This is a genomic window from Parafrankia sp. Ea1.12 (genome assembly GCF_900465275.1).
In the GTDB taxonomy this organism is placed as follows: domain Bacteria; phylum Actinomycetota; class Actinomycetes; order Frankiales; family Frankiaceae; genus Parafrankia; species Parafrankia soli.
Window position 1 is genome coordinate 54693 of the sequence record NZ_UBIZ01000295.1, and the last position, 54823, is coordinate 109515.

Genomic DNA, 54823 nt, shown 5'->3' on the forward strand with positions numbered 1-54823 from the left:
TACTGCGGCAACGAGGGAAGCAGCCGGTGCCACCGGACCTCCAGCTACGGGTGGACAACCCGCTGCAGGCCGAACTGGACCAGACGACCCAGTTACCCTTTACCGACCACGCGTTGGCGCCGTTCCTGCCAGGGGTCGACGTGACGCTCGACGGCCACCGCCTGTGCGCCCATATCGATACTGGCGGCACGTTCGTCGTCATGGGAACCCAGCGCGCCGAGGCGCTCGGCATCCGGCTCGCCGCGAACGGACGCGATTACCACGGCACCACCAGCACCGACGTCTACGTCGGTGTGGCCAGGGAGCTGACGCTCGGCGGAGCCACCCTGGCCAACGTGCCGGTCGAGGCGATGCCCACGCTGCACGACGGCCAGGACGTCGTACTCATAGGCACCAACATCCTGCAACAATTCCTCGCCACGATCGACTACCCGGGCCAGCGCCTACTTCTGTCGCCACGCCGCGACCCGCAGCAGGCGACCGACCACCTCGCCCAACTCCGCGACCTGAAGGAGGTCGCGCGGTTCCCCTTCTACCTGTGGGGAGATCATTACATGTTCGCGCGGGGCGGCTTCGGCACCCGACAGGACCTCAACTTCTTCATCGACTCGGGACTGGCCTACGTCATCCAGGAGGAGGACTCGCAGCCCCGCCAGGCATGCCTGTACACGACGGCCCGGCACTACCGCTCCTGGGGAATACCCCGGGCCCGCGCCGCTGGCCCGCACTTCGAAGCCGACCAACCGATTTGGCTGGGGCCGCTCCGCCAGGACAAGCAGTTCGTGGCCACGTCGCCCGCGCGTCGCCCGCCCTGGCATTCGTTCGGCGGCGTACGCATCGACGGTCTGCTGTCCCACGCCTTCCTGAGTGCCTACGCCTGGACCCTCGACTTCGACCGGCACGAGTACACGTTCCGGCAGCCGGCACGCCTTCAGGTGCCGTGATTCGACGACACTCGCGCCCGGCATTGGGCGGCTCGGTTCGTGTGTAGCGCCTCCTCGGTCTCGATGGTCACTGAAGGGCGGGTTGATCCACACCTTAGGGGCGGCACGGGCGGTGTGGGGCGGCGACGGATCCGTTCGGGGTGGACGGCGTCAGGGACCGGGGCGTGCCGGGAACCGCGCCATTGCGCGACACGCGCCACCGCGCCGCTCGTGGGCTCGCCCCACCCGCGTGCCCGATCATCGGACAGCGACGGCAGGCACGAGTGGGCATGACCCCACGGAAGATCCGATCCTGATCACGAGATCAGCCGCCGGGCCGACCGGGATTCGTGACGGCCCGGCGGATCCGCGGTCCAAGCTGGTCCGGCAGGCAGAAAGATTGACCAGCCGCCGCGCGATTCGCGCCGCGCGTGGACCCAGACGTCAGCCACGCACAACAGCACCCACGTGAGCCATGATCGCCGGCCCAAGTAGACAAAGGCACCGACGGTGTAATGGTGCAGGAGCAGATAGAACACGAAGACCGCAGGCAAGCCAAGCCGCCGCCGACCGTCAGGCCGCAGCGATCAGATCGCCGTGTAGTCGGTGTAGTCCCGGCAGGCCTCGTAGTCGTCGGCGTCCAGGTAGTGGCACCACGGAAGCTGCGAGTCAGGAAAGCGGAGTCGGCTCGTGCCCTTCCAGCTCGCGACCTCCACATGGATACCAAGATCGCGGACGGCCTCCAGCGCGGGCACGAGGTCCGTGTCGCGGCTGAACAGGACGCCGATGTCGTAGGCGTCCTCGCAGGCGAGACGCACGAAGTCCACGGCGAGTGCGACGTCGATGCCCTTCTCCTGCGCGGGCTCGGCCGGCCATGCCTTCGGGTAGCGGGGCTGCCGGCGGGCAACGACCACACGAGGATCACGGGCCCAGCGGTCGGCCTGCCGGTCGCTGGCCCTCGCCGCCTCCGGCTGGTGATCGGGGCTTGGACGGCTGGCCGCGGTAGACACGGACAGCCGCAAGCTCACCGCCAAGTCGTCGTCCATCGACGATCCGCCGCGCCACACGCACGGGATCGACGTGTCCATGCTGGCCAGGCGTGCCGGCGGGGAGGAACCTGCCGCGTGCCGAGAGGTGGACGTTCTGGTAGTCGATGAAAACAGCGACTCGCGGGGGCATGACCTAGCCGATCTAGAAAAAAGCCCCGCCAGTCCCGGAGGACGGCGGGGAGAAAGTGACTACCACGTCACTGGCGCAGGCTCCGGACCGTCAAACGCAGACACGGTCGCTCACTGTGGTCCTTCACTCCGGTAGCCCCGAGCCGGGAGTGGCACTGCACGGTCAGGCATGCGCAGAATGTCGCATCCCGCTCCATCCTTCCGAAACCCGCTGGTCCAGAACCACGCCAATAAGGAGTGCAAGCGGATCGTTGGTCAGCAGCTCGTCCGCCTCGGCGACCTGGCTCAGATGCAGTCCCACGAGGACACCGTAGCCAACCTCGGGGCAGAGGCCGTCATACCGGTGGTCGGACCGCGATGAAGTCAGCGGCCTGGGCGTCTGCCGACGGGCGACAGCGATCTTCTGCGAACAAGGCCGAACCGGCAGGTCCGGCTCCTCGCCGCCGAGCACCGTCCGGGCACGCCACCGGCCGGATATTGGCCGCCGCCCTAGACCGGCGACGGGTTCAGCCGGGCGAAGCCCTCCTGCCGTTGGTACGGGAAGTACGGGTAGGGAGCGGTGCGGGCGCTGGCCGCGTCCAACCGTGCCATCTGTCCCGCGGTCAGCGACCAGCCGACCGCCCCGAGGTTCTGCCGTAGCTGTGTCTCGTCCCGTGCGCCGATGATGACGGAGGACACCGTGGGCCGCTGGAGCAGCCAGTTGAGGGCGATCTGCGGCACGGCCTGACCGGTCTCCGCAGCAATCTCGTCGAGCGCGTCGACCACGGTGAACAGGTACTCGTCGTCCACCGGCGGGCCGTAGTCCGCGGTGGCGGGTAGCCGGCTGCGCGCGGGCAGTGGCTGGCCGCGACGAATTCGGCCGGTCAGCCGACCCCAACCCAGCGGGCTCCAGACGATCGCGCCGACGCCCTGATCCAGGCCCAGTGGCAGTAGACCCCACTCGTAGTCGCGGCCGACCAGCGAGTAGTAGACCTGGTGCGCCACATAGCGCGGGTATCGGTACTTCTCGGCGATGCCGAGGGACTTCATCAGCTGCCAGCCCGCGAAGTTGGACACGCCTAGATATCGAATCTTGCCGGCCCGCACCAGATCGTCCAGGGTGGCCAGAACTTCCTCGATCGGGGTGCCTGCGTCGAATGCGTGCAGCTGGAAAAGATCGATGTAGTCGGTGTTCAGTCGGCGCAGGGCGGCGTCGCACGCGGCGAGCAGCCGGGCACGGGACGAGCCGGCGTCGTTGGGCCCATCGCCGAGGGGCAGGCTTGCCTTGGTGGACACGAGCACCTGGTCGCGCCTGCCCCTGATGGCCGCGCCGAGCACCTCCTCGGAGGCGCCATCGGAATAGACGTCGGCGGTGTCGAACATGGTCACACCCGCCTCCAGGCAGATGTCCACCAGGCGCCGTGCCTGGTCAGCGTCGGTGTTGCCCCAAGCCCCGAACAGCGGACCACGGCCGCCGAAGGTGCCGGCACCGAAGCTCAGTGCGGGAACCAGCAGCCCGGATGCGCCCAGGCGCCGATACTCCATAGCAACCGCCTAACGATTCTCCAGTTCCGTTAAGATGACTCGACCGTACCACACGGAAAGGCACTAGCGGAACTGGAGACCCGTTACCGTGAATGAGGACCGCGAGCCGGGGACTGTTCGGCCCGGCGGGCGCACCGCACGGGTGCGGGCCAGCGTGCTGCGGGCGGCCGGGGATGTGCTGGCCGAGCGGGGTTTCGCCCACCTGGACCTGGCCGACGTGGCGCGCCGGGCCGGCGTCGGTAAGACCACTGTCTACCGGCGGTGGGGGGCGGTTGCCGGCCTGGTGGCCGACCTGCTGGCCGAGATGGTCGAGGAGTCCGTGCCGCGTGCCGAGACCGGCTCCCTGCTCAACGACCTGAAGGCCAACGCCAACCTGGTACGGCGCACCCTGTGCGACCCCCGCCAGGGCGCGTTGTTCAAAGCGGTGATCGCTGCCGCGACCTATGACGAGCGCACCGCGCAGGCACTGCGCCGCTTCTACGACGCCCGAGTCACCGAGTGGGCGCCGTGTGTGACACAGGCGATCGACCGTGGCGAGGTACCCGCTGGAACCGATCCGTGCGAGGTAATCCGCGCCGTCTCCGCCCCGCTGTACTATCGCCTGCTGACCATCGGGGAACCGCCGGACGAGACCGCGGCCGAGCGCGCCGCCAGGGCGGCCGCAGCCGGCGCCCGCGCCGGGGTGTACGTGCGGTGAGATCGCACGCACCACGGTCGCCGACCCCGGATGCGATCGAAGCGACCCCGACCCCGACCCCCAGCCACGTCCGTCGCCGCCGGGCAGGAGGACGAAGCTGTTGACGCGTCCGGCCCGGCGGCCGTGTCACCCGGCGCCGGGCGCTAGCTCGTTCGAGCGGCGACTGGCAACGCGTTCGTTCTTTCCGAAACCCGCTGGTCCAGCACCATCCCGATCAGCAAGGCCAACGGGTCGCTGGTCAGCAGTTCGTCCGCCTCGGCGATCTGGCTCAAGGGAGCTGTGCCGCTACTCGGGCGGTCACGGCTGGTCATGGGGCGACTCTGGCCGGCTACGAAGACCGACCCGGTACCCGGATGACGGCCATGTCTCGCGCATTGTCCGCCGGCATGGTCGTCACCCGGGGAAACGGCCGTTGACCGCGGGCCGGTTCGCCGCGCGGTCGGCCACGTCGCGCCACGTGACGGCTGCCCGGCGCCGACCTGGTCCGAGACAAGGCGACCCGAGCTGCGTCACTCATGACGGTCAACTCCTCAGTCGGTGTCTGTTGCCGCGTACCTATCGCCGCCAGAAGAAGTGGTGCACGACACCGCTCGGGCTTGGCATGCGTTCCAGGTGGTAGCGGTCGGTCAGCTCGTCCGGGTTGTCCCAGAGACGGAGACCACTGCCGAGTTCATGCGGGCCGACGGCGATGTGCATCTCGTCGATCAGGTCCGCGTCGAGGAACTCGCGGATGGTCGTGACGCCACCGCCGATGCGCACGTCCCGGCCGTCGGCGGCGGCCTTCGCCTGCTTCAGTGCTTCGTGCGGCGTCGCGTCGAGGAAGTGGAAGGTCGTGTCGCTCAGGGTGAACGACGGCCGAACGTGATGCGTGAGCACGAAGACCGGCGTGTGGAAGGGGGGCTCGTCTCCCCACCAGCCCTGCCACTCGTGGCCCGGCCAGGGGCCACGGATCGGACCGAACTTGTTGCGCCCCATGATCTCGGCGCCGACGTTACGGGTGAAGTCACGTACGACGTAGTCGTCGAGCCCTCGGGTGCCGCCGGGATCGGTGCGGTGAACCCAGCTGTCCGTGGCACCGGCCCAGGCGAACAGGTCACCAGGGTCCACCTGGCCGAACGGGCGTTCGAGGCTTTGCTCCTCGCCCGCTCCGATCCCGTCCTGGCTGACGCTGAAGCAGTGGACCCGGACCCGCTGTGTCATGGCCTACCTCCTGAACGTGGGCGGCTCGCCTGTCGCGGCGGCTCACCAGGTGGTCGTCGCCGACACGCCCCGCGCGACAACGACGGCGGAGATTCCTGGCTGCCGTGGTGGAGATTCCTGGCTGCGTAGTGTCGCGGGGGCAGTGTCGGCGACGACCACCTGGTGAGCCGCCGCGCGGGTGGCTGCTTCGCCAAGGAGGAGACCGTGAAGTATCTGATCATCATGCAGATCGACCCGGCTGTGCTGGAACAGCTCACCGACGACCAGCAGCGGCAGATCCAGGAGGGACACGGCGCGTTCATCGCCGCCACCAAGGAGCGCGGTGAGTTCATCGCGGCTCAGGCCCTCGCCGACCCCAGCCAGTCGAAGGTCGTTCGCAGCTCCGGGGGCCAGCCCGAGGTGACGGACGGACCATTCGTCGAGAGCAAGGAGTTCATGGGCGGCTTCTATCTCCTCGACGTCGAGGACGAGGCCCGGGCGGTGGAGCTGGCCCGGCAGATACCCGATGCCAACATCCCCGGCCTCGCCCTCGAGCTTCGGCCGGTGATGTTCGCCGACCTCGGAGCGGGATGATCCCAGCTGAACCCCTCGGCGAGGGCCGGTGGCGCGAGCTCGCGCGACAGGCCCTCGCCCGGTTGCTGCGCAGCTATGGCAGCGCCCAGTTCGACCTGTGCGAGGACGCCGTCCAGGATGCGCTCCTGCAGGCGTACCAACAGTGGCCGGCGCGGTTCCCCGACGACCCGCTGGGCTGGCTGATCGCGACCGCCCGCCGCCGGTATGCCGACCGCGCCCGCAGTGATGCCCGGCGCCGACACCGCGAGACCCGCGCCGCGTTGTTGCAGCCCCCGGTGGCGCCGGAGGCCGTCCAGCGGGACGACTCGCTGCTGGTGCTGCAGCTGTGCTGCCACCCCGACCTGCCACGCTCCGGACAGGTCGCACTGACCCTCCGGGCGGTCGCCGGGCTGACCACCGCCCAGATCGCCAACGTCTACCAGGTCCCCGAACGCACCATCGCCCAACGGATCACCCGGGCCAAGCGTCGCCTCTGCGAGCTCGGCCGGCCGCTACCGCCACCCGGGCAGGCAGGCGAGTGCGTCACCGCCGTCCTCGACGTGCTCTACGTGATGTTCGCTGAGGCGCACCACACAACCGCCGGCGCGCCTCCCCGCGACGCGGATCTCGCCGTCGAAGCGATTCACCTGACCCGGCTCCTTCGTCGCAGCGTCCCCGAGTCCACCGAGGTCACCGGGCTTCTCGCGCTGATGCTGCTCACCGAGGCCCGCCACCCGGCCCGGGTGGGGCCGGACGGGCGCCTCACGTCGCTCGACGAGCAGGACCGCGCGTTGTGGGACCGGGATCTGATCGACGAAGGGATCAGGCTCGTCGAACAGGCCACCCCGGGCGCCGAACCCGGCCCTTACCTGCTCCAGGCCTGCATCGCGGCTCTGCACGCCGAAGCCCCCGACATCGCGACAACCGACTGGGACGAGATCCTCGCGCTCTACCGGCTCCTCGAGATCGTGACCGGTCATCGGAACCCCACGATCACCCTCAACCGGATCGTCGCCCAGGCCATGGTCGACGGCATCGACGTCGCCCTCGCCCGGATCGACGCGCTGGAAGCCGACCACCCTGGCCTTCCCCGTCTCAACGCCGTACGCGCCCACCTCCTGGAGCAGGCCGGCAGACCGGACGACGCGGCCAGGGCCTACCGGCGAGCCATCGCCGCCACGGTCAATCTCGCGGAGCAACACCACCTCAGGCACCGCCTACGCCGCCTGTCTGGCGCACACGCGTGACGCATGGACCACCCAGGGACTCCGCAGGTGTCTGTGCGGCCGCGTTGGTGTTCGGGTCCATCCTGCCCAACCTGGATTTCAGCGACGACACATGACCGACGGTCGACACCTCTCTGGCAGCAGGCCAGACCCCGTCGATCGTGCACATGGTGGGCTGCCTCAGCGCCGACCACGGACGGGCACAGGCGAACCGGCTCCGGCATCCCGAGCCGGTGTACGTGCAGTCCGGCAGTCACGCGGAGAAGACCGCCGAACGCAATCCCGCCAAGCAGGTGCGCTACCTCGACTTCAAGCCCGACGTCTCCACCGTCACCAGGTTCGCCCTCGGGCTGTGGCACATGTTCACATCGGCCGGGCCCCGGGCGGGGGGCTTCGGATCTCGTTCCGTTTCCACGACGGCACCCTGCTCGCCACCGTCCAGAACGGACGGCTCACGACGGGACCAGTCGACGGCGACGTGTCCGCATTCCAGAGCCTGCTGGCCTGCCTGAGCTGAGCCGCGGAAAATCACCCGCCCCGCGATGATCAGCCGCGGTATTCCTGTCCATCCTCGCCACCGACATCCTGACGATCACCAATGGTCGGATCAGCTCCGTCTGGTGTTCTTCGACGAGCGGAGCGCGTTGCTCGGCCTCGGGGTGCTCGTCCCGGGGAAACACTGGATCCGGCCAGGTAGCCCGGCCCGCCAGGGCCTCGGTGTCCGTCGGCTGACGTGACCGTGGGGGTCAGCCCGGTCGAGCAGCGGAGTCGGTGTCGGTGTCGGTGGGGGCTCCGCTGACGCGCTGCCGGTAGCGGCGGGTCTTGACCCGGTTGCCGCAGACGGCGGTCGCGCACCAGCGCCCGGTCCGGGGCTTCGAGCCGTCATAGAAGACAACCCGGCAGTCCGGCGCCGCGCACATCTTCACGCGCTGCCAGGTGCCGTCCGCCGTTGCCAGGACCGCGACAGCCGCGAGCCGCGCCAGCGCCCGGGCGACCTCGCTGCCTCCTGCGGGCTCGAGTTCGACGCCACCCGGGCCCACCCGGACCCGCAGCGTGAGGCGATTGGCCACGTCGCCCAGATCGACAGTCTCCGGCGACGGTCGCTCAGTCCGCTGGTTGGCCGCCGCGGCTTCGCGCAGCGTTGCGCGCAGGCGCAGTGCGTCCGCGAACTCGGCCTGACCCGCGGACGTCCCTTCCCTCGCCAGGCCGTGAGCGGTGAGCCAGCGGCTCAGTGCCTCAGGAGCCGTGAACTGCTCGTGTGGATGGTGGGCACCGAAGGTCCGCTCGTCCACGGAGTTGAGGAACGCCCCCAGTACACGCAGCGATGGCGGCGCATCGTAGTGCGCCGACCAGGCGTCCGCGGGGTCCATGTCCTCACCAGTGAACCACCCACCAGCAAGCGACACCATTAAACTGTATAACTGTGGAGGCCGGACGGGTGACGCCGTTTCGGATCAACACGCCGGACGACACACTGGAGCAGATCCGCCAGCGACTCACCGCATTCGATCCAGTGGCCCTGCCGAGGCGGCCTGGCTGGCGGTGCGGCACCGACCCGACGGCGCTCGAGGAACTCACGCGGTACTGGCTCACCGACTACGACTGGCGCCGCCACGAGCGCGAGCTCAACGCCTTCGAGCAGTTCACCGCCGCCGTCGACGGTGTCGAGGTGCACCTTCTACGCGAGCCCGGTTCCGGAACCGCGCCCCCGACGGTGCTGCTGCTGCACGGATGGCCGACCTCGTTCGCAACGTTCCGCGGTCATCAGCAGGCTCGCGCATCCGGAAACCGCCGGCGGCGATCCGGAGGACGGGCTGACCGTCGTTGTCCCGTCGTTGCCCGGCTACGGCTTCTCCCCGCCCGCCTCGGCCCCGATCGGCGTCCGGTCTGCCGGGCACCTCTTTCACAGGCTGCTGACCGAGGTCCTCGGGGAGGCCAGGTACTACGTCCACGGCGGGGACCAGGGTGCGCCGATCGCCGAGTGGATGGCTTTCGACCACCCGGACCACTGCTCTGGGCTACACACCACTCTCCTCGGCGTCCGCCACGACGGAGCGCCGCTGGGAAGCGGCCTGACCGGCGTCGAGGATCCAACGGCGGACGAGATCCTGTTCGTTCAGCGGGAACACAACCTGAACACCGGCCCGCTGGGCGCCTACTTCCTCCTGCAGGCGACAGCGCCGCTCACACTGGCACCAGCCCTGGCGGACAGCCCGGCCGGCTTCGCCGCGTGGGTGCTGGAGAAGTTCCACCTGTGGAGCGATCAGAACGGCACCAGCGACGGCCCCGCGCTGACCCTGGACGACATCATTACCGAGATCATGATCTATCTCGTCTCGGACAGTGTCGCCAGTTCGCTGGTGGCCTACGCGGAGTTCCTCTCCGACCCGATCACGCTTCCGCCCGCCGCGTCATCGAGGTGGCCTCCGCGTTCGCGGCCTTCCCCGACCCGCGGGTCGCGACTCCGCCGGCCAGCTTCGTCGCACGTTCACGCAACCTGACGCACTTCACCGAACCGCCCCGCGGTGGGCACTTCCCGAGTCTGGAGGCTCCCGACGTCTTCGCGGCAGACCTCGCCGGGTTCATCCGGGCGACGGAAAGCAGCAGCACATGATCCGCTGACCGCCCCGCCCCGCCCCGCGAGTTTCAGTGGCCGATGTCCACTCGTCGCGGCACTGCGGCCACGCGTTCCAGCCTGCCACAGGTTCTGCTATCAGATCTTGCTAGCATCTTGTGCATGACGCGGACGATCACGCTTCGGCTTTCGGACGAGGCCTACGAAGCGGTCAAGCGGTATGCCGAGGCCGAGGACACTTCGATGAACGCCTGGGTCGAGGGCGTGCTCGACGCCGAGGACATGCGCCGACGCTGTGCCGCCCACGCCACCTGGGTGCGGGCGAGCCCGACAGTCGCCCGCGCGGCCCTCGCCTTCGGTGAGGCCAACCAGCAGGCACTCAGGACGGCCGGGCTGCCCAACCTGGCGGGCACCGCCGAATGAGATCGCCGCGGCGCGGCGAGATCTGGACCACCCGCACCGGGCCGACCCCCCAGGCGGTGCTGGTCATCAGCTCCACGGTCTACAACGAGATCGTCGATGAGCCGACCGTGCTGGTCGCACTGGTGGTGGAACATGCCACCGACGAGGGATTCTGCGTCAGGCTCGGCGAGGGCCAGTGGGCTGTGATGGGCCTGGTCACGTTTGTGGCCAAGGCCGCTCTGGATGAGTGCCTGCGCCGGGTCGACGTCCAGACGCTCACCAACGCCAACACCATGCTTTTCAAGATCCTGGCCACGCCCGAACGCTGACGTCTCACTCGCTCTTTCCGAAGGATGCGGAGTCCGGCGACCGCGCGTGGACGCTCGCCGTCGCCCGGGGGCCGCGGCCGGGTGGAGGCGGTTGACTCTCCAGTAGGTGGAGACCCGAGGATCGGCTCCATGATGATCGGCCAGCTCGCGGCGAGCACCGGACTGCCGGTACGGACGTTGCGGTTCTACGCCGATGCCGGGGTGTTGCCCGCGCGGGAACGCACGGCGTCGGGCTACCGGCTGTTCGGGCCCGACGCCGTGGCCCGGGCGCGACTCATCCGCACCCTGCGCGAGCTCGGCGTCGGCCTGGACGACATCAAGCGGGTGCTCAGCGCCGAGACATCGCTGGATGAGGTGGCCGCCGAGCACGTACGCGCCCTCGACGCCCAGATCCGCGTGCTGCGGCTGCAGCGCGCGGTGCTGCGCGCCTTCATCGGATCCACCGACCCCGAGGAGCTGCGACGGATGACCGACCTGACGAAGCTGACAGCCGAGCAACGCCGCCGGATCGTCGACGACTATCTCGACGCCGTCTTCGGCGACAACCCCAGCACTGTCGCCGACAGGCTGGCCATGGGCGCGCCCGAGCTCCCCGAGGACCCGACCCCGGAACAGGTCGCGGCCTGGGTGGAGATCGCCGAGCTGCTGCGCGACCCCGACTTCGTCGCCACCAGCCGCCGGATGGCCGAGCGCGCCCGCGCCGAAGGGCCGGAGCCGGATGTGGCGCAGTTCGAGGTCGGCAAGGCTGTCGGCGAACTCGCCGGACCCGCCGCCCGGGCCGGGGTCGACCCCGCTTCCGCTGACGCCCTGGCTGTGATCGAGCGCCTCGACGCCCTCAGCCCGGGCCCCGCGGAGGACCGCGCGCGCAGGGCCGAGCGCATAGAGGCCTTCACCGACCGCCGGGTCGGCCGTTACTGGACCCTCGTCGGCATCATCAACGGCTGGGCTCCCAGCCAGGCGCCCGAGGACATCGTCGACACCTGGGAGTGGTACGCCCGGGCGCTGCGCGCCCACGCCTGACATCCCGCGTTCCCAGCTCCCGCGCCCGAGCGTCCGTCCGAAGCGGGGGTGGCGTGGGCGTCAGAGCTTCGCCCCGCCGGTGGCGTCGATGACCTGGCCGGTGATCCAGCGGGCATCGTCGGAAGCGATGAACGCCACCACGTCGGCGATGTCGGCGGGCTGCCCGATCCGGTCGAGGGCGGAGAACGAGCTCCACAGCGCGACCTGCTCGGGATCGTTCCGCAGCCACATCGCATTGCTGTCCACGTCGACGATGCCGGGCGAAACCGCGTTGACCGTGATCCCACGCGCGCCGAGTCCCTTCGCCAGACTGTGGCTCAGCGTGTTCAGTGCGCCCTTGCTCATCGCGTACGTCAGCATCTCCGGGGCGGCGATCCGGGTGACTCCCGAGGAGATGTTGATGATCCGCCCGCCGGTACGCAGCCGCGGCAGCGCTTCCTGGATGACGAAGAAGGGCGCCCGGACGTTGACCGCGAAGACACGGTCGAACTCCGCCACGTCGGTGCCGACGAGGTCGCTGGAGGACGAGATACCGGCGTTGTTGACCAGTATGTCCACCCCGGGCTCCACGTGGATCTCGGCCAGCCCGGCGTCGAAAGCCGCCCAGAGGGCGCACGCGGCGTCGGGCGCCTCGAGGTCGGCCCTGACGGTGAAGGCCCGGCCGCCCGCCCCGACGATGCGCAGGACCGTCTCCTTCGCCGCGGCCTCGTCCCTGCCGTAGTGCACGGCGACCAGGGCACCGTCGGCCGCCAGGCGTTGCGCGATCGTCCGTCCGATACCCCGGCTGGCCCCCGTGACCAGCGCGGTCCTGCCGTCGAGACGTGCCATCGCGTTCCCCTCTTCCGTCGCAGGTTAGATCTTTAACGATCATTACAGATCTCGGGGTGAACTTTAGCGATCGCTATAGAATGCGTCAATGGCGACGGCAGACTCCCCCCGCCCAGGCAGACGCCGCACGTTCGACCGGGCGCGGGCGCTCGAGCTGGCGATGTTCGAGTTCTGGCAGCGCGGGTTCGACGCCGTCTCCATGGCGGAGCTCACCGCGCGGATGGGCATCGCCGCGCCGAGCCTGTACGCGGCCTTCGGGGACAAACGCGCCCTGTTCCGCGAGGTGGTCGACACGTACACCGGCTCCTACGGCGCCTTCTTCGACCGGGCGCTGGCGGCGGAGGAGACGGTGGGCCGCGGGGTCCACCGCGCGCTGCGGGCCGCGGCGATCGAGTACACCCGGCCCGATCGCCCGCGCGGATGTCTCATCCTGAGCGCCGCGGTGAACTGCGGCACCGCGTCGGCCGACGTCGAGGCGCTGCTGCGGGAGCGTCGGGAGGCAAACACCGCGGCATTGCGCGAGCAGATCGCGGCCGACATCGCCGCCGGGGTGCTGCCCGTCGCGACCCGCGCCGACGCGCTCGCCCGGTACGTGGGCGCCGTGCTACAGGGCATGTCGCAACAGGCACGCGACGGCGCCGACGCGACGGACCTGCTCGCCGTCGTCGACGTGGCGCGGGCCGCGTGGCCGGCGGAGACGGCCACGCCCTGACGCCGAGCTCACCGCCCCCGGTCCGGCCGCCTCAGGCTCGGCGAGGGTCAGTGGGCGGTGATGGGCCTGGCCATGCCCGAACACTGACGTCCCACTCGCTCTTTCCGACAAGTGGACTCAGGGTTCGCGCGGCTCCCGGCTACCGGGAGAGCAGCGCGAGGACTCTTTTCATGGCATCGTCCCGGGCCGCCTGGTCGAAGGCCGGGGTGTCGGGCCAGAAGAAGGCGTGCTGAACCTCCGGATAGACCACGACCTCGTGCCGGACCCCGGCGGTGCGCAGTGCCGAGGAAATCTTTTCGACCTGATCCGAGTCGATCAGAAAATCTTTTTCTCCGATGACGAACAGCAACTCTCCGCTGATTCCCCGGGTCAGCTCCAGCGTGGGTTCCGGCTGACTGAGTGGAATATCGCATCGAGATGTCCCGGCTGGCCCGCTCGGGCCGTGAATGGCATCAGTTGCTCGAATTGTGTGCTCTGTCAGACGCGCTGCTGGGGGATGTGGACGGTGTCTACGACCCGGCCGAGTACAACGACCGCATGCTGCTGGGCCTCAAGGGCACGATCAGCGAGGCTGAACTGCACCTGATCAGGCAGCGGATGTGGAACGGACGGATCTCCAAGGCTCGGCGCGGAGCGCTGGTGGTGCCACTGCCGATCGGGTTCGTGCGCCGCGCGTCCGGCGAGGTGGCCCTGGACCCCGACGAGCAGGTCCGCGCCACGGTCGGTCTGGTCTTCGACCTGTTCGAGCGGCTCGGGACGATCGGCGCGGTGCTGGCTTTCCTGGTCGACAACGGTGTTCTGCTGGGGGTGCGGATACGCGAGGGCCCCGAGCGCGGGGAGCTGGCCTGGCGGCGACCGAGCCGGGTCACGCTGACCAACATGCTCCACAACCCCGCCTACGCTGGCATCTACGCGTATGGCCGCAGCACACTGGACCCCAGGCGGCGGCGCGCGGACCGGCCGTTCACCGGGCGGGTGCGCTGCAACCGCGGGGAATGGCTCGTGTTCCTGCCCGGGGTCTGGCCGTCCTACATCAGTGTCGAGCAGTACGAGCGAAACCTTGAGCGGATGGACGCCAACCGGGCCCGTGCCGACAGCCTCGGTGCGGTGCGCAACAGCCCGGCCCTGCTGGCCGGGCTGATGGTCTGCGGCCGATGCGGCAAAAAGATGACAGTGCGTTATCAGCGCGGGCCGGGCGGCAGGCTGCACCCGACCTACGTCTGCAATCGGGACAAGGTCGACTACGCGGCCGAGGCGTGCCAGCAGCTCGCCGGGCCGTGCGTGGACGCCTGTGTCTGCGCGCTGCTGCTGGCGGCGATGGCCCCGGCCGCACTCGAGGTTTCCCTGGCCGCGGCCGACCAGGTCGCCGCCCAGCGCGCGCAGGTGGACCGGATCTGGCGTCAGCGCCTGGAACGCGCCGAGTTCGCCGCGGACCGGGCCCGGCGCTGCTACCGGCTCGCCGAGCCGGAGAACCGGCTGGTAGTGCGCCAGCTGGAGGCCGACTGGGAAGCCGCCCTGGCCGAACGTAAGCGGCTGGGCGAGGAATACGACCGATTCACCGCCGCCCGCCCGCGCACCCTGACCGCCACCGAACGCGACCAGATCCGCTCTCTGGCCGCCGACATCCCCGGCATCTGGCATGCACCCAGCACCACCGACGCCGACCGCAAGCAGCTGATCCGGCATCTGATCGAACAGGTCCGCGTCACGGTGGTCGGCACCACCGAGCAGGTGGAGGTAGAGATCGTCTGGGCGGGCGGGCATCGCACCCACACGCGCACCGTCCGCCCGGTCGCCTGTCTGACCCAACTCAGCTACTACCCCCAGCTCGCCGCCAGGGCCCGCGAGCTGGTCGAGGCCGGGCACACGACCAGGCAGATCGCCGAACGCCTCAACGCCGAGGGCTTTCGCCCGCCCAAACGCAGCGCGGCCTTCACCCCCAACGCGGTCAACGATCTGCTGCGGGCACTGGGTATCCAGCGCACCCGCGCCCGAGCCCGCCGCGCCCGCCCGGACCTGGGCGAACATGAATGGTGGCTGCGGGACCTGGCCGAGCAGCTGGGCATGCCCGCGATCACCCTCGACGCCTGGGTCCGCCGCGGCTGGGCCACCGGATACCTCCACCCCCGAGCCCGGCTGATGGTCGTGCGTGCCGACGCCACAGAGGTCGAACGCCTGCTCTCCCTGCACCAAGTGCCCCGCGGCCAGCACAACCGGCGCCCCTGGCTGACCAATCAAGCAGCCAGCATCGACAACATCGACAAGGAAGGAACCGACGGCGATGCCGAACAGTCGCAGCTATGACAGCACTGCGGCTTGCTCGTCGAACACACCTTCCGCCTGTTCAAACAGACCCTCGGCTGGACCGTCCCGAAGGTCCGCGATCCGGCGGCAGCGGACCGCTGGACCTGGCTGATCCTCGCCGCTCACACCCAGCTCCGGCTCGCCCGCCACCTCACCGACGATCTCCGTCGCCCCTGGGAGAAACCCGCGCCAGCCGGCCGGCTCACGCCCGCCCGTGTCCGGCACGGGTTTCGCCACCTCCGCCCGAACACCCCACTACCGGCCCGCGCACCGAAACCCAGCCGACCAGGACCCGGCAGGCCCCGCGGCTCAACCAACCGCCACCGCCCGCCTCATCCCACCATCGGAAAAATCAGAACAGACCCAACGGATGCGGTGGTCGGGAAGCAAGCAGGTTAAACGGCAGGCCTAGCGCGATTCCCGACAGGTACTCCGATCCGGATCCCAGAGTCGCCACTGACTCGGAAGCGGGTACCGGGTCGCCGATCGCGGTCGCGTCACGGCAGTACGCCGCCGGTTGGCTGGCAGGTCCAGCAAGCCGGCGGCGCGCTCGTGTTCGCGGTCAGGGCATCACGGCGCTGGCGGCATCTCGGCGAGGACGTCCGCCGCGGCGGACAGACCGAGACGGGTAGCGCCGGCCTGGACGAAGGCCTGGGCCTGGGCCGTGTGCTGGGGCTGGGGCTGTGGCTGGCGGGCTGGGCGATCCGTCACCATTGCCCTGACGGTGTCGGCCGTCGGCTCACTGCCGCCGCCGCGCGGCTGGCGTGACCGCTGGGCCGTGGCCGACACTGTGTGCGTGCCCCGGGAGGACCCCAAGGCGGCCTACCAGCGTCTGCGCGCAGCGCACCTGAGCGCTGTGCAGGCCGCGATCGAGGACCATGTGGCGCGGCTGGCGTGGCCGCGCCAGCGAATCGAGCGTTACCGCACCGAACGACTCCGGTCGTTGCTGGGGTTCGCGCGCGAACGCTCGCCGTTCCACGCGGCCCGGATGGCCGACATCGACCCGGCCACGGCGACGGTCGACGACCTCGCACGGCTGCCAGCCATGGTCAAGCAGGATATTCAGAATGAATGGGACAGGATCGTCACCACGCCCGATATCGACCGTGCGGGCGCCGAGCGGGTGCTGGCCCGGCAGGGCTGGTTCTCCTACACACCCGCGGGACTCCAGGTATTCAGCTCGGGCGGCTCAAGCGGTGTGCGCGGCGTTTACGTATGGGACTGGGAGCAGTTCGTCACGCTCGCCTGTCTCGCCTGGCGATGGCAGGCGCGTGGCGAGCGCGCTTCCGGCTCGGCCGGCCGCCCGGTGCGACTGGCCGTGGTGGAGGCCGGCGAGCCGCCACACGCCAGCACGCCGTTGTTCGACGTCGCGACCGGGCCGTCGACGCAGACCGTCGTGATCCCGGCGGCGGCGCCGTTCGATCAGGTGCTGCGCGCCCTGGCGGACGCGCGGCCGACCCATCTCGTGGGCTACGCCTCGGTGATCGGCCGCCTCGCCCGGGCCGCGATCATGGGAGAGCTCGATATCCGGCCGGTTCGGGTGAGCACCAACTCCGAGCCGCTCAGCGCACAGGACCGCCACGCGATCGACACCGCCTGGGGCGCCCCCGTCCACAACCTGTGGGGCTCGACCGAGATCGGCGTCCAGGCAGTCGGCTGCGGCCACGGCGACGGCCTTCACATCTGCGAGGACGAGGTGATCCTCGAGCGGGTCGATGCGGCCGGGCGCTCGGTCGCTCCCGATGAGCCGGCGGCACGCACGCTCGCGACCGGGCTCGCGGGGCGCACGTTTCCGTTTGTTCGCTATGACCTCGGTGACGAGATCACGCTGCTGCCCGGCCGCTGCGCATGTGGCAGTTCGATGCCGCGCGTCGCCGACATCGTCGGTCGGCGTGACGACGACTTCCGCTACGGGCGGCGAATGGTCCCGGCGAGCGCATTCCGGTACGTGCTGGGTACCGACCCGCTGATCTCGGAGTATCAGGTGCGTCAGACCGCGGGCGGGGCGGACGTGCTCGTGGTCGGGTCACCCGACGCCGCCGTGGTAGCCGCGGCGCTGGCCTTCTCGCTGCGGCCGTATGGACTTACGAATCCCGACATCAGCGTAAGCGTCGTCGAGCAGATCCCCCGGCACGCCTCGACAGGCAAGCTCAAGCGGTTCATCGCGCTGAGTGGCTAACCGCTTACATCCCGACGTCAAGATCGGTATCAGGGTGAATCCTGCGGATATGCGCACAGCGGCACCGGCATGCCCGGGGTGGCCAACGGGTCGTCGGTCAGCAGCTCGTCCGCTTCGGTGCGTGCGTATCCACCGACTCTCGTTCCCTGCCTGCCCCAGCATCGTGAACGTCCAGCCCGACAGCACGACGGGCCGGATCAGATCGGCGGTCGCGGGTCGTACTGGATGCCGCGCCGAACCTGTCGTGCGCGCTCGACGTCCTGGAGACGCGCCACGAGGTGCAGTGCCATGTCGATGCCCGCGCTGACACCTGCCGAAGTGACCATGTCGCCGTCGTCGACGAAACGGTCGTCGGGACGGGCCGTGAGCGTCGGGTCGAGCTCGCGCAGCAGATCGAGCGATCCCCAGTGGGTCGTCGCCGGTCGCCCCGCCAGCAACCCGGCTCGCGCGTACACCAGCGAGCCGGTACACACGCTGGCCATGAGCGGCACCTGCGCACGTTGCCGGCGCACCCAGTCGAGCTGCCCCTCGTCGTCCAGGTGGGCGCGGGTGCCCTGCCCACCGGGATAGATCAGCACGTCGAGCGGCGGAGACGTCTCGTACGAGTACTCGGGGTGGACGACGAGTCCCTTGGCGGCCCTGACCGGCGTGCCGTCTCGGGAGAGCGCGGTGACCCGCCAGCCGTCGTCAGGAAACCGGCGGGCCCAGAACGAGAGCACTTCCCACGGCCCGACCGCGTCGAGTTCCTCAAAGCCGTCGAACAGCAGAATCCCGATGGTTTTCACACGCCCACCTTCACAGGTCCGGGCCCTGACTCCGACCCCGTTCACCTCGGCTATCGCGGCGGGACCGCTCCAGAGTCCGGCAGAGGCAGCACGAGGGCCGCCCGCGTCAGCCCGGTGGCTGATACCCGCACTGCCCGTGCTGCAGTGGGGGAAACCCCACCGAGAAGGCTCCTTAAACCCCACCACTAAGACACCAGGAGACCGGCGGTCACAAAGCGTCGACGACGCCTAACTTCATGCACCGCAACGTCTAACAACAGTCGACATGCGCAGTTCCGGTGGTCGAACCGTCCGAGGGCTGGCTTCTTGGCCGTGTCCGGAATAATGACCGCCGCACTCATGGTTGCTGGGACCTCCGTGGCCCCGGCACTCGCCGCCGACCGGCACGATTACATCAGTACACCAGACCACGGTGACGAATCCGGACGCGGCGCCGGGTGGCGTGGCGAGCTGGTGTCGTGGGCGCCCCTCGCCACGCTGACTGATCGGGCCGACGTCGATGCCTTTCTTCGCGAGGAGAGTTTCGATGCGGGAACCGACCGGTACGGGGTCAGCACCTATCAACTGGTGTACCGGACGGTCGACCCCGGCGGGGCGCCGACCACGGCGAGTGGCCTGCTGGCCGTCCCCCTGAATGACCGGAAATGGCTACAGCCGGTTTCCTTCGCGCACGGCACGCAGATGTTCAGGGACGACGCGCCCTCCACGTCGTCCGACGGATTTCTCACCGCCCCACCTGTGACCTTCGCGTCCGCCGGTTTCGCCGCGGTGGCCCCCGACTACCTCGGTCTCGGCGAAGGGCCGGGACCGCACCCGTGGATGGATGTCCCGTCAGAGACCACGGCCTCCCTCGACCTGCTGCGGGCCGCCCGTGCCTTCCTGGCCGACAGGGGCAAGCAGCTCCGACGTGACGTGCTGGCCACCGGCTTCTCGCAGGGCGCGTCCGCTGCGCTGGGACTGGGCCGGGCCCTGCAGGGCGGTGCGGACCCATGGTTCCAGCTGGGCGGCCTCGCGCCGATCAGCGGCGCCTACGCCTTCCAGAATGCGGAGATCCCCGCCGCGCTCAACGGGGAGCTGCACCCGAAGTTCACCGTTGCCTACATGACGTACCTGCTTGTCGCGTTCAACCGGCTTCACCACATCTATGATGCGCCGAACGAGATCTTCCAACCCCGCTACGTCGACGTCTCCGAACTGTTCGACGGCACGCACCCAGGAATTGAGGTTCTCAACGACCTGCCCGACACCTTGTCCGAGCTGCTGACACCGCAGGGCTTCGCCATGCTGGCCCATCCCACCGGCGCGTTCGCGACCGCGCTGGCGGAACTCGACAGCGTCTGTTCCGACTGGACTCCGACCGCTCCCACACGGCTGTATCTCAGCCCCGGCGACGAACAGGCCGCCAACGCCAATTCCACGCACTGTCGCGACCGTTTCGCCGCACGAGGAATTCAGGTCCCCATCGTGAACGTGGGCGTCGACCGCGACTACAGCGGCTTCGTCCATGAGGGATCCGGACTGCTCGGCACGGCCGCGGTGGCCCGCTGGTTTCTAACACTGCGCTGGCCTTGGAGCGCAGGGGCCGACGTCGGCAGCGGCCGTCGCGACAGGACCCAGGACCGCCGGGAGGCAAGGTGGTTCAGGCGGCGCCCAGACCATGGGGCGCCGCCAATCGTTACGGTCCGCGGAACAGACCCGCCGAACCGCGCCGGACGGGTGCGGCGCAGGCATAGTCGACACCGGCGGCGGGTGCGGCGCAGGCATAGTCGACACCGGCGGCGGGTGCGGCCTCGACGTCCGCGCAAGGACCTGCCACGCATGGAATCCGAGGGAGAACGGGCACGTGCCGAACACAGACGTAGGGCTACCGGGTCAGGAGACCCTGCTCGCGAGCTGGGAAGCGCTGGCACGGACGTCGTCCGGAGCTCGACTGATCCGGTCGTCAGAAGTAGCCGCCGCCATGTTCCCCGCGTGGGCGCCGCTGAACAACGCGATCGTGTCAACCGGCGACGCCGACCTTCCCACGGCTTCCGTCATCTCCGGGCTACGCGGCATGTACAGGAAGGCTGGCGTCGCCACCTGGGCGTTGTGGATGCCCAGCCGGACGACGGACCTGAACGCGCCCGACCACCCGCGCACGCTCGACGGATTCCAACGCGACACGACGACGCTCGTCATGCGGGCGGATCTCCGGCCCGGGCTGGGCCGGCACGACAGCGTCATGCGGGCCTCGCTCGCCGCCGCCACCCGGGCCGGTGACGAGCCGGTCCCGGTTGCCGAACTGGGCGAGCCGGAGAGCGTCCCGGGCCTGACGGCCTGGGTGCTGGTGCGGGATGACTTCGCTGTCGCCAGCGCCTGGAGCTTCCTACACGGCACCGACTGCGGGATCTACGCTGTCGGCACGGTGCCGGCCTGGCGACGGCGCGGCCTGGCGACCACGTTGCTGCGGCACATACTCGCCGTCGCCGAACAGGATGGCGCGCGGACCGCGACCTTGCAGTCCACGCGCATGGCCCGGAGTCTCTACGAGTCGCTGGGCTTCACCGCCGAGGGCCGCTACGAAGAGTGGATCTCGCAGTAGGCCGTCGAAGGCGGAACCCGCGTGCGCGTCACGGTATCTGCGGCGGCCCTGCTACGGGGGGTCGAGCGCGAGCGCCTGCCGGATGGTGTCGCGCGCGCAGCCGCGAAGCCACCGATGCGGCCCGTCGGCCTCGTGGCGGGGATGCCACGCCTGCGCGATCGTCAGGGTGGGCAGGTCGAATTGCGGCGGGGCGATCGCCGAGAAGCCGCGGTCTGGGCCTCTTCGGGTGTCACCTGGCCGAGCAGGCCGGTGAAGACCGTGAACAGCCGCTGTTCGTCGCGGGTGTGGCCGACGAGCAGTTCGACGTCCCGGCTGGCGCCGGCCGCCGCGGCCTGCCGCGGCCTGCCGCGGCAAGATCCTGGCCACGCTCGAACGCTGACATCTCACTCGTTCTTTCCGATATCCGTGGCAAGCGCGGACCGTTCCGTCCCACTCGTCGCCGTGATCACGTCCTGGCAGGCGTCGACGAAGTCGGTGACGATCTGGCGCCGATCGTCGCGGCGCCAGATCAGCGCAAGCTGGCTGCGGGGGGCGTCGATGAGCGGACGGGTGACGACCCCGGCGCGGTGGAGCAGCGGCGCGTTGCCCGCGGCGAGCAGGACGATGCCGATGCCTCCCACCAGGGCCTCGTAGGTCTCTTCCGCGCTGCGCACGACCGCGCCGATCCGTGGTGGCGCCGGGAGCAGGGCGGTGAGCAGCCAGAAGTCCCGCAGGTCGCCGGCGTCCTCCGGCAGCGCGAGGAACGGCTGGTCGGCGAGGTCAGCGAGGCGCAGTTCCGGGTGCGCAGCGAGCGGATGGTCCTCGGGTATCGCCACCAGCAGCGGCTCCTGGGCAATCACCATGGTTGCGAAGTCCCGCGCCGACGACAGTGGCAGCCAGGCGAAGGCGAGGTCACAGGAGCCGTCGGCGAGCCCGGCCGTCGGATCGTCCCACTGGACCTGCCGCAGCTCGAAGTCCGCCGCCGGCTGCCGAGACCGGAACCGCGACCGCAGGGCCGGGAGCAGCCCGCGCCCGGGGCTGGTGCTCATCCCCACCACCAGGCTCGATGCCAGCGCGGCGCGGTGCCGCGCGACCGCACTGTCGGCGTCGTCCCAGGCCGCGAGGACGCGCCGCGCGTAAGGCAGGAGCACCGCCGCGGCGTCGGTCAGCCGGACGACGCGCCGGTCCCGCTCGAACAGGGTGACGCCGAGCTGTCGTTCCAGCTGCCTGACCTGCCTGCTCAGCGCCGGCTGCGAGACGAAGAGCCGCTCGGCGGCGCGGGTGAAGTGCAGCTCCTCGGCGACCGCGACGAAGTACCGGAGCTCCCGGACGTGGATGTCCATAACCAACGGCTATCACAGCGGGTCTTGGACGCACCACGCCCCGGCGCCGCAGGCTTGGGTCATGGACAAGGTATGGATCATCACAGGTGCGAACAGCGGCTTCGGCCTTGCCTTCGCCCGCGCGGCCATCGAGGCCGGCGACGTCGTTGTCGCCGCGGTCCGCCGTCCCGAAACGATGGACGCGCTCGCGGCCCAGTTCCCGGACCGGCTCGACGTCGTCCCGTTCGACGTCACCGCCACGACACGCGCGCAGGCGGTCGTGGACGACATCGTCGCCCGGCACGGCCACGTCGACGTGCTGGTCAACAACGCGGGCCGTACGCATGTCGGCGCCGCCGAGGAAACAACCGAGGACGAGCTGCGTAGCCTGTTCGAGCTGCACTTCTTCGGCGTGGTGGCGCTCACCCGAGCGGTGTTGCCGCAGATGCGCCAGCAGCGCCGGGGCGCGATCGTGCAGCTGAGCAGTATGGGCGGCCAGATGTCGTTCGCCGGGTTCTCGGCCTACAGCGCGACGAAGTTCGCCCTGGAGGGCTGGTCGGAGGGTCTGGCCCACGAGGTCCGCCCGTTCGGCATCGACCTGCTGATCGTCGAGCCGGGGGCGTTCCGCACCGGCCTGTTCGATCCGACGCGCCGGACGTTCAGCACCGACCAGGGCGACTACGCCGACACCGTCGGCGGCACCCGGGCGATGGTCGAGGGTGGCGACGGCGACCAGGCGGGCGACCCGGCGAAGCTGGCCCGGCTGGTCGTCGAGGTGCTGGGCTCCGGCCGGGTCCCGCTGCGGCTGCCGGTCGGCGCCGACGGGGTCGACGCCGTGCTCAGCCATCTCGACGCGGTGCGCGCCGACATCGATGCCTGGGAGAAGGCGGCACGGAACACCGCGTTCGACCCCGCCTCCGACCCCGCGTCCGCGCCGACGCCCTGACAATCAACGGCCGCGCCCGCGTCGAGAAGTGGTTGAGGCGGGCCGGCCGGCGAGGAACCCTGCCGGTCGGCGAGAGTTCGTGGCCCCGAACGGTTGCTCCGCATACCACGCTCCCGTACGCGGTGTGACGACGCACGAATTTCGCTATACGAAGGGTAGCGACCGCCGCAGATCCCGGAAATCGGTTCCGACCAGTAGTCGCGCTGGTCAGCGGCCTAATACTGATTCGCTTTCGGGGCGCGGGCTTGCCGGCCGTCGCAGAACCGCTGGATGGGCTCCTCACCTCGGGATAGTGTGGCGCGGTCGCATCGTACGGGGGTCGTCTGTCAGAAAGACGGCGACTCGGCGCGCGACAAAGGCGATTGATCGACCCTGATCCGTCATCTTCGTCGACAGGAATGGGCGCGCAGGCATGGGCGAGCTACATGTGATGCGGTGGAACCGGTATGGGCACGCTCGGCTTTACGTGAACCTTCCGGACGGGCAGAGCGTGGCCTGGTTCGACCTGCGGACCGATCAGCTCAACATCCTGCTCGACGTAGATCGGGATGCGGTGCTCGCCGCACTCGCCCCCTACCTGGGACAACGGCCGGAGCCCTCGGCCCACCCACCGCCGTCGCACGTCGTGCCGCCGCCGCCGGCGCCCGTATCGCCGCCGGCACCGCTGGCGGGATGGACGCCGGAAGTGCCTGGGCGCACCGGGTCCCAGACCGTGCCGCTGCCGGCCGTGCCCCTACCGGCCGTGCCCCTGCCCGGATCGCCGCCCATGCAGCCGCCGGGCGCCCCCGGGCTGACTGGTGGCGCACCCGCGGACGACCTCGCCGGCAATCCGCCCGGAGCCGCGATCCGGGCGAAGATCGAGGAGCTGACGCCGGGTTTCTGGCGTGCCCTGCTCAACCGTCTGTTCCGCCGGCCGTCGGAGACCGACGGGTGGCGCAAAGGGCTGGTCGGCGAAGAGACGGTGGGCGCGGAACTGGAGCTGCTCGCCGGCCGGGGATGGCGGGTGCTGCATTCGATACCGCTACCCCGAGGCGTCGACATCGACCATCTGCTGATCGGACCGGGCGGCGTGTTCACCTTCAACACGAAATACCACGTCGGCGCCAGGATCTGGGTGGGTGACCAGGCCGTGAAGCTGGGAGGTCAGCCCTATCCGTACGTCCGAAAGGCCCGGGCGGAGGCCAGCCGGGCATCGGCGGCGCTGAGTGGGGCCTGCGGATTCGCCGTGCAGGTCGACGCGGTGCTGGCATTTGTCGCGCCGGCGAAGCTGACCGTGGCGCCCTCCCGTGATGTAGTCCATGCCATCCGAGTCCACGCCATCCGGCACGACCAGATCGCGACCTTCAGTGATCTTTCGGCGGTGTGGCAGCCAGCCCATGTCGAGCAGATCTATGCCGCGGCGCGAGACCGGCGTAACTGGCTGAACGCCTGACGGCAGGCTGGGCAGCCTCCCGCCCCGCCCGCCTTCGATTCCCCTGCGGCACGTGAGTGGGTGCCGCGTAGGGTGATTCCTGGGGCCTCGCCAAGGGAGGGGAAGATCGTCGAGCTTCTCGCCGGTTTCCAGGCCGAGGTCACCGGAGTGACCTTGGTCTTCTTAGGTAAATCGACCCTGCAGCTGGCCATCATTCTTCTCGGCCTCAGCCTGGCGTTCGTCCCGTTCGCCTCCTCGCGGCCTCGGAGCACCCGGCGGCGGCAGCAGCACAAAGCCCGCGTCCGGGTCGCGGCGGTCGCGTCTGCCATGGGTACGACAGGTCTGCCGTCCGCCGATCAGATCGTCGACCACGTCGCCAAACGCAATAAAATCGTTGCTCGCACACAGGTGTTGCTCCTCCCCCCGATTATCGTCATGCTGCTGGGGATTTCCGTATCCCTCTGCGGGATAATCCTGCGCGACCATGCCAGATCACCTGACGGAATACCGCTCAGTACATTAGGCAGCGTGTTCGGCCTCACGGCTGCCTTCCTTATTTTCTTCGGCGCCTCCGAAGGAGTGCGACGATGGATATGGAATCAGAATCCCGAATTCTTCGCGACACATCACCTGCTGCACGCCATCGAGCTGATGTTGAAGTTACGACCCGATGCGTCAGCTGACGGCGGCACCATGGACATCAGTCAGGTTCGCCGGGACATCGTAGCGGAGCTCGGGCAGGCCGCCAGATACGTGCGGAGGCTGATCGGACGGCGCCGCCCCTTCGTCGGCCCTGAGGAGCTGGACAATGCCCGCGAAAGGGCTGCGCAGCTGGCACGGGCGATCAGCAGTCAGCAGGAGACAGTCATCTATGGCTCGCTCGCGGAGATCTTCCCGCTGGTCCCGGCGGTCTCGCGGAGTCTGGCAGCGCTTGTCGAGCAGCGCTTCGGGGACCTTCCCCTCAGCGGTGGAGTCAGGCTGCCCGCGGATGCCGACGAACGCACGCGCGGAGCGCACGGGGGAACCGATGACAACCGGACCGACGGTTCCGGTGAGCTACCACACCAGTCATCCTCCGGCCGCTTTCGCCCCGAAGATGTGGACACGTTTCGGCGGGAGATCGCACAGGTCTACACCACCACCGCCAGCGCGGAGCCGATGCTCACCCGGGCTGGATACCCCCGCGAACGACGACCGAACATCGACTACCATCACCCCGAGGCCGCCTGGGAGGAGATCTTCCGCGACCTCGGAAACGGAATCATCGAGGATCCGTTCAGGACGCTGCTCGCCAGCGCCCTCGAATCCTACCCAGCCAATCCGATCTTCACGGAGCTGGCCCACCGCTACGACGTACCAGTGCCGCCATCTCGGCGGCAGGAGATTCCGCAGCGGGCACGACGGGCGAAGCAGCGGATCAAGCGACTGCGTTTCTAGGGTTAGCGGGCGGCCTGTTACGGGGGATCGAGCGCGAGCGCGTGCCGGATGGTGTCGCGCACGTGGCCGCGAAGCCAGCGATGCGGCGCGTCGGCCTCATTGCGGGGATGCCACGCCTGCGCGATCGTCAGGGTGGGCAGGTCGAGGCCGATATCGAGAGCCACCAGGCCGAGGCTGGTGAGCAGACCGCGGCCGAGCCGGGCGGGCACCAGGCCGACCAGGTCGCTGCCGGCGACGAGCAGCAGCGCGGCGGAGTGGGACGGAACTGAGACCGCGACCGTCCGGCGCAGACCGCGCGCGGCGAGGGCCTCGTCCAGCGGGCCCGCGAAGCGTCCCCGGCGGGACGCCGTGACGTGCCGGGCGGCGGCGAGGCGTTCCGGCGTCAGGCGACCCCGGGCCAGCGGATGCCCGGAACGGACGACGGCGAGAGCCTGCTCCTCGGCCAGGACCTCGATGTGGATTTCCGGTGGGGTCGAATCGATCTCACCGATCTCCAGGTCGGCGGTCCCGTCGCGGAGGGGGTCGTCGGTCGCGGACGGCTCGGGGAGGAACCGCACCCGCGCACCCGGGGCGTCCCGAGTCAGCCGGTCGAGCAGATCGACGCCGATCGCGGTGGTCAGCGCGTCGCTGGCCAGGATGGTGAACGTCCTGGTCAGGGTGGCCAGGTCGGGTTCCCGAACCGGGGCGAACACGGCGTGGGCCCGTTCGACCAGGGCATGCACCTCGGCCTGGACGGCCAGCGCCCGCGGGGTGGGCACCATCCGATGGCCGGCGCGCACGAGGACCGGGTCGTCCATCGCCCGCCGTATGCGCCCCAGCGCACGGCTGACCGCGGACTCGGTCAGCAGCAGCCGCCGCGCGGCGCCGCTGACGCTCCGCTCCTCCAGCAGGGCATCGAGAGCCACCAGGAGGTTGAGGTCCAGCGAGAACGTCGATTGCATGGCATGCATCTTGCCATTGAGTAAGTTTCATTTGAGTGCTGATCGTCTGCTGCCTACGCTCGCCTCGTGACCGACGACTCCCCGACCGACTCCCCGGCCCATCCCCGGCGGGGGCCACTCGCGCTGCTGGACCGGGTGCTGCTGCGCGCACGGGTCGACAGCGTCGACCCGCTGGCCCGGCGCACCCGCCGGATCGTGCTGGCCGGCCCCGCGCTCGCCGGCCTCACCTGGACACCGGGCCAGAACGTGACCCTGTTCCCCCGGGACCCGACCCGGCTGGACAGCTGGCGGCAGGGGCCCCGTGACATCAAGCGCAGCTACTCGGTCTGGGAGTACCACCCGGCCGGACGGCTGGCGTTGGCCGTGTACGACCACGGCGGCGACTCCCCCGGCGCGGCGTGGGCCCGCGGCGTCGCGCCGGGAGACGAAGCGATCATCACGAAGCCGGACGGACGCCTCGTCGCGCGGGCCGACGCGAGCTTCCACCTGTTCGTCGGTGACGACACCGCGGCGGTTCCCTTCGGCGCGATCCTGCGCGGCCTGCCCGCTTCCGCCCAGGTCCGCGGTGTGTTCGAGTGCGACGACCCGGCGGACGCACTGCCCTTGCCCCGGGCCGGGGACCTCGCCTGGAGCTACCGCCACGGTGCCCCGGCCGCCGGCTCCCCGCTGCTGCCGGCGGCGCTCGCCGACCTCGACCTGCCCGATCCGCGGGACCCCGCCACCAGCACCAGCACCAGCATCGACATCGGGTCCGGGTCCGGGTCCGATGGCCGCACGGGCCGGCCCGTCGCCTACGTCGCCGGGGAGGCCCGGACCTGCCAGGCCGTCCGCCGCCACCTGGTGAGTGAGCGGGGCTGGGAGCGCCGCCAGGTTATCGTCCAGCCGTTCTGGACCCCGGGCAAACGCGGCATGGACTGACCCGGCCACTCACGATCCGGCGTCCACGGCCGAGGGTGTCGCCAGCGGTGACCTTGACGAGCATCGACCAGTTCGGCAGGTCGATACGACGGCCCTCGTCGCGACCGCGCGCGAAGCCTTGAACCGGTTGTGGCCCGGCTGAAGGCGATTCGTCTGGCGTATGGGCGTTGGGCGTATGGGCGTTGAATGTCACGGCGCCGTCACCTCAGGAGACGGCTGGCCGTGGCCGTGGCCGTCGCGATCAGAAGCCGAGGTCGGTGCCATCTGTGGATCCCGCGCTCCGGCCAGCCCGCAGATCATCATTGAGAGCAGTCGTTCCGCCCGGCCCGACGGGTCGGACGACTGCTCGCTCGCCCACGCGATCGCGGCGACGAACGCGAGCAGGTCGTCGATGGTGATGTCGCCGCGCACGGCCCCGGTCCGCGCCGCACGTTCGAGCAGCCCGGCGCCGGCGGCACGCATGGCCGCGCACGAGCCGTGCAACGCCGAGCTCTCATCCTCGAGGGCCGCCAGGATCGAGGCGGGCAGGCCCTGGTAGACGGCGGAGCCGGTGGCGACCTCCCCCAGCCACGTGAGCAGCGCGTCACGGGGACGCGGCGCGGCGAGCAGGCTCTCGGCCCGCGCGCGCAGCCCGTCGAAGCCCCGGCCCAGCAACGCCTCCAGCAACGCCTCTCGGGTCGGGAAGTGGCGGTAGAGCGTGCCGATGCCGACACCGGCGCGGCGCGCGATGTCCCGTAGCGAGGCGTCGATGCCGTGCTCGGCGAACACGTCCCGGGCGACATCAAGGATCAGTTCGTAGTTACGGCGAGCGTCCGCGCGCGGCGACTCGGCCAACCGGCTCCTCCATCATTGACATCCGGAGCACCGCTCCGTATGTTTCGGAGCACCGCTCCGGAAGATGACCCGAACCTAACAGAAGGGGCTCCGCATGCCGACGCCCGATCGGACCATCCTCGTCACCGGGGCCACCGGCCAGCAGGGCGGGGCCACCGCGCGACGTCTCCTGGCCGACGGGTGGCGGGTAAGGGCGCTGGTCCGCGACCCCGCCGGGCCGGCGGCGCGGCGGCTCGCCCTCGACGGCGCCGAACTGGTGACCGGTGACCTGGACGACCGGGACACGCTGGCCGCCGCCACCGAGGGCGTGTACGGGGTGTTCAGTGTTCAGCCGGCAAGCCACGCCCCCCATTTCGTCGAGGGGGAGGAAAGGTACGGCGTCAACGTCGCCGACGCGGCCAGGAACGCCGGGGTCCGGCATCTCGTCTACACCTCCGCGGCCGGTACCGATCGAAACCCGGACGGCCCCGCGGCCTCGAAGGCGCGGATCGAGCGCCACATCCGGGAGCTCGGCCTTCCCGCCACCGTGCTGCGTCCCGTCATGTTCGCGGAGAACCACACCGACCCGGTCTTCGGCGTCACCGGCCAGGCCTCGCTGGTCCGGATGATCCCGGCGGGGGTGACGGTTCAGCTCATCGCCGTCACCGACATCGGAGCGTTCGCCGCCCTCGCCTTCGCGGATCCGGCCCGCTATGTGGGTGCGGCGCTGGAGCTGGCTGGCGACGAGTTGACCCGCGAACACCTGATCACCGCGATCAGCCGCGCGACCGGGCACGACCTTCAGCTGGATCCGCTCCCCCGGGAGACTCTCGTCCAGCTCGGGGTCGACGTCGACGGCCTCGAGCGGGAGAAGTCCTTCAACGGCTGGCAGGCCGACATTCCCGCACTGCGGCGACTGCACCCGGGGCTGATGGACTTCGAGACGTGGCTGGCGAGGGAAGGCGCGGCCAGATTCGCCGCGCTGTTCGCCGAACCGGCGAGCCGCTGACACCCCCGGTTCCCGGGGCGTACCCGCATCCGCCACTCCGGTTTCAGTCAGCGCCGGTACGCCCCTGGAGCTCCGCCGATCCGTCCTGCGCGTCCTGTAGTTCCTCGCCATGCTCGGTGATCCAGTTTCCGAGCGCTTCCATCGGACCGTCCACCAGGCTCTGCCCGAGTGGAGTCAGCGCGTATTCGACCCGCGGCGGGGCCTGCGCGAACGCACGGCGGGCCACCAGACCGTAGGCGCCGAGCCGGCGTAGCGATTCGGTGAGGACCTTGTCGCTCATACCGCCGATCGCGACGCGCAGCTCGCGGCGCCGGCACGGCCCCGCGCGAAGAGCCACCAGCACGACCGGGTCCCAGATGTGGATGAACAGGTCGGTCACCGCCCGGATACGGCAGTCTGCCACCAGGTCCTCGCAGTGACGTCCCTGATCGCTCATCCCGGCCATCGTCGCAGGTCTCGCGTGCACCGATTGGTGCGTAACGGCCGCCTTACGGTCTCGGTCCGAGGCGATCGCGTCGAACGCGGTCGACGCGCACAAGCACGCACGAGGAGGAACCATGCGGATCGGGATTCTGGGCACCGGGGCGCTGGCCGAGGGGTTGGGGCGGGCCTGGGTCCAGGCCGGGCACGAGGTGGTGATCGGCGGTCGATCGCGCGCCAAGGCGGATGCGCTCGCGGAACGCCTGGGCGCGACGGCGCGGGCGGCCGCACCACGCGCGGCTGTCGCCGAGCGCGACGCGGTACTGCTGGCCGTGCTGTGGACCGGTGTCGAGGATGTCCTGCGCAGCGCGGGCGCGAACGAGGGAACGCTGGCGGGGGTTCCGTTGATCGACCCGACGAACGCGGTCGAGCACGGCGTCGGCGTCCTGCTCACCGAGCAGGGCGACTCGGCCGCGGCCCGGATCGCCGCGGCGGCTCCTGGAGCGCACGTCGTGAAGGCGTTCCACCTTTATCCCGCGGCCCAGTGGGCACGACCGCCGGCCGGCGGCGCCGGTGCGGACACATCAGCGCCCACAGTGGCGATCTGCGGCGACGACGAGGCGGCGCTGCGGGTCGTGAGCGATCTCGTCCGGGACGTCGGCGGCGTACCGGCCACGCTGGGAGCGCTGGTCCGCGCACGTCAGCTCGAGGAGGTCGCGGGCTTCGTCATCGGGCTGGCGTTCGCGGGCTTTGATCCGGCTTCGGCCATCCCCCGTGTACCGACGGGAACAGTGTCCGCCTAGCCGAAGACGGAAACGGTCAGCCGGCCGAGCCGCCGGCGATCGTGTAGCTCCACAGCTCGCTGTGCACGCCAACCGGCCTGGGCGCCTCGCCGCCGGCGCGTTCCGCCTCCGAGCGGTGCCCGTGGGCGAAGGCCGGCGAGCTGACCCACGCCTGGAACGACTCCTCGTCGCGCCAGCGGGTCACCACCAGCCACGTGGTGCGGTCGTCGGTCGGCTTGAGCAGCTCGAAACCCTCGAAGCCGTCCCGGTCGTCGACCGCGCCGGCCCGCGCGGCGAAACGATGGGCCAGCTCGTCGCCGCTGTCCGGATCGACGGAGATGGCGTTGATCTTGATGACGGTCACGGTGCCCCGGCTTCCCCACTCGGTGGTCACAACTCGGTGGTCGCACGTTTCGCCGATGTTATCGGCCGCCCAGGTTCAGGAAAAACGCGCGGATGTCGGCGGCGAGCAGCTCGGGCGCCTCAAGCCCCGCGAAGTGGCCGCCGCGGTCGGCCTCCGTCCACCGGGCGATCGGCAGCCGCCGCTCGGCGTACGACCGGACCGGGCGGGTGATGTCCTCGGGCAGGACGAGGACGCCCACCGGCTGGACGGTGCGCCACGACCGCGGGCCGCCGGTCTCCCGGTGCAGACGGGGCGCCGTCCCGGCGGTGCCGGTCAACCAGAACAGCGTCACGTTCGTGAGCACCCGGTCGGGACTGATCGGGAAGTCCCGGGCCGCCCACATCGTCATCGGGTCGAGCAGCCAGGCGAGCAGCCCGACCGGCGAGTCGTTGAGGGCGTACGCCGGGGTCTGCGGCCGGGTGCCGTTGACCAGCCGAACCGCCGGCTGGTCGCGCAGGTAGGCCTCGGTCTGGGCGAGCCGCTCCTGGTCCCCCGGTGTCAGCCGGGTGCGGTCCGGGTCGCCCGGCAGCCGCGGTGTCGGAAGATAGTTGAGGTGTATTCCGACGACGTGGTCGGCGTCGTGCTGTGACAGGGCCCGGGACACCGACGCCCCCCAGTCACCGCCCTGCGCGCCGTAACGGTGGTATCCCAGGCCGCGCATCAGCTCCGCCCAGGCACGTGCCACCCGATCGACGTCCCAGCCGCGCTCGCGCGTCGGGCCGGAGAAGCCCCACCCCGGAATCGACGGGACGACCAGGTGGAAGTCCGCCGAGAGCGGCCCGATCACGTCGAGGAACTCCACGACCGACCCCGGCCAGCCGTGGGTCAGCACCAACGGGAGCGCGTCCGGCCGGGGGCTGCGCAGGTGGAGGAAGTGGATCCGCTGGCCGTCGATCTCGGTGACGAACTGTGGATGACTGTTCAGCTCGGCCTCCGCGGCCCGCCAGTCGTAACGGTGGCGCCAGTGGTCGGCCAGTTCCCTGACCCTGGCCAGCGGCACGCCGAACTCGTCGCCGACACCCGGCAGTTCGTCGGGCCAGCGGGTGCGGTCGAGGCGTGCGTGCAGGTCGTCGAGGTCGGCCTGCGGTATGGCGACGCGGAAGGGTTCAATCTTCATCGTTAGTCTCCCTAACGTTAGTAACACTAACGTTAGGTCGTTGGTGTCACTAACGCAAGCCCCTAGGATGCGGTCCATGCCGGAACGCGACCGCCACGGGCCGACCAACCCGTCCGCCGTCCCCGCGCGCCTGCGGTCACTGGCCAGCCGGCTCCTCGGCCGCGGCACGGTGCACGCGGAACGGATCTCGAACGCCCGTCTCGCCACGGCGGGGGCGACGCGGTGGCAGTACGCGACGCTGGTCACGCTCCGCGACAGCGGCCCGGCAAGTCAGGCCGCGCTCAGCGAGCGCACCGGCATCCACCGCAGTGACATGGTGGCCGTGCTGAGCGGCCTGGCCGAGACGGCGTACGTGCAACGCGCCCCCGACCCCGCCGACCGACGCCGCAACATCGTCACGCTGACCCCGGCCGGACGGTCCTGGCTGCACACTCTGGACCAGCTCGTCGACGAGACCCAGGACGAACTGCTCGCCCCGCTCGCCCCGGCCGAACGCGCGGAGCTGGTCCGCCTCCTGCAGCGCATAGACGATCACCACTCGGCACATTGAACACACCGCGCGCCCAGGTCACCGGACGCGACCTCGAGGTGGATCCGCTTCCCCGCCAGGCTCTCAGTTTGGCAGTACCGCGGGCTCCGGCCGGCGAGCGAGAAATCCTCCGCCGGAGGGTACGACCGGCGGCGGGGCGGCGGCATCTCCGGACGACGGCACCAGGAACCGGCGGAAGGTGGCCGGGATGTCGCGCTCCAGCTCCGCCTCGGGCGCGCCCTGCTCCTGGAAGTAGACGACGTAGTAGCCCTCGCCGAAGGTCTCGCGCATGAGCTCCACCGGTGGACGGGTGGTGCGCTCGAGGTACGGCACACTGAGGCCGACCACACCACGGACGAGATCCGGGCGCAGCAGCGCGGTATGCCAGGCGACGACCGCACCCCAATCCTGGCCGACGACGGCGGCGGGCCCGTCGCCGAGGCTGGTGACGAGGCCGACCACGTCCCCGACCAGGTGCAGGATCGTGTACGCCGAGACATCGGCCGGACCACCCGTACGCCCGTAGCCGCGTTGGTCCGGGGCGACGGCGTGGAAGCCCGCGTCGGCGAGCGCGGTGAGCTGGTGCCGCCACGAGTACGACGACTCGGGAAAGCCGTGTAAAAGAATGACCAGCGGCCCGGAACCGGCCTCGGCGATGTGCATGCGCAGGTGGCCCACGGTGATTGAGCGGCGCGTGATGTCAGCCATGACAGCATTATTCGCAGATTGATCAATAATGCCACAGGCGGCCACTGGTATGGCAGGCCGCGAGCGGGCAGGCTCGAACAGGACGACCACAAACGGCGCGGACGACCAGCCCAGACAGCCTGGGCCGCTGAACGGACGGGATAGGTTGGACGGGTTGGACGGCCGCCGGCACGGCGCCCGACGCCGGTGCGCAAGAGAGGAAATCGACCCGTGAGCATTCTGCCGCAGGAACTGAGGGACCTCATCGAGTCCGGCCCGATGGCCCACCTGACCACCATCAACGCCGACGGCAGCCCGCAGGTGACGGTCATCTGGATCGGCCTGGACGGCGACGCGATCGTCACCGGGCACATGTCGAAACAGGTGAAGCTACGCAACATCGAGCGTGACCCGCGGGTCGTGTTGTCCTTCGACGCCCCGCGGGTGCCGGGCGCCTTCCTGAACCAGTACGCCGTGGTGCGGGCACGGGCGACGGTCACGCCGAGCGATGACACCTGGGACCTGCTCAACCGCCTGGCGAAGGTCTACATCTCGCCGGACGCCGAGTTCCCGGCGCCGCGGGGCCCGGGATTCATCGTGCGCTACGCCGTGGAGCGCGTCAGTGGTGTCGGCCCATGGGTACCGGCGGCCGGCTCGGCCACCCACTGATCAGCCATCCGAACGCCGCGCTGACGACCGTCGCGTCGTCGCGACCGCGCATTTTACGAGAGCAGGAGGTCGGCCCGTGTCTCGTGTACGAGTCCACAACTTCTCCGTCTCTCTCGACGGTTATGGCACCGGCGAGGGGCAGAGCCTCGAAAGGCCGTTCGGTCACGCCGAGGGGCGGTTGCACGACTGGTTCTTCCACACCAGGTCGTTCCGCGCGATGCACGGCGAGGACGGCGGAGACACCGGGGTGGACGACGCGCTTGCCGGAGCATGGGAGCCGGGCATCGGCGCCGAGATCATGGGGCGGAACAAGTTCGGGCCGCAGCGCGGCCCCTGGGAGGACCACGAATGGACGGGGTGGTGGGGCGAGGATCCCCCGTTCCACACGCCGGTCTTCGTCCTGACCCACCACCCCCGCCCGCCGTTGGTGATGAAAGGGGGCACGACGTTCCACTTCATCGACGCCACCCCGCAGGAGGCGCTCCGCCAGGCACGGGAGGCCGCCGGCGGCCTCGACGTCCGGATCGGTGGCGGGCCGACCATGGTCCGCGACTTCCTGGCAGTGGATCTGATCGACCACCTGCACGTGGCCGTCGTCCCGATCCTCCTCGGCCGCGGGGTGCGGCTGTGGGAGGGCCTCGAGGAGATGGAGAAGCGCTTCACCGTCGAATCCACGACGACCCCCAGCGGCATCACCCACGTGACCTTTACCCGACCCGCCGATCAATGATGAAACGCGGCCCAGGGTAATTGACTTATCTTGCGCGAGCCGGCGTCCCGGGAGACTGGCTCTCGAAGATCAGGCAAGGCGTACGGATTCTGGCTGGCCGGGCCTCGGCCGGGTTCGGGAGACCGCGAAGAGCGTCCAGCGCGGGTTCGACGATCGTGGACCATTTCGACGCGGGGACGTCCCAGAAGGTCGACCATGTCCGGAGCTCGATCTGCCGGGCGGCTTCCAGCGGGGTCGAGGGACGTCCCGCGCCGGTGAGGGTGAGGTCGGCGACCAGGCGCAGGCCGGCCTGCTCTGCGAGCCGGGTGACGGTGTCGGGCGCGTCGCGACGGGACGCGCCGTCGGCAAGCGTGGCCTGCATTGCTTGGATGATCTCGGAGATGTCCGATCCGTCGGGCGCCCCGGCCCCGACGAAACCGAACCGGCCGCCCGGGCGCAGCACCCGGACGACCTCGGCCAGCACTGCGGGCTGATCGCCGACGAGGTGCAGCACGTGCACCGCGGCGCAGGCGTCCACGGTGCCTGAGCGGAGTGGGATCGCTGTCGCGTCAGCGCGCAGGATCCGGCCGGACAGCCGTCCCGCGGCGCGGGCGAGCATCCGCTCGGAGAGATCCACTCCGGCCACGGACCAGCCGAGTTCGACGAAGGCGGCGGAGACCAGACCGGTACCGACGCCGATCTCCAGCAGCCGCGCGCGTTCCGGGGGCGTCTCGCCGAGCAGGTGCGGAGCGAGCGCGGCGGCGACGGTCCGGCCACGTTCCGCCCCGCCCCGCGTCTCGTCGTAGCGGTCCGCCATACGGTCAAAGTTCACGGACTCCGGCACAGTCCAAGGCTAATCCCGCACCACGACACCCCGCCGTCGCAGGCCGCCGCCCAGCGCGGACGCGCCGAGGTGAGCGGCGAAAAATGCGTGGCGGGCGGCTGCCGGTCGCGGGCAGACTCGTTCACCGGAGGTGGTCGCGGCCCATGACGTCCGGATTCACGGCCGAGTCGTCCCGTCCCATGCTTACCGGCGAGGAGATCGAGAGGTTCGTCGCGGACGGATTCGTGCGGGTGGCTGGGGCGTTCAGCCGCGCGGTCGCCGACGCGGGCCGGGCGATTCTCTGGGAGACGATCGACGCCGATCCCGCGGACAGCGCGACCTGGACGCACCCTGTCGTCCGCGTGGGCGGGCGCGCCGACGAGCCGTTCCGCGCCGCCGCGTCCTCGCCGCGGCTGAGTGCCGCGTTCGACCAGCTCGTAGGCCCCGGGCGCTGGCTGCCCCGGGTCGGGCTGGGCACTTTCCCGATTCGTTTCCCGCACCCCGACGACCCGGGCGACACAGGCTGGCACATGGATGGCAGCTACGCCGCGGACGACCCGGCGCAGGCCGCGGCGACAGCGCCCTGGCCGTGGCTCAATGTGGCCTCACGCGGCCGTGCCCTGCTGATGCTCTTCCTGTTCTCCGACGTCGGCCCGGCCGATGCCCCGACCAGGATCAAGGTCGGTTCGCATCTGGACGTCCCGCGGTTCCTCGAGCCGCTCGGTGGGCGCGGGACGGACGTCCTGAGCCTGTGCCGGACGATGGACGCGGCCGGCCGGCTCGACGCCGCGGACCGTCCGACCGCGCTGGCCACCGGGCAGGCCGGGGACGTCTACCTCTGCCACCCGTTCCTGATCCACGCCGCGCAGGTGCACCGGGGGTCGACTCCCCGGTTCCTCGCCCAGCCGCCGCTCGAGCCCGACGGCCCGCCGCTCCTCGGCGACACGGATCTCCCCCGCTCTCCGGTGGAGCAGGCGATCCACCGCGGGCTGGGAGGCGACGACCCGGCGGCCTCCGGCTGAGCCGGCCGAGGCGGTTGCGGCGGTTGCGGGCCGGCTCTGACAGCCTGCGCTCAGGAGGCTTTGACCTGGCGGCGGAGCCTGTTCCGCGGGCGCGGGCTCACCGTTCCCGGCGGCGGCGCCGACGGAGCGACGAAGGCGGACGGGACGGGGAGCGGCACCGGCGGCGGCGGTGCGCAGTAGCCGTACTCGACCTGGCGCCGCCAGACGGTGAGTCGGCACTGCTCGCCGCTCACCGTCCAGGTGCGGCGCTCGGCGCGGTCCTCCACCTGTACGGGGCCGGTATTCGCGGGTTCGGCTGATCGTAGGTGCGCCCAGGAATGCGCGTCCTCCCACTCCGCGAACGTGCCCACGAGCTCACCGTCGCCGTCGAACACAAGAAATCGCCGGGTCATCGTCGTCCCGCCTCTCTTCTCACCGGCCGGCCGGGTCTTTTCGGCGGTCGGGTTGTCTCGCCGGTCGGAAGGTCTCGCCGGTCGGTGGGTCTCGCCAGCTGGTGGGTCTCGCCGCGCTTCACCGGACCCGGCGGATACCCGCCGGCGACAGGAAGGACAGCGGCGCGACCAGGTAGTCGACATAATGGTTCTCGACCGCGTACGCATCGGCGTCGGACGCGGAGTCGAAGGCGAGGACGATCCGGCGCGCCCGACGCGGACCGGCCGCGAAGAGGATCACGCCGAACATCGAGGAGGAGTCGGGGTCGTCAGCCTCCCCCAACCGCATCGTGGCCGGCCGGACGCGCCTGCCGCAATGACCCCTGCTGCGTGAGTAACGATTCATCGGGACTCCAGTTCCCAGTTCTGGCGGGGCGGCCGCGCGGGCGCGGCACCCGCCCCCGCGAAGGCGCTCCGGACGGATGTCGGTCACGAACCGGCCGGCGGCTGGGGCTGTCACCGGACACGGCATGGCCGAGACCATCGCCGGCCGACGGGCGGCACGGCGCACGGCAGCCTGACGGGCGGCACGGCGGGCAGCGGCCTGACGGGCGGCGGGCACGGTCACCGGGCCGACCGCACGGATCGACGGAGAGACCATGCCGACGTGGCAGGCCGACCCGATGGCGCAGCCCAACCTGATGTGGGCGGCCGACCCGCCGTGGCAGGGCGGGCGGCACCGGCTCACGGCCATCCATCCCGTCCCGACCAGCACCGACGCTCCCCCGGTAGGCCCCATCGTCGACAACATCTCACCCAGGGGCTCGATTTCGCCACTCAAGGTGAGCACCGCTTCTGCAGCATGGAGCTTGCACCACGCATATGCAAGCCCTTGTGTGTTGGTTTCACTACAGATTGCGCACTATCTATGTGATCAGATTGTGGATGCGTAACGGAATGCTCCACAACGGTTCCGGTGACCGGGAGGACGGGTGACGGCGAGGAACAGCGGTCCCACGGTGCGGCGCCGGCGGCTCGGCGCCGAGCTCCGCCGCCTGCGCGAGGCCGCGGGTGTGGACGTCGAGCAGGTCCGCGAGGTGCTGCGCTGCTCGGCGTCGAAGGTGAGCAGGTTGGAGAACGGGCGGATCCCGGTGCGCACGAGGGATGTGGCGGACCTGCTCCGGCTGTACGGGGTGACTGACGCCGACCACCGCGAGGCGCTGCTCGGCCTGGCCCGCGAGTCGCGGCGGCACGGTTGGTGGCAGGCCTACCAGGACGTGGTCCCGGCCTGGTTCGAGGTCTACATCGGCCTCGAGGCCGACGCTTCCTCGATCAGCGTGTACGAGCCGCAGCTCGTCCACGGCCTGCTGCAGACCGCGGACTACGCGCGGGCGGTGATGCGCGCGAGCAACCCGGAGGCGCCCGACGACGAGATCGAGCGCCGGGTGGCGCTGCGGCTCGACCGGCAGTCGCGGCTGCGCGGCGACAGCCCGCCCCGACTCTGGGTGATCCTCGACGAGGCGGTCCTACGCCGCCCGGTCGGCGGCGCGGCGGCGATGCGCGCCCAGCTCGAGTGGGTCGCGAAGACATCCGAACTACCGAATGTCACCGTTCAGGTGCTTCCCTTCGCAGCCGGGGCACATGCCGGTATGGGCAGCACATTCTCCGTTCTGGGATTCGCGGACGAGACGGATCACGATGTGGTCTACATAGAAAAAGGCGCCGGAAGCCTCTACCTGGAACGTCCGTCAGAAATTCGCCGCTATAGAGTCAGGTTGGATCACCTGATGGCGTCCGCTCTTGGCCCGGCGGACTCCGTGGCGTTGATTTCCGCTGTTTCGGAGGAGCTTCGATGAGGACATCCAGGAAACCGGCGGTCACCGACCCGGCCGCGCTCCCGTGGCGCAAGAGCAGTCACAGCGGCGGGGAGGGCGGCATGTGCGTCGAGGTGGCCGACGTCGACGGCGGTGTGGCGGTCCGCGACTCCGCCGACCCGCTCGGCCCGGTTCTGGCCTTCAGCAGCGCGGAGTGGGAGGCCTTCCTCGCCGGGGTCCACGACGGCGAGTTCGACCGCCCGCGCGCCCGCCGCTGACCGGCGGATCCGGACAGCCGGCGGGTGTCAAGCCGCTGACCAGCCGTTCTTCGGCTCTTGCGTAACCGGCTCACGTCGCGCACTCTGTAGATGTTCGTGCGGGCCGCGTTGTTCCAACGTCACGGTCGTGTCGATCGTGCGATGCCCGCTGAGGCCGAGCGCGGGCGCACGGTGCCCGTCCCGTCACGGAGGAGCGACGTCGTGATTGCCATCGAGCGGGTACCCGCCCCGGCCTGACCCGGCACGATCTGCCGGGCGGTCACCCCACGCCGGCTCCGTGACCGGGCCGCCTGCCCATCGCACACCGCACTTCCGACCAGCACCGACGGTCGCGTCGAGCCCGATCCAACTGCTCCGCTCGGTCCGCTCGGTCCGCTACAGCCCAGTCCGCTCAACAGTTCAACCCGCTCTACTGCTCAGTCCACTCAACAGCCCAGCCCGCTCGGCCCAGTCCGTTCCTTTGGATTCGCCCGTAGTACTCCACCTGTTCCCCTGGTACCGGGAGGTGATCGCCGTGGCCACCGCCACGACCAACCTGCTGAACACCCCGCTGAGCGATCCGCGTGCGGAGCGGGTCCGCCGCGCCGCGCTCGCCGCGTATGTGGACGGGAAGGTCAGCTTCGCGCAGGCGAACTCCCGGGTCAGCAAGGCGATCGAGCGCTTCGGGCACTGACCGCACGTCAGACCGCAGGTCAGGGACCGTGCGTCAGATGAGGTTCAGCCGCCGGTCCGCCATGCCGATCGTGAGGCGTTGGCCCCAGGTGAGAGCCACCGAGTCGGTCTCGATGCCGTCACCGAAGACGACCAGACGCTCGGATTCGACCAGCAACTCGAGCCGGACCGCTCCGACAAGGAGCCCCTCGGTGCAGGCCGTCCCCGTGGTCGGGGACGGCCACGCCTCACGGGTGAACCAGATCAGGGCGGGCGCCTCGCCGGCCGGCAGGTCCAGGGCACTGTACCGCTCGCGCCAGACGGACCGGCACCACCCGGTGCTGCCCGTGCCGGTGCTGACGATCAGGCCGGACGATGCCTGCCGCTCTGTCGTGACTCCGTCGTACCCGGGCGCGCGCAGGAGGTAACGGGCCGTCTGGTGGCCGGGGTCCCCGATGTAGACCTCGTTCAGGGCACGCACGACCTGTCCGTCGTCGGAGCGTGCCTCGACCATGGTGAGGTGGCGCAACGGGCCGCCGGCGCCGCCCGCGCCGCCCGCGCGCCGGAGCGCTTCGGCGACGGCCAGCAGGCGCCCGGTCTCGCCCGGCTGGTGCCGGACGAGCACGCCGGGGTTGCGCGAGGGATCGGCGTCGATGCCCACGACGGGCTGGTCGTCGACGTACTTGGCGACGTTGGCGACGAGGCCGTCCTGGCCGACACAGATGATCACATCCTCGGGGTCGAACAGGAAGCGGTCGAGGTCGGCGCGCTCCACCTCGCCGCGCCGCCAGCTCGGCGGCACCGCGGCGGCCACCTGGCGCCGCGCCGCCGTCTGGGCGGCGTGCCGGGCCTCCACCTCGGCCATGTCCCGGCCCCGCGACCGCAGGAAGAACTCCGCCTGGCCACGGGTGCCGTGGTGCTCCAGCAGCTCGGTGTACTCGGTGCGCCGGTGGACGATCACCGCGCGCGGGGCGAGGCTCACCGCTCGCCGCCGGCCGGGACGGCGGCCGTCAGGCCGGGCCGGGCGAAGCGGGCGAACGCCTCGGTGAGGACGTCCGGCGTGATGGTGAGGGCACCGATGTCCGGCAGGTGGTCGGCCAGGTCGCGCACGGCGAGGGCGACCAGCGTCGCCGTGTCCATGCCGGCCAGCGCGCCGACCCGGGCGGCCTCGGCGTCGGCCTCGGCCGCGCCGACCAGGCGGACCGCGTCGGCACGGGCGGCGGCCTCCAGCCGCACCCGCTCGGCCTCGGCGCGGGCCGCGGTCTCGGCCCGCTCGGCCTGCGCGGTGGCGCTGATCCGCGCCGCCGCCGCCTGCTCGGTCATCCGGCGTTGCTCGTTGGCGCCTTCCTGGACGACGAGCTGTTCCCCGCGGCGGGCCAGCTCGATTTTGCTCTGCAGCTCGTTCTCGCCGATCCGGCGCTCCTGCTCGACCGCCAGCGCGCGGCGGCTGTAGGTGGCGCGGTCGGCCTCAGTCTGGATCTTTTCCCTGGTAGGGGTGCCCAGTGCCTTCTCCACCTCCGGCACCGGCCGGATGGCGACGACCCGGACACCGACGAGCGCGATCCCGGTCTGGGCGAGACGGGCGTCGCCGCCGAGGCCCTGGCCGACGCGCTGGCGGACCGCCGCGACGCCGTCCACCAGGGCGTCGGTGAGCGGCATGCGGACGAGCTGGTCGGCGGCGTACTGCTGGGCGGTCTCCGTGATCATCTCGGCGAGCCGGGCGAGCGGGTCCTCGCGCCAGCTCCCCAGCTCGGGGTCGATGCCGAAGTCGAGACGGCTCGCGGCGAGCGCCGGGTCGGCGATGCGGAAGGTGACCGTCGACTGGACGGCGACGTCGGCGAAGTCCGCGGTCCGGGCGTGGAAGACGACCGGAAGCTCCCGGTCGTCCACCGGGACCTCGCTGATCACGGCCGTCCGCGGCCGGTACCAGAACACCAGGCCGACGCCCTCGTGGGCGACGGCGGTGCCCCGCTGGTGGCGGATGTACGCCGTCGGGGTGCCACGCAGGTGGCGCAGGAACAGAACACGGCTGATATCGGCCATCGCCGAACCTCCTCACACTCTTATCGTCGAACTGACGATAAGAGGGACTGTAGAGCCCTACCCCCCTTTTCGTCAACCTGACGAGATACCATCGCCGCCATGACCACGCCGCCCGCCGCCGGCTCCCGCACCGCGCCCGGCTCCCGCCCCACGCCCGGCTCCGGCACCCCGTCCGAGTCCGGCGCCACGCTCGACTCCGGCGCCGCGCCTGGTCCGGCCGAGATCCTCCCGGCCGAGATCGTCCCCGTTCCGCTGGCCGTGGATCTCGTGGTGCTCACCGTGCGCGATGACACTCTCTGTGTCCTTCTGGTGCGGCGCGGGATCGAGCCGTTCGCGGGGCGATGGGCTCTGCCCGGCGGGTTCGTCCGGCCCGACGAGGATCTCGACGCGGCCGCCGTCCGCGAGCTACGGGAGGAGACCGGCCTGGCGCGCTCCACCGGCCATCTCGAACAGCTCGCGACCTATGCGGACCTGGACCGCGACCCGCGCGGGCGGGTGGCCACGGTCGCGTACCTGGCGCTCGCGCCTGACCTTCCGGTTCCCGTCGCCGGCACCGACGCGGCGGCCAGCCGGTGGTGGGCGGTCACCGACATCCTGCGAGCCGGCTCGGACGGCGACTCGGGCGCAAACGGTACGGACGGCGGCACAGGCGAAGGCGCGGGGAGCGCGGACGGCGGCGCGGGCGGGGACGGCCGCGCGGTCGGCGGGATGACCGGGCTGGCCTTCGATCACGCCAGGATCCTGGCTGACGGGGTCGAACGTGCCCGTTCAAAGATCGAGTACAGCCCGGTGGCGACGGCGTTCTGCCCGCCAGAGTTCACCGTCGCGCAGCTTCGGCGGATCTACGAGATCGTCTGGGGAACCCGGCTGGACCCTCGCAACTTCCACCGTAAGGTCACCCGCACGGCGGGCTTCCTCGTCCCGACCGGACGGACCACAACGCGGGACGGCGGCCGTCCGGCCGAGCTCTTCACCCGCGGGGACGCCCGCCTGCTGCATCCGGCGATGCTGCGGCCGGAACCCGGAGACCGCTGACCCGCCCAGCACCGTGTGTCGCCCGGGACCAACGCCCCGGAACGGCTCAGGAGCACCGAGACGGAACAGGCAGCGCCAATGCGGTCGTACCTGTGGACTCGCTCACGCGATGCACACTTCAAGAAACCGTTAGTAACGCATCGCGTGCCGAGCGTGAGACAGTCGTTGTGGCCGGCCGCCCGGGTTCACCCCCCGATCGCCCGGGCGCCCGGCCGTCCATCCGAGTGAGGCGCACCAGCAGCCCCGGCCACGAGCCGGCGCCGGCAACAGCGACGTGCACCGGAAGGCCCAGGAACCGCAGCGGGCTCAGTGCAGGGCGGGCGGTTCCGCCGCGCGGGACACGTCCTGGTCGAGCGCCGCGCGACTGAGGGCCGCCGTCCAGCGGTGGAAGTCAATCAGTGATGCGCGCGGCTCCTGGCGCCACAGCGCCTGGGTCACGTAGGCGGACAGGCCGTTCGGGCCGACCCGGCGCAGCACGACCTCCAGGAGATCGCTCGGCAGATTGACCGAGACGACCCGGTACCCCGGATCCTGGTATCCCGCCGCATCGTCGAACCCCGAATCGTCCGCGTACACGCGATCCACCAATCCCGGCCGAGCGGGGCCGCACCTCGAACGCCTGCCGCGATGCCCTCACCGACCCACGGGCCCACGGGACATTTCGCCCATGAGCCCCATCCTGACTCAGCTCTGCGCACTCCGCAATGGGTCCATGACCACGCCGAACCTGTCGGCCGACCCGTGCGCGGGCGCGCCGCCCGGGGCGGTTCCGCCGCCGTCGTAGCCGGCTCCCGTCCCGGGAACAGCCCAGTCATCCTGGTCGGTGGCACCGTCGAGGGGACGATAGCCGTCCTCGTCGGCGGGGTCGTAACCGGCTCGGGGATCGACGACCGGCTCGTCCTCGACCGACCGGTTGGCGGCCATCCGGTCGCGGCCGAGCGCGCCGATGCCGGCGGCGACCATCACCAGCGAGACGACGAAGGCGAGCAGGCGCGGGCCGTCCGGCGCCGGCTCGTCGAACAGGGTCAGCCCCAGGGTCACCGGGAGGAACGCCGAGACCCCGCTGGTGACGGGGAAGGCGATGACCGCGGCCCGGCCCTGCAGGCCGCGCTGCTCCAGCCCGAGGGCCAGCACGGAGAACAGGATGAGGACGTAGGGCGTCGGCGTGGACAGCAGGTCGATGAGCGTCGAGTCGCTGTTGCGGCGTTCGTGCACCGCGAGCCCGATCTGGCGGGTGGCCAGGGTCGCGATGGCATAGCTGACCCCGGCGGCCAGCCCGAACCCCAGCGCGGCCCCGGCGACCTGCCGTTTCGCCGCGGCCAGGTTCGCGCCGAACGCGCACAGCAGCGAGAAGATCAGCCCGAGCACCAGGAAGGCGAGCAGGACGCCGTTGCCCGCCGGGCTGCCGACCTCCGCGTTGCGGTGGAAGGCGTAGGCGAGCAGCCCGACGCCGGCCACCATCAGGCCCACGCCGCTCCAGCCGACCCGGCTGATCTGTTCACCCAGCGCCCGGCGCGCGAGCAGGGTGAACACGATCATGTCGAGGGCCATCACCGGCGCGACGAGCGCGACCGGCGCCACCGACAGGGCGTAGACCTCCAGCAGGAACGAGCCGGCCTCAACCCCCAGGCCGATCAGCCACAACGGCCGGGTGGCCAGCCGGGCCAGCAGGCCGAGCCCGAGGCCGGTACCGGCTTCCTCCCTCCGGGCGGCCATCGCCTGTAGCAGCGGCGCGACCCCGTACAGGGCCGCCGAGACAATGGTCGTGGGCAGCCCGATTACGAGCGCCGTGTTCATGCGCGGCTCACCATCGCAGCGTCCCATCCGCCGACACGGGCGGCCGAGCCAGGGTGCGCCGCCCCAACGGCGGCGACCCCGGCGGCATCATCTCCCACAACGCGACGGCTCCCCCAGCACATCTCATGACGTATTGACTTTCATGGCACCTGGCCCACCCGCGCGCGCGGCATCACCAGTGGACGCCCAGTCCGATCTGGGCCAGCGCCGCACCGAATGCCTGCTCCCAGGCCTGTGGGCTGACGGCGACCCGCTGCGAGGGCGGCTTGACCCGGTCCAGACAGGCCAGGGCCGACCGGGTCAGGGACAGCGAGTCCGTACTGGTCACCTCGGCATGGCCGCGGTCGAGCTCCTTCTGCAGGTTGTCCCGCCCGTGGCCGGGGACGACGTCCATCAACAGCAGGTCGCGCCCGATCACGCGAGCCTCGCTGCACGTGTCCCCCGACGAGGTCACCACCAGGTTACTTGCGGCCATGAGCTCGGGAATCCGGTTGGTGAATCCGAACGGGATCACCCGGTGGTCGCGCTGCGCGAGGGCGGACAGCCGCGCGGCCAGCTTCTCGTTGCGGCCGGCGACGGCGAGCACCCACACCCCGGCCGCGGCGAGCGCCTCGGCGGCCTCGACCAACGGGCCGAGGCCCCACGATCCGGACATCAGCAGCACGCACCGGCTCTCCAGCGGGATGCCGAGATTGCCCCGGGCCTCCTCCTGGGTCGGCGGGTCGTAGAACGGCGTCCGCACCGGGGTCGGCACCACGGCGACCCGGGCCTGCGGGGCGAACCGGCGCACGTAGCGGGCCGCGGTCTGGGACGTCACCAGGAACAGGTCGGTGTTGTCCTGCACCCAGATGCGGTGCACGCAGCAGTCCGAGGAGAACACGGCCGTGGTCATCCCCGGAAACTCCGACTTCAGCCGGCTGACCGCCGCCGCGGCGGAGGCGAAGATGGAGATCACCAGGTCGGCCGGCTCGGCCCGGATGTCCTCGCGCAGCCGCGGCACGAGAAAGTGGCTGGACGTCCGCTCGATGGCCCGCGCCACCCGCCCGCCCGTGCGTAGCTGCGAGAAGTGCAGCGCGTCGTACACCCCCGGGACGGCGATCAGCCCACGGAAGGCGTTCTGCCCGAGCGTGCCGTTGCGGCCGTCCGTCATGCGCAGGCAGTCCGCGGTGCGGGTGTGGAACCCGCGGCGCTCCAGCGACGTCGCGCAGGCCTCGGCCATCACGTCGTGGCCCATTCCGAGGGAGCCGGAGAGCAGCAGCACGTTCCCGCGCCGAGACCCGGGCTCGCTCTCCGCCGTGACGTCGTCCATGATCCCCTCGATCCCGTCCATCTTCGACACGCTCATTCCGATGAGGTTGCGGAGACGCCGAGATCCCCGATCGACGGCGCAGTCACCGCGGGTGGCTGCCGGTTCGCCTGATACCACTCGATGTACTGCCGGACGCCCTCCAGGAACGGCGTCGTCGGGCGCCAGCCGAGAAGGCCGGCGGCCCGCTGCGCGGAGATCTCCCGGCCGCGGAAGTCCCCCGGCCGGGCTGGCATGTGCTCAATCTCCGTCCCGGGGAAGTGCCGCTGGACGGCCTGGGCCATCTCCAGCACGCTCACCGGCTCGTTGCCCTCCAGAGCGAGGGTGGTGTTCGCCGCGGAGTCGGCGAGCGCGAGCACGTGCGCGTCGGCCAGATCACGGACGTAGACGTAGTTGCGGAACTGCAGGCCGTCGCCGGCGACGGTCAGCGGCCGGCCGTGCACGGCGTTGTGGACGAACCTGGCCAGCACCAGCTCGTCACGCATGCCGGGGCCGTAGGGGATGCCGTACCGCAGGATCGTGAACGGGAGCCCGTAGGTCTGCTGGTAGCTGTGCAGGAGCAGCTCGGCCGCGAGTTTGGTCGAGGTGTACACGTGCCCGGCTCGCGCGAGCACGATCTCGGCGTCCTCGGTGAGCGGCGCGGGCCGCGGATGGTCACCGTGCCCGGCCGGAGCGGGGACGCTGCCCGCCGCGAGCCCGGACGGCTGCTCGGTCGGTTGCGCGGGCGGCTGAGCGGGCGGTTGCTCGGTCGGTTGCGCGGGCGCGTCGGCCACGGCGCCGTAGACCCAGACGGTGCTCGCGAACACGACGCGGCGCACGCCGGTGCGCCGGGCCGCCTCGCACACCTTGCCGGTTCCCTCCACGTTGAGGCGCACCGTGCGCACCGGGTCGGCGAAGGCGAAGTCGACGTTCGACATTCCGGCGATGTGAAAGACGACGTCCACGCCCGTGAACGCGTCGACGAGCGCCTCGAGCTCGAGAACGTCGATCTCGCGGTAGGCGGCACGCGGGTCGGGCCGCCTGCAGGTGCTCAGGTCAAGCGACAGCACCTCGTGGCCGGCGTCGAGCAGGCGGTCGACGACGTGACCGCCGATGAATCCGGATCCTCCCGTGACGGCTATCTTCATCGCCGGGCACCGTCCAGTTCCATTCCGTGGACGACGGCACGGAATGCCGAGATGACATGTTCGGCCTCGGCGTCGGTCATGTCGGAATGCAGTGGCAGGCAGACGTGCCGCGCGCAGATGTCCTCGGCCACCGGCAGCTGGACCTGCGCATACCGCTCGAACACCGGCTGCTGGTGCAGCGGGGCTTCGTACACCTCACCCGCCATGGAGACACCGTGTCCCTCCCGGATCTCCTTCTTCACCTGCGTCCGGTCGACGCCCCGGGAAAGAAGAACCGGGTACTTGTAGTAGTTGGTGACGCCGCCCTCGACCGCCTGCGGCCGTTCCACGCCCAGTTCGTCGATCGCCTGGTCGTAACGGGCCGCGACCCGGCGGCGGCGGGCCAGGAAGTCGTCGAGGTGACGCAGGTGGACGCGGCCGGTTGCGGCGTGCACCTCACTCATCCGCCAGGCGTACCCCTCGCGGATGTGAATGTTGCCGAGGAATCCCGCCTTGCCCTGGTCACGATAGAGGAGGGCTTCGTCGCGCAGCCGGTCGTCGGATGTGACGACCATTCCACCCTCACCGCACGTGATCAGCTTGGTCGGGTAGAAGGAGAACGACCCCGCCACCCCGAAGGAACCGGCGTGCCGGCCGGCGAGACTTGATCCGTGCGCGTGGGCCGCGTCCTCGACGAGCACGATGCCCCGCTCGTCGAGGAGGCCACACAGCTCGTCGATGTCCGGCGGAATCATGCCGCCGATATGCACGACGACGACGGCTTTCGTCCGCGGCGTGACGGCTGCGGCGACAGTCTCCGGGCTGAGCGCGAAGGTGTCTGCGTTCACATCGGCGAAGACCGGTGTGCCGCCGGCACGGAGAACCGCGAACGCGGTGGCAGCAAAGGTGTTCGTGGGCACGACGACATCGAATCCGCCCACGCCGATGCTTCTTAGGATGATCTCGAGGGCGGCCGTTCCGCTGTTCACGGCGACGGCGTGGCGCGCGCCGTGCATGGCCGCGAACGCCGCCTCGAATTCCTGGGTGTGCGCACCGAGAGTCAGGGCACCGGTCGAGAGGACCTCGGCCGCGAACGACGCGACCTCTGCGCGGTCTTCTGGCGAGAACACGATGCGCGCCGCGGGGACCTGCACCAGTTCAACCCCCCTAGGTCAACGAGCCTATTAGCTGTAGTCAGTCGCGCACGCAGCGCGAGCAGCTTCGAACGCTACCGGCTCGCCCCCGGACCGGCTCGCAACATCGCGAAACCTGACCATCCGAACTGGTCGAAACCAAAGGTCCGGTCCGCCCAGATCGCGTTGATTTGCACCGGACCCTGCCGTTGGCAGGCTACAGACCCCCGACAGGGGGTCGGCCGCTACTGCCGCGTCGATGCCGCGACAACCCCGTCGACACATCACCGCACGCCTTTTTCCTTCACCTGATCCCCACCGCAACGTAACCGTGCACAGTGTTTGCGCGACACACCGCAACCGAGGCCAGACGATTGCTACTCATCAGGATCAGTCGGGTTCGTGTTGTCATCACCAGGATGAACGCGGATCACCAAATGGGTAGGCCCGATCGGTGTCGGGCATCCGACGGCACGACAACTCCCCCAGGCGCTCACCCACCGCCCGGACATCTGCCTAACAGGCATCCGGCTGGCAGACGCCGAGTTGCCACCCACCCGCCCGACATACGCCCACAGACGGCCGGTAGCACGACGAGGCCGAGCGCTCACGGCCGGTGCGGGACGCGGCGGGGATGAGATCGGCTGCGCGCTCCGGGCCACACCCGGGGCAGCGCACGCGGATGCGGAACAATGCCCGGCGACAGGTTCCATCGGCATGCCACCGACATTCGGCACGGGGGGAAGAAGAAGTCCCGGCGATCGCGCGGCTCCTTGCGTACGGGGGGAACGCAGGGAGTGCGGAGATCGCCGGGACTTCCATTCACTTTACGACCCCCAGATGGCAGACGCGACAGGACTAAAGTCCCAACCCTGGCCCGAACCGTGGCCCGGCGGCGGGCTCACGCCTCCTCGAAGACGACCTCGCCGCGATCCGCGTCGAAGAACAGCCAGTTGGAGGGCCGCCCGATCGCCGGGCCCACGTTCACCACGACGGTGACCGGATCGGGCCCCGCGACGCGTACCGGCACCGGCACCCCGGAGACCACCGGGACGGACCGGACCGCTCCGGACCGCCCGGCGCCGGGGAACCGCGGCTCCCCGGCCCGCCCGCTCTCGGCCCTGGACTCGGGTTCGCGCTCGGGCTCGGGCGCGGGCTCGGCGCTCCAGCGGATCTCGAAGACGGCCCGGTGGTGGGTGTGCCCCACCAGCACCAGCGGGACGGCCGGCACGTCGCGGGCGCGGGGGACGAACGAGCCCGAGCCCGGATCGACATCCCAGCCGATCTGGTGGCCGTGCATCCCGACCGCGCAGTCCACATGGGTCATCGACACCCCGGACAGCAGCGGTGCCAGCAGCTCCGGCACCTGCTCCGGAGCGAGCAGGTCCCGGATCCGTTCCTCCTGGTTGCCCAGGATGCGCCGCAGGTCGGCGAGCTCGGCCCACAGCTTGGGGTCGGGATCGACGACCTCGTCGAGCGGCCAGAACCGCCCTGGATCGTGCCGGCGCATGGGCACCTTGGCCTCCAGGTAGTCACCCAGGCAGACCACCTCGTCGACACCGACCTCGTCGGCGGCGGCGAGGACCCGCCGCAGGGCCTTGCGTTTTCCGTGCAGGTCGGCCATGACCGCGTACCGCATGCCATCCAGCTTGCTCCGCAGGCGGGAGGCTGGACGGCGCGATCAACAGAAAGATCACATCGAGTGGACAGAGGAACAGCTCCGACTACCCGGAGGGGTCACCACAGGACCAGGCCAGGGCTGCCGAGGGACCAAAAAGAGCCAGTGGCGCGACCGGGTTGTCACGTTGGCCACACACGGGAAACACCAGGGTGCTTCACTGCCACCGTGCCGCGACCGGACGTACACGATGCGCATCGACATCTCGGGGTGCTGCCGGCCCACCCCTATTACGGTGGACCGCCGGTGGTCCCCGACGTCCGCGCCCGGGCGACGATCGCGCAGCTGCGCGCGGACCTGGACGCCGAGCGGACGTCCGCGGCCGTGGTGATCCCGAACTACGGCGTGCCGAAGCCATCGGTCGCCTTCGGGTTCAACGAGCTCTGTGTCGAGGCGGCCCAGGTGGACGAGCGGATCCTGGCCGGCCTGTGGGTCTCGGCGCGGCCCGAGGACACCGAGGCCACCGAGCGCGCGCTGGCACTGGCGGGCGAGCGGGGCGTGGTCGCCCTCAAGCTCAGCTTCCTGCTGGGCGGGGACGTCACCGACCCGGCCTGCCGGAGCCGGCTGGACCGGATCTTCGCCGTCGCCCGCGCGTACGACCTCGTCGTGCACGTCCACACCTCGCCCGGGGGTGCCGCCGACGTCGACCGGATGGGCACACTGGTCGACGACTACGCGGCCGAGGTCGCCGTCCATCTGGTCCATCTGGGCGGTGGCCCGAGTGGGCACATCAAGCTGATCGGCGGTCGCTTCTTCGACTGGGTCGCCGCCGGGCGCCGGGTCTACACCGACGCGAGCTGGGCGGTCGGCTTCGCGCCGCGGTGGTTCGCGGCGGAGGTGGCCCGCCGTGGCCTCGGCCACGACCGGCTGCTGTTCGCCAGCGACGAGCCGTGGAGCGACCACGAGGGCGAGCTCGCCCGGCTCACCGGTGCCATCGGCGACCCGGAGCTCGCCCGGAGGGTCCTCGCGGAGAACTTCCGCGACCTGTATCTGCGCGAACGGACACCGCGACCACACCCAGCGACTACTTGGTAACCGTCGGGCGGCCAAAATGCAAGTAGTCGATCACAACCGCCAGATTGAGACACACGGAGACCGAGACAGGAGCACGCATGGAGCTGACGGAGCTGGAGCGCCAGAGCCTTACCGAGGTTCCGCACCCCTCGCTGCCGCCCGGGAGCAACCTGTACGGCTCGACGAAGCTCTTTCCCGACTACCAGGCCGAGGACGGCGAGTCCTACCTGACGCTCGTCCACGGCATCGCGCACGAGTCGTCGGTGAGCTTCGTCGCGATCCTCCAGGCCACCCGGGCACTGCGCAAGGGCTTCGAGTCCGTCATCTACTTCTACGGGCCCGGCGCGATGAACTGCATGGCCACCCGCGGGTTCCCGCACACCGGCGACTCCGCGTTCGCCGGCGAGCACAACATCAACGCCCAGATCGAGACCTTCATCGAGGAGGGCGGCAAGGTCTACGTCTGCCGGTTCGGGCTCTCCCTGCACGGCCTGCGCGAGGAGGACCTCATCGAGGGCGTCATCCCCGCGCACCCGCTCGACATCCAGGACTGTGTCATCCATTACACCCGCAAGGGCGCGATCGTGAACTCGACGTACATGCTCTGACGCCCCGCATCCGGCTCCAGACGCTCCCGGCTCCGCACCGCCGGCTCCGCTCACCGCGGGCTCCAGCCACCGCAGGCTCCGATCACCGCGGGCGGCTGCCATCTGCCCCGCCCGGAGCCGGGACGTCCGGTGCCGGACGCACCGGCGTCCGGCCACACCGCACCCCAGCGACACCGCCCCCAGCCACAAGCATCGCGACACCTCCGCACCTCGCCAGTACCCGGCACCTCGGCGTACCGGGCCCCGCGGACATGGGCCCCGCAGGCATGGGCTCCCGCGCGTCCGCGCGCCGGCCGGCACCTCAGATGCCTCCGAACCTCAGATGCCTCCGAACTTCAGGTGCCTTCGAATGTCTCCACCCCGATATCTCCACCCCGATCTCCCGCCCAGGCCCACAGGCGCTGCCCCACCCGCGACCGGGCCGGGCGCGGATTCCCGACGGGAGACACAGATGAGAAACGGTCCGGCGGCCGAACACCGGCCTGACGACGGAGCCGAGGCCCCCGTGTGGGCCGAGGCCGCGGCCTGGCTCGGCGAAGCATCTGACCGGCCCGAACGGGCGGGCGGCCCCCTGGCCCCCGTGGGCGCCCGCCCGTCGGGCGGACTCGACCTCGCGGTCCGCAGCGCCGTCGCCGTCCGTGGGGTGCGCGTCGCCACCCCGGTGCGCCGCCGCGGCGGCGCCGGTCCGAGCGACGACGGCCACGTCGTCGTCGCGGGCCGGGGACTGGCCCTGCCGATCATCCCCAGCAGCCCGTACTCCGTCGACGCCGGCCGGCTGCTGCTCGACGGTGTCGACCTCGGCATCGAGGCCAGGCCGGTGCGCCGGCCGCGCTTCTACGACCTGAGCACCGCCGACGGCGTCCCCTACTCCCAGCTCGCCCGGCTGCACGGCGCGGACGTCCTGGCCACGACGGTGCTGCAGACGTGTGTGCGGTACCGGGAGCCGGAGCGCTGCCGGTTCTGCGCGATCGAGGAGTCGCTGCGGGCCGGGGCGACCACCCGGCTCAAGACCCCCGGGCAGCTCGCCGAGGTGGCGCTGGCCGCCGTGCGGCTCGACGGGGTGCGCCAGATGGTGATGACCACAGGCAGCACCGCCGGCCCGGACCGCGGTGCCTCGCTGCTCGCCGAGTGCGTGCGGGCGGTGACGGACGCCGTCCCGGGGCTGCCCGTCCAGGTGCAGTGCGAGCCGCCGGCCGACCCCGCGTTCATCGGTGAGCTGCGCGCGGCCGGGGCGAGCACGATCGGCATCCACATCGAGTCGCTGGACGAGGCCGTCCGGCAGCGCTGGACGCCCGGCAAGGCCACCGTCTCGGTGGAGCGGTACGAGCGGGCCTGGGCCGAGGCCGTCCGGGTGTTCGGCCGCAACCGGGTGTCGACATACCTGCTGATCGGGCTCGGCGAGGATCCGGACGAGCTGGTCGCCGGCGCCCGCCGGCTCATCGCGATGGGCGTGTACCCGTTCGTGGTCCCGTTCCGCCCGATGGCGGGCACGCTCGCCGAGCGTGACGGGGCGCGGGCACCCGAGCCCGCCCTCGTCGCGGATGTGACGGCCCGCGTCGCCGCCGAGCTGCGCGCGGCCGGCATGCGCGGCGCGGACCAGGGCGCGGGCTGCGCGGCCTGCGGGGCGTGCTCGGCCCTGCCCCAGGCCGGGGGGTGACCCTGATGTCCAGTCTGCTGTCGGGGGGGCACACGCCGATCCGGCACCGCACCGTGGACACACTGGCGATCTGGGGTGATCGCCGGGCGCTGGCGGGCCAGCCGCCGTACCGCGTCGAGCAGGCCGAGGATCTGGCCACCTTCACCGCCTACGCCCGTCTGCGGCGGGAGGTCTTCGTCGACGAGCAGGGCCTGTTCTCCGCGACCGTCGCCGGCGATCTGGACGAGGTCGACAGCGACCCGCGCAGCATCGTCCTGGTCGCCCGGGTCGTCGGCGGGCCGGATGACGGCACGGTGATCGGCGGGGTGCGGCTGGCGCCGATCTGGCGCGGCGAGGACATCGGCGCCTGGCAGGGCGGCCGGCTCGTCGTCGCGGCGGCCGCCCGCGGGCGCTACGCGGGGGTCGGTGCCGCGCTGGTCCGGGCGGCGTGCGCGCGCGCCGAGAACGAGGGGGTGCTGCGCTTCGACGCCGCGGTGCAGCCCGACCGGGCCCGCTTCTTCGGCCGGCTCGGCTGGATGATCGCCGGGACGACCACGGTCGCCGGCCGCCCGCACGTGCTCATGCGCTGGCCCATCAACCGGCTGGCGGCGGTGGCGGCCTCGATCAAGGCCCCGCTGGCGACCCTGCTGGCCGGGATGCGCCCCGGCGGCCCCGGGTTCGTCGGTGACGACGGGGCACCGGTGCCCGGCACGGACGTCGTCGCGGCCTGCGACGCGATCGTGCCGTCGATGGTCGAACGCGACCCCTACTGGGCCGGCTGGTGCGGCGTGCTGGTCAACCTCAACGATCTGGCGGCGATGGGCGCCCGGCCGGTGGGCATGCTCGACGCGGTGGCCGGCCCGACGGCGTCCCGGGTCGCCCGGGTGATCGGCGGGCTGCGGGCGGCGGCGGAGCGCTACGGCGTGCCCATCCTGGGCGGCCACACCCAGCTCGGGGTGGCGGCCGCGCTGTCGGTGACGGCGCTGGGCCGCTCCGAACGGCCGATCCCCGCCGGCGGCGGCCTGCCGGGGCACGCGGTGACCCTGACCGCCGACCTGGGCGGTGACTGGCGCCCGGGGTACTCCGGCCGGCAGTGGGACTCGACGTCCAACCGCCGGACGGCGGAGCTGCGCGCGCTGCTGGACCTGCCACGCCGGCACCGCCCGTGCGCGGCGAAGGACGTCAGCATGGTCGGGATCGTCGGCACGCTCGGCATGCTCGCCGAGGCGAGCGGGTGCGCCGCCGAGCTGGACGTGGCCGCGGTCCCCCGGCCGGCGGGCGCCACCGTCGGCGACTGGCTCACCTGCTTCCCCGGTTACGCAATGCTCACCGCCGACGTCGACGACCGCCCCGTTCCCGCGCCGAGCCCGGCGACGTCGCAGCGCTGCGGCCGGCTGCTCA

Annotated in this window: 59 protein-coding genes and 2 pseudogenes (2 of these 61 only partly in view); 35 read left to right on the plus strand and 26 right to left on the minus strand. The window is 70.8% G+C overall.

Features of this window, described 5'->3' with window-relative positions; all coding sequences use genetic code 11:
- Positions 1-944, plus strand: partial view of a retropepsin-like aspartic protease gene (locus tag FMEAI12_RS14745; protein ID WP_112106459.1) — the 3' portion only. The gene continues 289 nt to the left of window position 1, outside the view; 944 of the gene's 1233 nt are visible here — the last part of the coding sequence; the start codon falls outside the window, past its left edge; its stop codon occupies positions 942-944.
- A 566-nt stretch (positions 945-1510) separates the two neighbouring features.
- Here the strand turns inward: FMEAI12_RS14745 and FMEAI12_RS14750 are convergent.
- The 3 genes from FMEAI12_RS14750 to FMEAI12_RS14760 all read right to left on the minus strand — a co-directional run bounded on the left by FMEAI12_RS14750 (position 1511) and on the right by FMEAI12_RS14760 (position 3625).
- Complete coding sequence (locus FMEAI12_RS14750; protein ID WP_235014006.1) at positions 1511-1969, minus strand: NYN domain-containing protein; 459 nt, start codon at positions 1967-1969, stop codon at positions 1511-1513.
- 295 nt (positions 1970-2264) lie between these two features.
- Positions 2265-2402, minus strand: a complete 138-nt coding sequence (locus FMEAI12_RS37165; RefSeq protein WP_165938738.1) for a hypothetical protein — start codon at positions 2400-2402, stop codon at positions 2265-2267.
- A 188-nt stretch (positions 2403-2590) separates the two neighbouring features.
- Positions 2591-3625: an aldo/keto reductase gene (locus FMEAI12_RS14760; RefSeq protein WP_112106461.1), complete on the minus strand. Its 1035-nt coding sequence runs from the start codon at positions 3623-3625 to the stop codon at positions 2591-2593.
- A gap of 88 nt (positions 3626-3713) precedes the next feature.
- Between FMEAI12_RS14760 and FMEAI12_RS14765 the strand changes: the two genes are divergently transcribed.
- A complete protein-coding gene (locus FMEAI12_RS14765) occupies positions 3714-4322 on the plus strand; it encodes a TetR/AcrR family transcriptional regulator (RefSeq protein ID WP_112106462.1) in 609 nt (202 codons plus the stop codon).
- Positions 4323-4877: 555 nt separating this feature from the next.
- Here FMEAI12_RS14765 and FMEAI12_RS14770 read toward each other — a convergent pair.
- Positions 4878-5522 carry a dihydrofolate reductase family protein gene (locus tag FMEAI12_RS14770; RefSeq protein ID WP_112106463.1) on the minus strand — a complete coding sequence of 215 codons (645 nt, stop codon included), beginning with the start codon at positions 5520-5522 and terminating at the stop codon, positions 4878-4880.
- A 204-nt stretch (positions 5523-5726) separates the two neighbouring features.
- On the opposite strand from FMEAI12_RS14770, the gene FMEAI12_RS14775 reads away from it, so the two are divergent.
- The 3 genes from FMEAI12_RS14775 (at position 5727) to FMEAI12_RS38165 (ending at position 7817) form a co-directional block, all read left to right on the plus strand.
- Complete coding sequence (locus tag FMEAI12_RS14775) at positions 5727-6095, plus strand: YciI family protein (protein ID WP_112106519.1); 369 nt, start codon at positions 5727-5729, stop codon at positions 6093-6095.
- Complete coding sequence (locus FMEAI12_RS14780; RefSeq protein WP_112106464.1) at positions 6092-7321, plus strand: RNA polymerase sigma factor; 1230 nt, start codon at positions 6092-6094, stop codon at positions 7319-7321. The genes FMEAI12_RS14775 and FMEAI12_RS14780 overlap by 4 nt, the downstream gene beginning before the upstream one ends.
- 331 nt (positions 7322-7652) lie before the next feature.
- Entirely contained in the window at positions 7653-7817 is a 165-nt protein-coding gene (locus FMEAI12_RS38165; RefSeq protein WP_235014008.1) for a hypothetical protein, read from the plus strand.
- A gap of 229 nt (positions 7818-8046) precedes the next feature.
- Here FMEAI12_RS38165 and FMEAI12_RS14790 read toward each other — a convergent pair whose 3' ends face one another.
- The gene (locus tag FMEAI12_RS14790; protein WP_112106465.1) at positions 8047-8670 is read right to left on the minus strand and encodes a CGNR zinc finger domain-containing protein; all 624 of its coding nucleotides are present in this window, start codon (positions 8668-8670) and stop codon (positions 8047-8049) included.
- Between the two features lie 68 nt (positions 8671-8738).
- On the opposite strand from FMEAI12_RS14790, the pseudogene FMEAI12_RS39925 reads away from it, so the two are divergent.
- The 5 genes and pseudogenes from FMEAI12_RS39925 to FMEAI12_RS14810 all read left to right on the plus strand — a co-directional run.
- Positions 8739-9044, plus strand: a pseudogene (locus FMEAI12_RS39925) (epoxide hydrolase N-terminal domain-containing protein); the annotation flags it as partial.
- A complete protein-coding gene (locus FMEAI12_RS38170; RefSeq protein WP_368672073.1) occupies positions 8962-9801 on the plus strand; it encodes an alpha/beta fold hydrolase in 840 nt (279 codons plus the stop codon). The pseudogene FMEAI12_RS39925 and the gene FMEAI12_RS38170, both read left to right, overlap by 83 nt.
- Before the next feature lie 236 nt (positions 9802-10037).
- Positions 10038-10298, plus strand: coding sequence for a toxin-antitoxin system HicB family antitoxin (locus FMEAI12_RS14800; protein WP_071059735.1), 261 nt, complete (start codon positions 10038-10040; stop codon positions 10296-10298).
- On the plus strand, positions 10295-10606 hold the full coding sequence (locus tag FMEAI12_RS14805; protein ID WP_112106466.1) for a MazF family transcriptional regulator: 312 nt from the start codon (positions 10295-10297) through the stop codon (positions 10604-10606). Before FMEAI12_RS14800 ends, FMEAI12_RS14805 begins: the two co-directional genes overlap by 4 nt.
- A gap of 129 nt (positions 10607-10735) precedes the next feature.
- Entirely contained in the window at positions 10736-11626 is an 891-nt protein-coding gene (locus FMEAI12_RS14810; RefSeq protein ID WP_071059737.1) for a MerR family transcriptional regulator, read from the plus strand.
- Between the two features lie 60 nt (positions 11627-11686).
- Here the strand turns inward: FMEAI12_RS14810 and FMEAI12_RS14815 are convergent, their stop codons facing one another.
- Positions 11687-12454, minus strand: coding sequence for an SDR family oxidoreductase (locus tag FMEAI12_RS14815; protein WP_112106467.1), 768 nt, complete (start codon positions 12452-12454; stop codon positions 11687-11689).
- 88 nt (positions 12455-12542) lie between these two features.
- Between FMEAI12_RS14815 and FMEAI12_RS14820 the strand changes: the two genes are divergently transcribed.
- On the plus strand, positions 12543-13166 hold the full coding sequence (locus FMEAI12_RS14820) for a TetR/AcrR family transcriptional regulator (protein ID WP_112106468.1): 624 nt from the start codon (positions 12543-12545) through the stop codon (positions 13164-13166).
- Between the two features lie 139 nt (positions 13167-13305).
- Here the strand turns inward: FMEAI12_RS14820 and FMEAI12_RS14825 are convergent, their stop codons facing one another.
- Entirely contained in the window at positions 13306-13647 is a 342-nt protein-coding gene (locus FMEAI12_RS14825) for a dienelactone hydrolase family protein (RefSeq protein WP_306769296.1), read from the minus strand.
- On the opposite strand from FMEAI12_RS14825, the gene FMEAI12_RS14830 reads away from it, so the two are divergent.
- The 4 genes and pseudogenes from FMEAI12_RS14830 (at position 13566) to FMEAI12_RS14845 (ending at position 17649) form a co-directional block, all read left to right on the plus strand.
- Positions 13566-15470, plus strand: a complete 1905-nt coding sequence (locus FMEAI12_RS14830; RefSeq protein ID WP_235014010.1) for a recombinase family protein — start codon at positions 13566-13568, stop codon at positions 15468-15470. The two genes, FMEAI12_RS14825 and FMEAI12_RS14830, sit on opposite strands and share 82 nt — an antisense overlap.
- An 18-nt stretch (positions 15471-15488) precedes the next feature.
- Positions 15489-15869: pseudogene (locus FMEAI12_RS39480) on the plus strand (transposase); the annotation flags it as partial.
- 153 nt (positions 15870-16022) lie between these two features.
- On the plus strand, positions 16023-16238 hold the full coding sequence (locus FMEAI12_RS36630) for a hypothetical protein (RefSeq protein WP_160144279.1): 216 nt from the start codon (positions 16023-16025) through the stop codon (positions 16236-16238).
- A gap of 10 nt (positions 16239-16248) precedes the next feature.
- The gene (locus tag FMEAI12_RS14845; protein WP_200835291.1) at positions 16249-17649 is read left to right on the plus strand and encodes a phenylacetate--CoA ligase family protein; all 1401 of its coding nucleotides are present in this window, start codon (positions 16249-16251) and stop codon (positions 17647-17649) included.
- A gap of 197 nt (positions 17650-17846) precedes the next feature.
- Here the strand turns inward: FMEAI12_RS14845 and FMEAI12_RS14850 are convergent, their stop codons facing one another.
- On the minus strand, positions 17847-18434 hold the full coding sequence (locus FMEAI12_RS14850) for a DJ-1/PfpI family protein (protein WP_112106469.1): 588 nt from the start codon (positions 18432-18434) through the stop codon (positions 17847-17849).
- 357 nt (positions 18435-18791) lie between these two features.
- On the opposite strand from FMEAI12_RS14850, the gene FMEAI12_RS38175 reads away from it, so the two are divergent.
- Together FMEAI12_RS38175 and FMEAI12_RS38180 are read left to right on the plus strand one after the other, a co-directional pair.
- On the plus strand, positions 18792-20693 hold the full coding sequence (locus FMEAI12_RS38175) for a hypothetical protein (protein WP_235014011.1): 1902 nt from the start codon (positions 18792-18794) through the stop codon (positions 20691-20693).
- Positions 20656-21015 carry a GNAT family N-acetyltransferase gene (locus FMEAI12_RS38180; protein ID WP_235014012.1) on the plus strand — a complete coding sequence of 120 codons (360 nt, stop codon included), beginning with the start codon at positions 20656-20658 and terminating at the stop codon, positions 21013-21015. Before FMEAI12_RS38175 ends, FMEAI12_RS38180 begins: the two co-directional genes overlap by 38 nt.
- 383 nt (positions 21016-21398) lie before the next feature.
- Here FMEAI12_RS38180 and FMEAI12_RS14870 read toward each other — a convergent pair whose 3' ends face one another.
- Positions 21399-22337: a LysR family transcriptional regulator gene (locus FMEAI12_RS14870; RefSeq protein ID WP_112106472.1), complete on the minus strand. Its 939-nt coding sequence runs from the start codon at positions 22335-22337 to the stop codon at positions 21399-21401.
- A 61-nt stretch (positions 22338-22398) separates the two neighbouring features.
- On the opposite strand from FMEAI12_RS14870, the gene FMEAI12_RS14875 reads away from it, so the two are divergent.
- From FMEAI12_RS14875 to FMEAI12_RS14885, 3 genes are all read left to right on the plus strand, one after another.
- Positions 22399-23262, plus strand: a complete 864-nt coding sequence (locus FMEAI12_RS14875) for an SDR family NAD(P)-dependent oxidoreductase (RefSeq protein WP_112106473.1) — start codon at positions 22399-22401, stop codon at positions 23260-23262.
- 412 nt (positions 23263-23674) lie between these two features.
- Complete coding sequence (locus FMEAI12_RS14880; protein WP_112106474.1) at positions 23675-24694, plus strand: nuclease-related domain-containing protein; 1020 nt, start codon at positions 23675-23677, stop codon at positions 24692-24694.
- 147 nt (positions 24695-24841) lie between these two features.
- Positions 24842-26110, plus strand: a complete 1269-nt coding sequence (locus tag FMEAI12_RS14885) for an effector-associated domain EAD1-containing protein (RefSeq protein ID WP_131626809.1) — start codon at positions 24842-24844, stop codon at positions 26108-26110.
- A gap of 17 nt (positions 26111-26127) precedes the next feature.
- Here the strand turns inward: FMEAI12_RS14885 and FMEAI12_RS14890 are convergent, their stop codons facing one another.
- The gene (locus FMEAI12_RS14890; protein ID WP_112106476.1) at positions 26128-27060 is read right to left on the minus strand and encodes a LysR family transcriptional regulator; all 933 of its coding nucleotides are present in this window, start codon (positions 27058-27060) and stop codon (positions 26128-26130) included.
- 57 nt (positions 27061-27117) lie between these two features.
- Between FMEAI12_RS14890 and FMEAI12_RS14895 the strand changes: the two genes are divergently transcribed.
- Complete coding sequence (locus tag FMEAI12_RS14895; RefSeq protein ID WP_112106477.1) at positions 27118-27969, plus strand: siderophore-interacting protein; 852 nt, start codon at positions 27118-27120, stop codon at positions 27967-27969.
- 189 nt (positions 27970-28158) lie between these two features.
- Here the strand turns inward: FMEAI12_RS14895 and FMEAI12_RS14900 are convergent, their stop codons facing one another.
- The gene (locus FMEAI12_RS14900) at positions 28159-28803 is read right to left on the minus strand and encodes a TetR/AcrR family transcriptional regulator (RefSeq protein ID WP_112106478.1); all 645 of its coding nucleotides are present in this window, start codon (positions 28801-28803) and stop codon (positions 28159-28161) included.
- A gap of 94 nt (positions 28804-28897) precedes the next feature.
- Between FMEAI12_RS14900 and FMEAI12_RS14905 the strand changes: the two genes are divergently transcribed.
- Positions 28898-29791, plus strand: coding sequence for an NmrA/HSCARG family protein (locus FMEAI12_RS14905; RefSeq protein ID WP_112106479.1), 894 nt, complete (start codon positions 28898-28900; stop codon positions 29789-29791).
- 43 nt (positions 29792-29834) lie between these two features.
- Here the strand turns inward: FMEAI12_RS14905 and FMEAI12_RS14910 are convergent, their stop codons facing one another.
- Positions 29835-30227, minus strand: a complete 393-nt coding sequence (locus tag FMEAI12_RS14910) for a helix-turn-helix domain-containing protein (RefSeq protein ID WP_071059750.1) — start codon at positions 30225-30227, stop codon at positions 29835-29837.
- Positions 30228-30348: 121 nt separating this feature from the next.
- Between FMEAI12_RS14910 and FMEAI12_RS14915 the strand changes: the two genes are divergently transcribed.
- Complete coding sequence (locus tag FMEAI12_RS14915; RefSeq protein ID WP_112106480.1) at positions 30349-31014, plus strand: NADPH-dependent F420 reductase; 666 nt, start codon at positions 30349-30351, stop codon at positions 31012-31014.
- Between the two features lie 16 nt (positions 31015-31030).
- Here the strand turns inward: FMEAI12_RS14915 and FMEAI12_RS14920 are convergent, their stop codons facing one another.
- Entirely contained in the window at positions 31031-31357 is a 327-nt protein-coding gene (locus FMEAI12_RS14920; protein WP_112106523.1) for an antibiotic biosynthesis monooxygenase, read from the minus strand.
- A 58-nt stretch (positions 31358-31415) separates the two neighbouring features.
- Positions 31416-32513 (minus strand): epoxide hydrolase family protein, encoded by a 1098-nt coding sequence (locus FMEAI12_RS14925; RefSeq protein ID WP_112106481.1) that lies wholly within the window; start codon positions 32511-32513, stop codon positions 31416-31418.
- Positions 32514-32589: 76 nt separating this feature from the next.
- Between FMEAI12_RS14925 and FMEAI12_RS14930 the strand changes: the two genes are divergently transcribed.
- A complete protein-coding gene (locus FMEAI12_RS14930; protein WP_368672074.1) occupies positions 32590-33063 on the plus strand; it encodes a MarR family winged helix-turn-helix transcriptional regulator in 474 nt (157 codons plus the stop codon).
- Between the two features lie 63 nt (positions 33064-33126).
- Here the strand turns inward: FMEAI12_RS14930 and FMEAI12_RS39260 are convergent, their stop codons facing one another.
- Complete coding sequence (locus FMEAI12_RS39260) at positions 33127-33750, minus strand: alpha/beta fold hydrolase (RefSeq protein ID WP_112106483.1); 624 nt, start codon at positions 33748-33750, stop codon at positions 33127-33129.
- Between the two features lie 210 nt (positions 33751-33960).
- On the opposite strand from FMEAI12_RS39260, the gene FMEAI12_RS14940 reads away from it, so the two are divergent.
- On the plus strand, positions 33961-34398 hold the full coding sequence (locus tag FMEAI12_RS14940; RefSeq protein ID WP_071059755.1) for a PPOX class F420-dependent oxidoreductase: 438 nt from the start codon (positions 33961-33963) through the stop codon (positions 34396-34398).
- A gap of 76 nt (positions 34399-34474) precedes the next feature.
- On the plus strand, positions 34475-35128 hold the full coding sequence (locus FMEAI12_RS14945) for a dihydrofolate reductase family protein (RefSeq protein WP_112106484.1): 654 nt from the start codon (positions 34475-34477) through the stop codon (positions 35126-35128).
- Between the two features lie 25 nt (positions 35129-35153).
- Here the strand turns inward: FMEAI12_RS14945 and FMEAI12_RS14950 are convergent, their stop codons facing one another.
- A complete protein-coding gene (locus FMEAI12_RS14950) occupies positions 35154-35951 on the minus strand; it encodes a class I SAM-dependent methyltransferase (RefSeq protein ID WP_165938741.1) in 798 nt (265 codons plus the stop codon).
- Positions 35952-36094: 143 nt separating this feature from the next.
- Between FMEAI12_RS14950 and FMEAI12_RS14955 the strand changes: the two genes are divergently transcribed.
- Positions 36095-36952 (plus strand): phytanoyl-CoA dioxygenase family protein, encoded by an 858-nt coding sequence (locus FMEAI12_RS14955; RefSeq protein ID WP_235014013.1) that lies wholly within the window; start codon positions 36095-36097, stop codon positions 36950-36952.
- A gap of 50 nt (positions 36953-37002) precedes the next feature.
- Here the strand turns inward: FMEAI12_RS14955 and FMEAI12_RS14960 are convergent, their stop codons facing one another.
- On the minus strand, positions 37003-37344 hold the full coding sequence (locus tag FMEAI12_RS14960; RefSeq protein ID WP_112106486.1) for a hypothetical protein: 342 nt from the start codon (positions 37342-37344) through the stop codon (positions 37003-37005).
- A 118-nt stretch (positions 37345-37462) separates the two neighbouring features.
- Positions 37463-37672 carry a hypothetical protein gene (locus FMEAI12_RS14965; protein WP_071059758.1) on the minus strand — a complete coding sequence of 70 codons (210 nt, stop codon included), beginning with the start codon at positions 37670-37672 and terminating at the stop codon, positions 37463-37465.
- 643 nt (positions 37673-38315) lie between these two features.
- Here FMEAI12_RS14965 and FMEAI12_RS14970 point away from each other — a divergent pair.
- The 3 genes from FMEAI12_RS14970 to FMEAI12_RS37170 all read left to right on the plus strand — a co-directional run bounded on the left by FMEAI12_RS14970 (position 38316) and on the right by FMEAI12_RS37170 (position 40088).
- Positions 38316-39179 (plus strand): helix-turn-helix transcriptional regulator, encoded by an 864-nt coding sequence (locus tag FMEAI12_RS14970; RefSeq protein ID WP_112106487.1) that lies wholly within the window; start codon positions 38316-38318, stop codon positions 39177-39179.
- Entirely contained in the window at positions 39176-39415 is a 240-nt protein-coding gene (locus FMEAI12_RS14975) for a DUF397 domain-containing protein (RefSeq protein ID WP_071059760.1), read from the plus strand. Before FMEAI12_RS14970 ends, FMEAI12_RS14975 begins: the two co-directional genes overlap by 4 nt.
- Positions 39416-39929: 514 nt before the next feature.
- Complete coding sequence (locus FMEAI12_RS37170; protein ID WP_018500571.1) at positions 39930-40088, plus strand: hypothetical protein; 159 nt, start codon at positions 39930-39932, stop codon at positions 40086-40088.
- Between the two features lie 33 nt (positions 40089-40121).
- On the opposite strand, the gene FMEAI12_RS14980 is transcribed toward FMEAI12_RS37170, so the two are convergent.
- Positions 40122-41048, minus strand: a complete 927-nt coding sequence (locus FMEAI12_RS14980; RefSeq protein WP_112106488.1) for an NAD(+)/NADH kinase — start codon at positions 41046-41048, stop codon at positions 40122-40124.
- The gene (locus FMEAI12_RS14985; protein WP_071059762.1) at positions 41045-42109 is read right to left on the minus strand and encodes an SPFH domain-containing protein; all 1065 of its coding nucleotides are present in this window, start codon (positions 42107-42109) and stop codon (positions 41045-41047) included. Before FMEAI12_RS14985 ends, FMEAI12_RS14980 begins: the two co-directional genes overlap by 4 nt.
- Before the next feature lie 99 nt (positions 42110-42208).
- Between FMEAI12_RS14985 and FMEAI12_RS14995 the strand changes: the two genes are divergently transcribed.
- Positions 42209-43144: an NUDIX domain-containing protein gene (locus FMEAI12_RS14995; RefSeq protein ID WP_235014014.1), complete on the plus strand. Its 936-nt coding sequence runs from the start codon at positions 42209-42211 to the stop codon at positions 43142-43144.
- 306 nt (positions 43145-43450) lie between these two features.
- On the opposite strand, the gene FMEAI12_RS15000 is transcribed toward FMEAI12_RS14995, so the two are convergent.
- From FMEAI12_RS15000 to FMEAI12_RS15025, 6 genes are all read right to left on the minus strand, one after another.
- On the minus strand, positions 43451-43720 hold the full coding sequence (locus FMEAI12_RS15000) for a hypothetical protein (protein WP_020572301.1): 270 nt from the start codon (positions 43718-43720) through the stop codon (positions 43451-43453).
- 108 nt (positions 43721-43828) lie between these two features.
- Positions 43829-44941 carry an EamA/RhaT family transporter gene (locus FMEAI12_RS15005; RefSeq protein WP_112106489.1) on the minus strand — a complete coding sequence of 371 codons (1113 nt, stop codon included), beginning with the start codon at positions 44939-44941 and terminating at the stop codon, positions 43829-43831.
- Positions 44942-45113: 172 nt separating this feature from the next.
- Positions 45114-46286 (minus strand): glycosyl hydrolase, encoded by a 1173-nt coding sequence (locus FMEAI12_RS15010; protein WP_071059765.1) that lies wholly within the window; start codon positions 46284-46286, stop codon positions 45114-45116.
- Positions 46283-47374 (minus strand): NAD(P)-dependent oxidoreductase, encoded by a 1092-nt coding sequence (locus FMEAI12_RS15015; RefSeq protein WP_112106490.1) that lies wholly within the window; start codon positions 47372-47374, stop codon positions 46283-46285. Before FMEAI12_RS15015 ends, FMEAI12_RS15010 begins: the two co-directional genes overlap by 4 nt.
- Positions 47371-48507 (minus strand): DegT/DnrJ/EryC1/StrS aminotransferase family protein, encoded by a 1137-nt coding sequence (locus tag FMEAI12_RS15020; protein ID WP_071059767.1) that lies wholly within the window; start codon positions 48505-48507, stop codon positions 47371-47373. The genes FMEAI12_RS15015 and FMEAI12_RS15020 overlap by 4 nt, the downstream gene beginning before the upstream one ends.
- Before the next feature lie 880 nt (positions 48508-49387).
- Positions 49388-50125, minus strand: a complete 738-nt coding sequence (locus tag FMEAI12_RS15025) for a metallophosphoesterase (protein WP_112106491.1) — start codon at positions 50123-50125, stop codon at positions 49388-49390.
- Positions 50126-50332: 207 nt separating this feature from the next.
- On the opposite strand from FMEAI12_RS15025, the gene FMEAI12_RS15030 reads away from it, so the two are divergent.
- The 4 genes from FMEAI12_RS15030 to FMEAI12_RS15045 form a co-directional block, all read left to right on the plus strand.
- Positions 50333-51199 (plus strand): amidohydrolase family protein, encoded by an 867-nt coding sequence (locus tag FMEAI12_RS15030; RefSeq protein ID WP_112106492.1) that lies wholly within the window; start codon positions 50333-50335, stop codon positions 51197-51199.
- A gap of 77 nt (positions 51200-51276) precedes the next feature.
- Positions 51277-51786 (plus strand): MSMEG_0572/Sll0783 family nitrogen starvation response protein, encoded by a 510-nt coding sequence (locus FMEAI12_RS15035; RefSeq protein ID WP_071059770.1) that lies wholly within the window; start codon positions 51277-51279, stop codon positions 51784-51786.
- 451 nt (positions 51787-52237) lie between these two features.
- A complete protein-coding gene (locus FMEAI12_RS15040) occupies positions 52238-53443 on the plus strand; it encodes an MSMEG_0568 family radical SAM protein (protein WP_112106493.1) in 1206 nt (401 codons plus the stop codon).
- A 5-nt stretch (positions 53444-53448) separates the two neighbouring features.
- Positions 53449-54823: the 5' portion of an MSMEG_0567/sll0787 family protein gene (locus FMEAI12_RS15045; protein ID WP_071059817.1), read on the plus strand. It continues 86 nt past the right edge of the window; 1375 of the gene's 1461 nt are visible here — the first part of the coding sequence; the start codon lies at positions 53449-53451; its stop codon lies beyond the right edge, outside the window.

Coding starts and splice junctions, on each gene's coding strand:
- FMEAI12_RS14750 (WP_235014006.1), bottom strand. CDS start 1,969: ATGGACGACGACTTGGCGGTGAGCTTGCGGCTGTCCGTGTCTACCGCG.
- FMEAI12_RS14760 (WP_112106461.1), bottom strand. CDS start 3,625: ATGGAGTATCGGCGCCTGGGCGCATCCGGGCTGCTGGTTCCCGCACTG.
- FMEAI12_RS14770 (WP_112106463.1), bottom strand. CDS start 5,522: ATGACACAGCGGGTCCGGGTCCACTGCTTCAGCGTCAGCCAGGACGGG.
- FMEAI12_RS14780 (WP_112106464.1), top strand. CDS start 6,092: ATGATCCCAGCTGAACCCCTCGGCGAGGGCCGGTGGCGCGAGCTCGCG.
- FMEAI12_RS14790 (WP_112106465.1), bottom strand. CDS start 8,670: ATGGACCCCGCGGACGCCTGGTCGGCGCACTACGATGCGCCGCCATCG.
- FMEAI12_RS14800 (WP_071059735.1), top strand. CDS start 10,038: ATGACGCGGACGATCACGCTTCGGCTTTCGGACGAGGCCTACGAAGCG.
- FMEAI12_RS14805 (WP_112106466.1), top strand. CDS start 10,295: ATGAGATCGCCGCGGCGCGGCGAGATCTGGACCACCCGCACCGGGCCG.
- FMEAI12_RS14810 (WP_071059737.1), top strand. CDS start 10,736: ATGATGATCGGCCAGCTCGCGGCGAGCACCGGACTGCCGGTACGGACG.
- FMEAI12_RS14815 (WP_112106467.1), bottom strand. CDS start 12,454: ATGGCACGTCTCGACGGCAGGACCGCGCTGGTCACGGGGGCCAGCCGG.
- FMEAI12_RS14820 (WP_112106468.1), top strand. CDS start 12,543: ATGGCGACGGCAGACTCCCCCCGCCCAGGCAGACGCCGCACGTTCGAC.
- FMEAI12_RS38180 (WP_235014012.1), top strand. CDS start 20,656: ATGCGGGCCTCGCTCGCCGCCGCCACCCGGGCCGGTGACGAGCCGGTC.
- FMEAI12_RS14870 (WP_112106472.1), bottom strand. CDS start 22,337: ATGGACATCCACGTCCGGGAGCTCCGGTACTTCGTCGCGGTCGCCGAG.
- FMEAI12_RS14875 (WP_112106473.1), top strand. CDS start 22,399: ATGGACAAGGTATGGATCATCACAGGTGCGAACAGCGGCTTCGGCCTT.
- FMEAI12_RS14880 (WP_112106474.1), top strand. CDS start 23,675: ATGGGCGAGCTACATGTGATGCGGTGGAACCGGTATGGGCACGCTCGG.
- FMEAI12_RS14890 (WP_112106476.1), bottom strand. CDS start 27,060: ATGCATGCCATGCAATCGACGTTCTCGCTGGACCTCAACCTCCTGGTG.
- FMEAI12_RS14905 (WP_112106479.1), top strand. CDS start 28,898: ATGCCGACGCCCGATCGGACCATCCTCGTCACCGGGGCCACCGGCCAG.
- FMEAI12_RS14910 (WP_071059750.1), bottom strand. CDS start 30,227: ATGAGCGATCAGGGACGTCACTGCGAGGACCTGGTGGCAGACTGCCGT.
- FMEAI12_RS14915 (WP_112106480.1), top strand. CDS start 30,349: ATGCGGATCGGGATTCTGGGCACCGGGGCGCTGGCCGAGGGGTTGGGG.
- FMEAI12_RS14925 (WP_112106481.1), bottom strand. CDS start 32,513: ATGAAGATTGAACCCTTCCGCGTCGCCATACCGCAGGCCGACCTCGAC.
- FMEAI12_RS14930 (WP_368672074.1), top strand. CDS start 32,590: ATGCCGGAACGCGACCGCCACGGGCCGACCAACCCGTCCGCCGTCCCC.
- FMEAI12_RS39260 (WP_112106483.1), bottom strand. CDS start 33,750: ATGGCTGACATCACGCGCCGCTCAATCACCGTGGGCCACCTGCGCATG.
- FMEAI12_RS14955 (WP_235014013.1), top strand. CDS start 36,095: ATGACGTCCGGATTCACGGCCGAGTCGTCCCGTCCCATGCTTACCGGC.
- FMEAI12_RS14960 (WP_112106486.1), bottom strand. CDS start 37,344: ATGACCCGGCGATTTCTTGTGTTCGACGGCGACGGTGAGCTCGTGGGC.
- FMEAI12_RS14965 (WP_071059758.1), bottom strand. CDS start 37,672: ATGCGGTTGGGGGAGGCTGACGACCCCGACTCCTCCTCGATGTTCGGC.
- FMEAI12_RS14975 (WP_071059760.1), top strand. CDS start 39,176: ATGAGGACATCCAGGAAACCGGCGGTCACCGACCCGGCCGCGCTCCCG.
- FMEAI12_RS14985 (WP_071059762.1), bottom strand. CDS start 42,109: ATGGCCGATATCAGCCGTGTTCTGTTCCTGCGCCACCTGCGTGGCACC.
- FMEAI12_RS14995 (WP_235014014.1), top strand. CDS start 42,209: ATGACCACGCCGCCCGCCGCCGGCTCCCGCACCGCGCCCGGCTCCCGC.
- FMEAI12_RS15005 (WP_112106489.1), bottom strand. CDS start 44,941: ATGAACACGGCGCTCGTAATCGGGCTGCCCACGACCATTGTCTCGGCG.
- FMEAI12_RS15010 (WP_071059765.1), bottom strand. CDS start 46,286: ATGAGCGTGTCGAAGATGGACGGGATCGAGGGGATCATGGACGACGTC.
- FMEAI12_RS15015 (WP_112106490.1), bottom strand. CDS start 47,374: ATGAAGATAGCCGTCACGGGAGGATCCGGATTCATCGGCGGTCACGTC.
- FMEAI12_RS15025 (WP_112106491.1), bottom strand. CDS start 50,125: ATGCGGTACGCGGTCATGGCCGACCTGCACGGAAAACGCAAGGCCCTG.
- FMEAI12_RS15035 (WP_071059770.1), top strand. CDS start 51,277: ATGGAGCTGACGGAGCTGGAGCGCCAGAGCCTTACCGAGGTTCCGCAC.
- FMEAI12_RS15040 (WP_112106493.1), top strand. CDS start 52,238: ATGAGAAACGGTCCGGCGGCCGAACACCGGCCTGACGACGGAGCCGAG.